Genomic DNA, 55,144 nt, shown 5'->3' on the forward strand with positions numbered 1-55,144 from the left:
CCCGCCGCGGCTTGCATCAGGAGGGTCGACTTGCCGATGCCGGGATCGCCGCCGATGAGGATCGCCGAGCCGCGCACGATGCCGCCGCCGCAGGCCCGGTCGAACTCGTCGATGCCGGTGGAGATGCGCGGCGCTTCCTCCATTTCGCCCGAGAGCGGGAGGAGGGCGGCGACGCGCCCGCGCCGGGCGCCACCGCGGGCAGGACCGCCGCCGATGCCGCCGGCGACATTCTCCTCGACGATGGTGTTCCACTCGCCGCAGGCCTCGCACTTGCCTTGCCAGCGCGTGGTGACGCTGCCGCAGTTCTGGCAGATGAAGGAGAGTTTCGGCTTGGCCATGCGGACTTCCGGTGGAGGGATTTACCGCACTATGCGACGAGAACAAACCGGAAACAAGATGTTTCCGGCATGTGCACGGGGAGGGTTCCGCTACTCGAAGCGTTCCGGCAGATAGCTCTCGTCGGCGAGATCAGTGAAGCGGGTGAACTCGGCCTGGAAGGCGAGGGGGACGGTGCCGGTCGGGCCGTGGCGCTGCTTGGCGATGATCACCTCGGCCTTGCCGCTGGCTTCGCGCATCTCGGCCTCCCAGGTCATGTACTCCGGGGTGCCCATCTTCGGCTCCTTGTTCGAGAGGTAGTATTCCTCCCGGTACACGAACATCACGACGTCGGCGTCCTGCTCGATCGAGCCGGACTCGCGGAGATCGGAGAGCTGCGGATGCTTGTCCTCGCGGTTTTCGACCTGACGCGAGAGCTGCGACAGGCCGATGATCGGCACGTTCAGCTCCTTGGCCAATGCCTTCAGGCCGGTGGTGATCTCGGTCATTTCCTGCACGCGGTTCTGCGAGTTCTTCGACGAGCCCTGCATCAGCTGGAGGTAGTCGATGACCATGACGTCGAGGCCGCGCTGGCGCTTCAACCGCCGCGCCCGGGCCGCGAGCTGGGCGATCGAGATGCCGCCGGTCTGGTCGATGTAGAGCGGCAGGCGCTGCATCGTCTCCGAGCAGGCCATCAGCTTGCCGAGCTCGGTCTCGTTGATCATGCCGCGGCGGATCTTCGAGGATGAGATCTCGGTCTGCTCGGAGATGATACGCGTCGCCAGCTGCTCGGCCGACATTTCGAGGCTGAAGAAGCCGACGACGCCGCCATTCTTGGCCGCGAACGTCCCGTCCGACTGATCCGCCGGCTCGAAGGCGGCCGCGATGTTGAAGGCGATGTTGGTGGCGAGCGACGTCTTGCCCATCGCCGGGCGACCGGCGAGGACGATAAGATCGGAGCGCTGCAGTCCGCCGAGCCGCCGGTCGAGGGCGATGATGCCGGTGGAGACGCCCGATAGGCCGCCATCGCGGTCCTTGGCGGCGGAGGCCATCTCGACGGCGAGCGTCACGGCGTCGGTGAAGGACTGGAAGCCGCCGTCGTAGCGGCCGGTCTCGGCGAGCTCGAACAGCCGCCGCTCGGCGTCCTCGATCTGCGCCTTCGGCTCCATGTCGAGCGGCGCGTCGAAGGCGATGTTGACCATGTCCTCGCCGATGCGGATGAGGTTGCGCCGGAGCGCCAGGTCGTAGATCGCCCGGCCGTAATCGGCGGCGTTGATGATCGTCGTCGCCTCGGCCGCGAGGCGGGCGAGGTACTGGGCGACGGTGATGTCGCCGACCTTGTCGTTTGCCGGCAGGAAGGTCTTGATCGTCACCGGATTGGCGATCTTGCCCATCCGGATCATCTCGGACGTCTTGGTGAAGATTTCGCGGTGCAGCGGCTCGAAGAAATGGTCGGGCTTCAGGAAGTCGTGCACGACGTAGTAGGCGTCGTTGTTGACGAGGATGGCGCCGAGCAAGGCCTGTTCGGCCTCGATGTTGTTCGGGGCCTCGCGGTAGAGGGCTGCCTCTTCTTCGTATTTGCGCGCCGCCTCGGCCATGTCCGTCATCCCTCGCCGGTCGGTGAAGAGACGCTTTTACCTATGGTTGGCCGCCGATGTCACGGCCGAATGCGCCGCGCCGGAACACATCCAAGCTGTGCACAGGCGGGGTGGTGCGGCTGTGGAGAAGCTGTGAAAAGGCTTGACCCCATCCCCGCAGGGAACGGCGCCATTGCCGACACCTGGGCTGGCGGCAGCCTAAACGAAAAAGGCCCCGGACGGATGTCCGGGGCCTTTTCGATTGTTCGGGAAGCGCCGGCTTAGACGGCTTCGTCTTCGGTGGTCTCGTCGGTGGCCTCGGCCTCCTCGTCGAGCTCCTCCTCGTCGTCGAGGCCGTAGATGGCGTCGGCGGTGGTGAGGTTCTCGCCCTTCGACTGGCGCTCGCCCTCTTCATGCGAACGGGCGATGTTGATCTCGACGGCGACTTCGACGTCGGCGTGCAGCTGGATCATCACCTTGTGCAGGCCGATGACCTTGATCGGCGTGTTGAGGAGGATCTGGTTGCGGCCGACGCGGAAGCCGGCTTCCTTCAGCATGTCCGAGACGTCGCGGGCCGAGACCGAGCCGTACATCTGGCCGGTTTCGCCAGCCGAGCGGATGGTGAGGAAGCTCTTGCCCTCGAGCGTGCCGGCGATGTCGCCCGCTTCGCGCTTGCGCTCTTCGTTGCGGGCGATGTGCTCGCTCTTCTGCGACTCGAACTTGGCGCGGTTGGCTTCGTTGGCGCGCAGGGCCTTGCCGGTCGGCAGCAGGAAGTTGCGGGCAAAGCCGTCCTTGACGCGGACGGTGTCGCCCATCTGGCCGAGGCGGGCGATGCGCTCAAGAAGAATAACGTCCATGGAACTGTTCCTTTCGGGTGTTTTGATTGGCAGGCGATTAAGAAAGACGCCGCGGGCCAGCAGGCCTGCATGCCGTTTCGACGAGCCCCAGCACGGTCGCGACCAGCAGGGGAAACGAGAGAAGGATGATCGCCATGTAGGCGGTGAACAGCACGAAGCCGCGATTTCGACTGCCGCGGGTGCGCCGGTGAAGGCTGGCGAGCCCAACCAGCGTGAACGCGGTGCCGAAGCTGCCGGCGACGACCGCAGCCACGATCGCCACGGGCTCCGGCGCAAAGCACGCGGCCATGGCGAGCGCGAAGATGGTCATGGCCGACCGCGGCAGGCCGGCGGTACCGGGGATGTCGTCCTTCGGCCGCGGCAGGCGTCCGGAAAGACGGGTCACCGCGGCGGAAAGGTGCAGGCCGGCCACGAGCACGATCACGAGAATCGCCGGCTGCACGAACGGCATCAGCTTGATGACGAGCTGCGCGAGGACGAGCACCTGCTGCTGCATCGCCGGATCGTTCGACGCATTCATCTGCCCGCCGAGCGCATCGACGAGTTCCGGCCCGAGCGCCGTCGGATTGTAGCCGAACAGCCAGCCGATGAAGACGCAAGCGACGATCGCCGTCAGCGTCAGCGCAAACAGGATGCGGTCGAGCGGATACCAGTCGAGGCCGGGCCGGTCGTTCGCGGGGGCTGGATAGGGGCCGATAGGCGGCGCCTCGTCGGCAGGCCGGGCGAGACCCGCGAGATGGCCGAGGATCGCGGCGGGCAGCGCCATCGAGCCAAGCAGGATCAGGCCGCTGCCATAGGAGCCGGTCACGGCGGCGATGGCGCCGGCGGCGGTGATCGCGGCGAGGAAGCCGATGCGGCTGCCCCAGCCGAGGCTGGCGATGTAGATGGGAATAGGGGTCGCGAGCGACAGGACGATCGCCGTCGTCGACTGAAGAATCAGTCCGGCGAACAGCAAGGCGGCGGCAAAGCCGGCGGCCAGTCCAATGAGGATCGCGGAGGGTTTCATATCGTCGCTGTCCTGCTTGTCGCAGTTAGGGGCGGGAAAGCCGCCCCAGCTTGGCTGGCATTGATCTCACCGGTCGCCGGCGGTGAGAAGGCGGCGCGGGCCTTTCGGTCCGCGCCGCGAATCATTCACACGTCGCGCTTAGCGCAGGACGTAAGGCAGCAGGCCGAGGAAACGGGCGCGCTTGATCGCCTGGGCGAGGGCGCGCTGGTTCTTCTGCGAAACCGCGGTGATGCGGGACGGGACGATCTTTCCGCGCTCGGAAATGTAGCGCTGCAGGAGACGGACGTCCTTGTAGTCGATCTTCGGGCTATCGCTCGCCGCGAACGGATCGGACTTGCGACGGCGGTGGAAGGGCCGACGGACGGTGCTGGAAGAAGTGTCGCTCATGTCGCGTTACTCCCCTTCAGTTGGGCGTGGGCGGCGCGGACGATCGTCGTCCTCGCGGCGCGGGCGGTCGTCACGGTCACGGCGGGGACGCTCGCCACCCGGGCGGTCGTCGCGGTCGCCGCGGCGCGGACGGTCGTCACGCTTCTGCATCATAACCGACTGTGCCTCGTCATGCGCATCGACCTTGATGGTGATGTAGCGCAGGACGTCTTCGTTGATGCGCATCTGGCGCTCCATTTCCTGCACGGCAGGCGACGGGGCATCGATGTTCATCAGGGTGTAGTAGGCCTTCCGGTTCTTCTTGACCCGGTAGGTGAGGGTCTTAAGACCCCAGCTCTCGACCTTGCCGACCTTGCCGCCATTGGCTTCGATCACGCCGCGATACTGCTCGACGAGTTGATCGACCTGCTGGCCGCTAATGTCCTGGCGGGCGAGGAATACGTGCTCGTACAGAGCCATCGTTTCGCCTTTCCACAATGAGTTTTCCATGTCCTTGCCCGACATCAGCGGCTAAGCCTCTGCGACTCTCCTGGAGATCCTGGGGATCGATGGAAAGGCGTGTCTTGCGGGACGGTCGAGAGCGGGGACACGGGAAGCGGACAACCTGTCCTCATGCCGGCAAGCCAGCACCTTCCGTTCAGCCCCCGGCTTGAAACCGGGCATTGACGAGGCGGCTAGTAGCGGAATGTTGCGATAACCGCAACAGTCAGCGCATCACCTCATCGGGAAACGCCGCCGCCACAAGGGAAAGAGGATGCTGCCAAGGGTTGGAGGAGGCGGGCGCGGCGATGCGATATTCGCACGATCGACACTAATCCGGACATGGACGGGACATGTCTGAGTAGCCTGAGCCTAACCCGCTCGCCTTGACACATTGCGCCGCTTTCGCCTTCAACACCCCCGACAAACCATAACCCTTGGGAGCCACCATGACACTTGCACTGATCTTCCCGGGCCAGGGCAGCCAGACCGTCGGCATGGGGCGCGCCGTCTTCGATGCCTTTCCCGAAAGCCGCGCTGTGTTCGAGGAGGTCGACGCGGCGCTAGGGGAAAAGCTGTCGTCGGTGATCTTCGATGGCCCTGAGTCCGAGTTGACGCTGACCGCCAACGCCCAGCCGGCGCTGATGGCGGTCTCGCTCGCGGTGCTGAGGGCGATGGAATCGCGTGGCTTCGACCTCAAGGCCTCTGCCACCTTCGTCGCCGGCCATTCGCTCGGCGAGTATTCGGCGCTTGCGGCTGCCGGTGCCCTGTCGATCGGCGAGACGGCGAAGCTCCTGCGCATCCGCGGCGAGGCGATGCAGCGGGCGGTGCCGGCGGGCGAGGGCGCCATGGCGGCGATCCTCGGGCTCGACCATGCCGGCGTTGCCGAGGTCTGCGCGGCTGCCACGGCGCCGGGTGAACCGTGCGAGCTCGCCAACGACAATGGCGGCGGCCAGATTGTCATCTCCGGCGCTGCCGCGGCGGTGACGCGGGCGATGGCGTTGGCACTGGAGAAGGGTGCCAAGCGCGCCATTCCGCTGCCGGTGTCCGCTCCCTTCCACTGCAGCCTGATGCAGCCGGCCGCCGAGCGCATGCGCGAAGCGCTCGACGCCGCCGACATGCGCCGCCCGGTCGTGCCCGTCGTCGCCAACGTGCTGGCCCGGCCGGTGGACGAGCCCGCCGAGATCAAGCAACTTCTGGTCCAGCAGGTGACCGGCCAAGTGCGCTGGCGCGAGAGCGTCGAGTTCATGATCAGTGCCGGTATCGACAGCTTTCTCGAAGTCGGCAGCGGCAAGGTGCTGGCAGGGCTCGTCAAGCGTATCGACAAGACGGCGAAGACGCAGAGCCTCGGCACGCCCGCCGATATCGATGCGCTGCAGGCCTGATCATCCCTATCGATCGCCGCGCCCAAGGGCCGGCCCCGCAAACTGAGGTAGAGACCATGTTCGATCTGACCGGCCGCAAGGCCCTCGTCACCGGTGCCAGCGGCGGCATCGGCGAAGCCATTGCCCGGGTGCTGCACGGCGCCGGCGCCGTCGTCGGCCTGCACGGCACCCGCCGGGAGAAGCTCGACGAGGTCGCGGCCTCCCTCGGCGACCGCGTCCACGTCTTTCCCGCCGACCTCGGCGACCGTGACGCCCAGAAGGCGCTAGCCGAGACTGTGGATGCCGCCATGGAAGGCGTCGACATCCTCGTCAACAATGCCGGCATCACCAAGGACGGCCTGTTCGTGCGCATGTCGGACGAGGACTGGGACAGGGTGATCGAGGTCGATCTCACCGCCGCCTTCCGCCTGACCCGCGGCCTGACGCACCAGATGATGCGCCGGAGGTTCGGCCGGATCGTCAACATTACCTCGATCGTCGGCGTCACCGGTAATCCCGGCCAGGCCAATTACTGCGCGGCGAAGGCTGGCATGATCGGCTTTTCAAAGTCGCTGGCGCAGGAAATCGCCTCGCGCAACGTGACCGTCAACTGTATCGCGCCGGGCTTCATCCAGAGCGCCATGACCGACAAGCTGAACGACAAGCAGAAGGAAGGCATCCTCGGCGCCATCCCGATGAAGCGCATCGGCAATGCCGACGAGATCGCCGTGGCGGCGCTTTTTCTGGCTTCGAACGAAGCCAGCTACGTCACGGGGCAGACGATCCACGTCAACGGCGGCATGGCGATGATCTGAGTCATAAAGCCGGGCATTGCCGCGGGCGCAGGGGTTCTGCGGCTTGGCCCTTGGCAATCTCCGTGCTAAGCGCACCCGACCGCACCAGTCGAGTCCGTCGAAGGCCCGGCAGACACAAGAAGTATGATGGTGCAAAAGCTTGATTCACCGGCCTTGCGCGTCTAACGAAAACGACGAAGCAAATATCAACAGAGGAATAAATATGAGCGATACCGCTGAACGGGTGAAGAAGATCGTCGTCGAACATCTCGGCGTCGAGGCTGAAAAGGTCACCGACAATGCGAGCTTCATCGACGACCTGGGCGCGGACAGCCTCGACACCGTCGAACTCGTGATGGCCTTCGAGGAAGAATTCGGCGTCGAGATCCCGGACGATGCGGCCGAGACGATCCTGACCGTCGGCGACGCGGTCAAGTTCATCGAGAAGAATCAGTCCTGATCCCGGCGGCGGATCTCCGCCCCGGAAAATGAGTGTTGTATGAGACGAGTGGTCATCACTGGCGTCGGAATGATCAGTCCCCTGGGGACCGGCGCTGGCGTAACCTGGAAGCGTTTGCTGAACGGCGATAGCGCCGCTCGGCCGGTCGACAGTTTCGAGACATCGGATCTGCCGTGCCGAATCGCGTGTCAAATCCCCCGCGGGGATGGGACGGACGGAAGCTTCGATCCCGATCAGTGGATGGAGCCGAAGGAACAGCGCAAGGTCGACGACTTCATCATCTATGCGGTGGCCGCTGCAGCAGAAGCACTCGACGATGCCAACTGGCATCCCGAATCCTACGAAGATCAGATCGCCTCCGGCGTTCTGATCGGCTCGGGCATCGGGGGCCTCCAGGCGATCGAGCGGATGTCGCTGACCCTCGATGAGAAGGGCCCGCGCCGCGTCAGCCCGTTCTTCATTCCGGGCAGCCTGATCAACCTGGCCTCCGGCCAGGTCTCGATCCGCAACGGGCTGAAAGGCCCGAACTCCTCGATCGTCACCGCCTGCTCGACGGGCGCGCATGCCATCGGCGACGCCGGTCGGCTGATCGCGCTCGGCGATGCCGACGTCATGGTGGCCGGCGGCACCGAGTCGCCGGTCTCGCGGCTGTCGCTGGCGGGCTTTGCCGCCTGCAAGGCGCTGTCGACGAACTTCAACGATGACCCTACCCGGGCCTCGCGGCCCTATGACCGCGACCGCGACGGCTTCGTCATGGGCGAGGGTGCCGGCATCGTGGTGCTCGAAGAACTCGAGCATGCGAAAGCCCGTGGCGCGAAGATCTATGCAGAGCTCGTCGGCTACGGCATGTCGGGCGATGCCTATCACATCACCGCACCCGCACCGGACGGCGACGGTGCCTACCGCTGCATGTCCTCCGCGATGAAGCGGGCGGGGATCCAGGCGTCCGATATCGACTACATCAACGCGCACGGCACCTCGACGCCGATGGGCGACGAGATCGAGTTGCGCGCCATCGAACGTCTCCTCGGGGATGCCGCAGAGGGCGTCTTGATGTCGTCCACCAAGTCGGCGATCGGCCACCTGCTCGGGGCAGCCGGTTCGGTCGAGGCGATCTTCTGCGTGCTGGCTATTCGCGACAATGTCGCGCCGCCGACGCTGAACCTCGAGAACCCGTCGGTCGAGACGAAAATCGATCTCGTTCCGCTGGTAAAGCGCGAGAAGCAGATCGATGTGGCGCTGTCGAATTCCTTCGGTTTCGGCGGCACGAACGCCTCGCTGGTGTTCCGCCGTCTGGTCGACTGACCACCCGTCTTTCGCCACATTCGGGTGGTGCTACCATCGTTTGTCGACCGATCCTCGAAGGGTGATTTCATGACCGACGACATGCGCGGCGGCGACGACCGGAAGATCGTTCCAAGGTCGGCGTCCGAAGCTCTGCGACCCAAGGCCGCCCCGACGCCGCCGCGGCGCTCGCGCGGTGCCCGCAACCAGGTCGTCGTCTTCTTCAACCTCGTTTTCTCCGCCGCGCTGTTTGTCGCCGTGGTCGCCGTCGGCATCGTCGCCTGGGGCAAGTCGGAATTCGATGGCGCCGGTCCGCTGACGGCGCAGGCGACCTATGTGGTGCCGAGGAATTCGAGCCTTGAGAGCATCGCCAACGGCCTCGAGCGCGGCGGCATCATCACCAATGCATCGATCTTCGAGTACGGCGTGCGCCTGTCCGGCGTCGCAGGTGAACTGAAGGCCGGCGAATACGGCTTCTCACCGGCCGCCAGCATGCGCGAGATCATGGATAAGATCCGTAGCGGCGAGTCGGTGCTGCACTCCGTGACCATCCCCGAAGGCTGGACCGTCAAGCAGATCTTCGACCGGGTGGCGCAGGAAGACGTGCTGACTGGCAACATGCCGCCGATGCCGGCCGAGGGCTCGCTCCGTCCCGACACCTACCGCGTTCAGCGGGGAATGACCCGGGCCGAAGTCATCAACAAGATGCAGGCCGCGCAGACCGCCCTGGTCCAAGAAGTCTGGGACCGCCGCGACAAGGACGTCACCGAGGTCAAGGACATCAAGGAGTTCGTGACGCTCGCCTCGATCGTCGAGAAGGAAACCGGCCGCGCCGACGAGCGCTCGCGCGTCGCTTCCGTGTTCCTCAACAGGCTTCGGCTGGGCATGCGCCTCCAGTCCGATCCGACCATCATCTACGGGATCTGGGGCGGTTCCGGAAAGCCGGCGAACGAGCCGATCCGCCAGTCGCACATCAAGAGCGACACGCCCTACAACACCTATGTGATCAAGGGCCTGCCGCCAAGCCCGATCGCGAACCCCGGCCGGGCGGCGCTGGAGGCGGTGGCCAATCCCTCGTCGACGAAGGACGTCTACTTCGTGGCGGACGGCACGGGCGGCCACGTCTTCGCGTCGTCGCTCGAGGAGCACAACGCCAATGTCCGGCGGTACCGCGAGATCGAGCGGGCGCAGAACGCCGCCGCCGCCGCGGGTGACGCCAATCCCGCCGACCCGATCGTCGCGCAATAGGGCGCTGGGCGAGTGCGCATCTCTGCCGAGCCCGCCTGTAGCCATTAGATCTGAAACGACGGAGAACGGCATGCCCGTTGCCAGCATGACGGGTTTTGCCCGGACCGAGGGCGTTTTCGACGATACCGACTTCGTCTGGGAACTGCGCTCGGTCAATGGCAAGGGGCTCGAGCTTCGCCTTCGCCTGCCGCAGGCGCTCGACGGCATCGAGAGCGACATCCGCAAGGCGAGCGGCGCCCGACTGACGCGCGGCAACGTCCAGATCTCGCTGAGCCTTCGCAAGACAGACGACGCGCCGGTGTTCCGCGTCAATGAGGCAATGCTCGAGCAGGTGCTGGTGCTGACGGAACGGCTGATCGCCGGCGGACATGCCGTTACGCCGACCGCAGACGGGCTCCTGGCGATCAAGGGCATCATTGACGTCGCCGAGACCGTCGCCGATCCCGAACGCGACGCTGCCCGCCGTGCTGCCGTGCTGGAAGGCTTCACCCTTGCGCTCGACAGGCTCGTTGCCGCCCGTGAGGACGAGGGCGCCTTACTGCGGGGCCTTCTCGACCAGCGGCTCGACGAGATGCTCGTGCTCGTGGCTGTCGCCGAGCGCGACCCCGCCCGCAGCGTCGAGGCGATCCGCCGCCGGCTTGCTGGTCAGGTCGAGCTGCTGATCGGTACCGGCGCCGGGCTGGACGCCGCGCGGCTGCACCAGGAGGTGGCGATCATTGCCACCAAGGCCGATATCCGCGAGGAACTCGACCGCCTCGCCGCCCATATCGATGCCGCCCGCAGCCTGCTCGCGGCGGGTGGCCCGGTCGGTCGCCGGCTGGACTTCCTTTCTCAGGAATTTAACCGCGAATCGAATACGCTGTGCTCGAAATCAAACGCGACCTCGCTCACCGCCATCGGGCTGGAGCTCAAAGTGGTCATCGACCAATTCCGCGAACAGGTACAGAATATCGAATGACCGACACCGCCTCCACCGTGCCCCCGGAAATCAAGCGCCGCGGCCTGATGCTCGTCCTGTCCTCGCCCTCGGGCGCGGGCAAGTCGACGATCGCGCACAACCTCCTCGAAGGCGATCCGCGCTTCTCGCTGTCGGTCAGCGTCACCACGCGCCAGCGCCGCGGCAGCGAGATCGAGGGCCGCCACTACCATTTCATCAAGCCCGATGAGTTCGAGCGCCTGCGCCACGGCGACGCGCTGCTGGAATGGGCCGAGGTGCACGGCAATTTCTACGGCACCCCGCGCGAGCCGGCAGAGAAGGCGATGCAGGAAGGGCGCGACATGCTCTTCGACATCGACTGGCAAGGCGCCAAGCAGCTGCAGGAACAGGCGCGTGCCGACATCGTCTCGATCTTCATCCTGCCGCCCTCGATGGCTGAACTGAAGAGCCGCCTGTTCCGTCGCAACGAGGACTCCAGCGACACCATCGCCATGCGGCTGAAGAATGCCCGTGTCGAGATCGAGCGCTGGCGCGACTACGACTATGTCGTCGTCAACCACGATCTGAACCAGGCCTTTGGCGAAGTGAAGGCGATCGTCGAGGCCGAGCGCCTGCGCCGCGACCGGCGTCCGGGCCTGTTCGACTTCACGGCCACGCTGCTGGGCGAAGAGCCGGCCTGAGGGCGGTCCGCTGCATCGATTCTAACGGGACGTTAGCGCCTTCTGCGATCGCCGGGCACCGTCCGCGCGGCGGCCGCCTGACCGGCGTCAGACCAGAGCAGCGAGACGGCAGAACTCATCGACGCTCAACGTCTCGGCACGGCGCTGCGGGTCGATGTCGGCTGCCAGAAGAATGCGCTCGCCGCCAAGAGACTTCACGCTTTGGCGCAGCATCTTGCGGCGCTGGCCGAAAGCTGCGGCGGTAACCGCCTCGAGCTTGGCCAGCGGCACGCCAATGGGCGAGGCCAGAGGCCGGATCTGGATCACCGAGGAAGTGACTTTCGGCGGCGGCGTGAAGGCTTCCGGTCCGACGTCGAAGAGCATGCGGGCGCTGGTCCGCCAGCCCGCCAGCACGCCGAGCCGCCCGTAATGGTCGGTGCCGGGCCCGGCGACAATCCGCTCGGCGACCTCCCGCTGGAACATTAGCGTCAGCTCGGTCCAGACCGGCGGCCATTGCGGCACGGTGATCCAGTCGAGCAGCAACTGCGTGCCGATGTTGTAGGGAAGGTTCGCGACGATCTTGACCGGCCGACCTCCCGAGAGCGCAGCGATATCGGTCTTCAGCGCATCCGCTTCGATGATGGTGAGGCGGCCGGGATAGTGCGCGGCGACGGCTTCGAGCGCCGCGATGCAGCGGCGGTCCTTTTCGATTACCGTGAGATGCTCGGCACCTTGCGCGAGGATCGCCCGCGTCAGCCCGCCGGGGCCTGGGCCCACCTCGATGACCGTGTGCCCGTCATAGGGCAGCGCCTGGCGGGCGATGCGTCCGGTGAGGTTGAGGTCGAGGAGAAAGTTCTGGCCGAGCGCCTTCTTCGGGTCGAGCCCGTGCTCCGCCATCACCGCGCGCAGCGGCGGCAGTCCGTCGATGGCGCTCACGAGCTGGTCCGGGCGACGCTGCGGGCGGCATGGTCGGCCATGCGGTCGGCGAGCCGTAAGGCGGCGATGAAGCTGTTCGGACGGGCGTGGCCGCTGCCGGCGATGTCCGCTGCGGTGCCGTGATCCGGAGAGGTTCGGATGATCGGCAGGCCGAGCGTCGTGTTCACCGTCTCGTCGAAGGCCAACATCTTGGCCGGGATCAGCGCCTGGTCATGGTACATGCACAGCGCGACGTCGTAGCGCGCCCGTGCCTCGGGATGAAACATGGTGTCGGCGGGGAGGGGCCCGACGGCGTCGATGCCCGACATCCGCAGCCTCTCGACGGCTGGTCGGATGACGGCCTCGTCCTCCTTGCCGATCGCCCCGCGCTCGCCCGCATGCGGATTGAGCCCGGCGACGGCGATGCGCGGAAACTCGATGCCCATCCGCGACTTCAGCTCGGCCGCGACAATCTCCGCGGTCTCGACGATGAGGTCGGCCGTCAGGGCGGCGGGAACGTCGACCAGCGGAATATGGATCGTGACGGGGACGCAGGAGAGATCGGGCCCGGTCAGTAGCATGACCGGCGTGAACGAGCGCTGCAGGACGGTGCCGCAGAGTTCGGCCAAATACTCGGTATGACCGGGGTGGCGGAAGCCGGCGTCGTAGAGCGCCTTCTTGTCGATCGGGTTCGTCACCACGGCCGAGGCCGCACCGTTGAGGGCGAAGGCTGTAGCGCGGTCGATCGCCTCGACGGTGCCGAGCGCATTCTGCGGATCGATCTGGCCGGGACGCTCGCTATGGCGGTTGATCAGCGGCAGGACGGGAATGGTCGTCGCAAAATGCCCTGAGGCTTCTTCCGGCCGCCCGATACGGACGATCGAAACGTCGATGCCGAGGCGGGAAGCGCGCGCTGCCAGCATGTCGGGATCTGCGAGGAGAAAGAACACTGGCAGCGGACGGTCCCGCCGGTCGGCATAGGCGGCGAGCGTCACGTCGGGCCCAACGCCCGACGGTTCGCCGATGGTGACGGCCAGAGGCGGCCGTGCGCCGGGTGTCATCGCCGGGTGATCACGGCTTTGTCCCGTAGCGACTTCAGGAGCTTGGCGTCGGGCTCCGACTTGCCCTTCTCCATGTCCTGCGACTGGAAGACCATCGCGGCCGTCTTGTCGTCGGAAATACTGCGCTGATCGCAGACGACGATGTATTCGACGCCGCGCTCGGTCTCCTGCGGCGGCGTGGCGCCGGACGAGGAGATCGCCGAGATCGAATCCTTCCACCGCTCCGGCAGGGCCGGCTGCGGCACGCGCCCGAGCTCGCGCACGGTCACGTCGCGCAGGCCCTTGGCGAATTCGTAGTTGGCCGGGCAAGACTGGAAGCGCGAGCGCATCGCGTTGGCTTCCTTCATCCGTCCGGCCTTCATCGCGGCGCGCTTGGCCTCGGGAACGACGAAGATCACCTGCTGCAGGGTGTACTCGGTGGTCTTAGGCTTCGTGCCGCCTTGCGCCAGCATCCGCTGCACCGCATCGGACTCGCTGACCCGTCCGCCGGCGCCACCGCTGCGCATGCTGGCCTGGACCGCCTGGCCCCAGCCCATCTGGACGCGGATGTAGTCCTTGAACGCCTTCTCGGAGAAGCCGACCTGGCCGAGCACCTGCGCCAGCTGCGCCGGCTGCAGCTTGTTGTCGGCGGCGAACTTCAGGAAGGCAGCATTCACCGCGGTGTCCGGGATGCTGATCCCCAGACGGCGCACTTCCTGCTTCTTGAGGGCTTCCTCGATCAGCTCGTCCGTGGCGGCTTTTGTCAGGTCGCCCTTGACGCGGCGCAGCTTCAGGAAGCTCGTGCGCTGCTTGATGGCGAAGGAGGTGACCGGGTCCTTGTTGACGATGACCGCGATCTCCGACGCGGCCGACGCTGGCTGCGCCAGGCCGGAGACCGCGCCGACGGTGGCGCAGGTCAGCAACAACGCCAGTGCGGACCGCTGGAAGATGCGTGATGCAGTCATGGCGTCTCGGCCTCCGGAATGCTGGACGTGCAGCTGTCTCGAACAATGGGCATGTCGTTGCGCTACATCGCTCTTTTGTCGAAACGATGGTGCCGCTACTCGTCGATCTTATACTTGTAGTCGATGTCGGCGATCGTCCGGAGCCCGAGCGTGAACATCACCGTGTTCTTCTGAGAGTCGTTGATCTGATATGCGCTCTCGGTGCTGGTGTAGGTCGCCAGCAGGCTGAAGCACTCGTCGAGATAGCCGAGACCCGCGGACTTGCTGATGAGGGTCGAGCTCTCGATGTCGTAGCTCAGCGAGCCATAGGCCGTCCAGTTGGCGTTCAGCTTCAGGTTGCCGCCGGTCGAGATCTGGCTGCGATCGACCGGCGAGCCATAAATCGGCTGCGCGTCGATGAAGGAGTAGGTCGCGCCGATGCTGCCGTGGCTGTTGCTGTAGGCCGTGCTGAGATCGGTCCGGCGCACGTCCATCGTCTTCTCGTCGAAACGGCCCTGCACGCCGAACTGCAGGCCGATCGGCGTCCCAAGCGTCACCGAGCTCACATAGTCCGACCGATCCGTCTCGAGGCCCGAGTCGAAGCCGACGAGCGCAAGGTCGATCTGGTCGTACGGGTTGTCGCCGGAAATGTGGTAGGACTGACCGATCATGGCGTCGAGCGCATAGCCGGTGGCAAAGGTGCCGGCATAACGCAGGCCGACATTGGCGCGGCTGCCGCCCTCGATCCGGTCGTAGCCGGAGAACTTGTCCATTTCGAACAGGTTGCCGGTGGTGAAGACGAGGCTCTGCGCGTCCTCGTTCGGCAGCTCGCCGGCCTTCGCCTCGTCCGGACGGATGATCAGCTGGCCGATCGGCTCGATGACGTGAGAGGAGTTCGCCGCCTCGATCAGGATGGGATAGCGCGCCTCGAGGGCGGCGGTCGCCATGCCCCGGAAGCCGGAGCCGTCGACACTGGTCCCGCCATCGAACGAGCCCTCATCGCCCACCGACATGTTGGCCTGATAGAGGTCGCCGCGGAGCCCGAGGGAGGGGGTCAGCAGCAGTCCCCCATCGGTCGTCAGCGTCCGGCGCCACTCGGCATTGGTCGAGCCGCGGGTGTAGTCGCCTTCCAGCACATTGCGGTTGTAGACGTCCCTTCGGAAGTCGGCGCAGCTGCCGTTGACGAAGAGGCCGGGCTCGCAGATCAGCCCGAGCGCGCCTTCCTGGCGGCGCAGGTGAACCAGATTGGTGTCGATCTCGATCTCACCGCCGCCGATCGGCGAATCGTTGATGGTTTCGTAGTCGAGCGTCGGCAGGATCTCGGGCTGCTTGTCCTGATCGAGGTCGCCCGTATTGTACTTCGACTGGATGTCGAAGCGCTGGGCGCGCAGGTCGAAGAAGCTGCGGTCGCCGAGACCGCTGAGGTAGATTTCCGAGGTGTGGAAGGTCTGGTTGAAGTTCTCGATGCCATAGGTCTGCGAGAAGTTCGAATCGCTCTGCGCCAGCACATCCCAGCCGAAGGTCCAGCGGTCGCTGAGATCGAACCGGCCGGTGGTGCCGACCATGCCGCGTTTGACCTCGCCGAGATCGACGCTGTTGATGTCGAAATTGTTCGGGTCGTTCTGCGAGATGCCGGCGGCCTGCAAGGTGAAGTAGCCGTTGCTGAACGCCTGACGGTACTCGACTTCGCCGAGGAAGCCCTGCTTGCTGTAATAGGTGCCGGCGACCGTCATGTCGTAGCTGTCGGACAGCGCGAAGAAGTACGGCACCCGCAAGCCGTAGCCGAGGTCGTCGGACGACTTGAAGGACGGCGTCAGGAAGCCGCTCTTGCGCTTAATGGTCGGGTCGGCCTGCTGGAAGTAGGGAAGGTACGCGATCGGCTGGCCGAAGAACTCGAACTTGGCGCCGTAATAGCGGATGACCTTTTCCTGCTGGTCCCAGACGATCTTGCGCGCCTTGACCTGCCACAGCGGTGCCCGCTCGGGGTGCTTCTTGCACGCCTCGCACGCGGTGTAGATGCCCTTCTCGAAGGTCGTGACGTTGCCGCTCTCGCGCACGGCGCCTTGCGCGGCAAAGCGCGTATTGTCGGGCGTCTCGATCCGCAGCGCGGTGATGAAGCCGTCGGCGAAGTCGTCGGTGATGTCGGCGCTGTCGGCGTAGACCTTATTGCCATCAGGCTGCAGCATCTCGACGTCACCACTGGCGACGAGACGCTTGGTCTGCTGGTTGTAGGTGACCTTCTTGGCGACGAGCTTGTAGCCGCCGTAGTCGATCTGAACGCCGCCGCCCGCCGTGACCAGCGACTTGTCGCGGTCGTAGACGACGGTGTCGGCCTCTAGGAACAGCTGCGCGTCGCTTGGGACCTTCACGGCCGCACCGAGCGGGTTCATCTGTTCCTGAGCGAGAGCCGAGGGACCGCTGGACAGAAGGGCGCACAGCGCCACGCTCGCCGAAAGCGTGAGGTGTCGGCCCGTTCTCACCATGAAGCGCGTTTTCCCCGTCGCTACCATACTAACCATCCTCCTGGTGAAGCAGGATCGTCACCCCGAACAGGCCTGCTGCCAAGACTGGGAACCACGCCGCCACAACCGGTGGAACAACCGAATTGCTTCCCAGCGCTTGCGCGAGGAACGTTACGACGTAAAGCACGAAGCCGGCGGTGATGCCACCGATTATCGTCCGGCTCGACTGCCCAGTTCTGGCAAATTGGATGGCCACCGTCGCGGCCAGGAGGGTCATCGCGACGAACAGCGCGGGCTTGGCCACCAGCGTGTTGTAATGCATCGCGAAGGCCTCGGCATTGTATCCGAGACTGCGGGCGACCTCGATCTTGGAATAGAGATCCCAGATCGGAATGGCCTGCGGGTCGGCGAGCTTCTGCTCGATAAATTCCGCACGCAGCGTCGTCGGCAAACGATAGTTCGCCGGCTTCTCCGGGGAGTAGCCGATCCGGGTCACGGTCGGCGAATCGATCAGCCAGGCATTTTCGACGAGCGTAGCGCTGGGCGCGTCGATACGGTCCCGCACCGTGCCGTCGTCGGCGAGGATGAAGGCGGTCACGCCGCCAAGCTTCAGGCCGCCATCCGACACCGCCTTGGCGCCGATGATCGACTCAACGCCTTCGCCGTTCTGCCGCAGCCAAGGGGCAAGGCCCGTGCTGGATTTGGTCTTGCCGCTGCCGAGCTGCGTCTCGATGTTGGCGGACTGCGCCTGCGCCATCGCCGCCAGCGGATTGTAGAGGAAGGTCGCGGCGGCCCCGAGCAGGATCGAGCCGACGATGAACGGCGCAAGGATCTGCCAGACCGACACGCCGGACGCCCGGGCCACCACCAGCTCCAGCTTCTTGTTCAGCGTGAGCAAGGTGAAGATCGAGGAGAACAGGATGACGAAAGGAAAGGCCTGCTCGATGAAGGCCGGGATGCGGAGCGCCGAGACGAGCGCGATGGTGCCGAAACTGACATCGGCGAAGCGGCCGCGGCGGCTAACCTCGATCATGTCGATGAGGTAGGCGAGCGCGAACACCACCACCAGCGACGAGAAGAAGCTGACGATATAGCGCTTGAAGAAGTAGAGGTTGAGCGTGCGCCGCATCATCGCCGGGTCTTCCCGTCACTGGAGGCAAGCATCGGCACCAGGCCGCGGAGGCTGCGGCCAGCCCGGGCGAAGGCGTCGCCGATCCGGTCGAACAGGCTCAGCTGCGAGATATTCACGTCGAGCCGGAGCAGCATGATGCTGGTGACGATGGAGAACAGCGGCACGAGGTAGATGACGAAGACCAGCCGCGGGTCGCGGTCGACCAGCGACATCGAGACAAAGCCCAGCGCCTTAAGCACTAAGGCGCCGGCCAGTCCGAGCGCCATCGCGATGCCCGGGCCCTGACGGTTGGTGCGCGGCTGGCTCGCCATCACCAGCGCCCAGAGCGCCATGGCGATCGGGTACAGCCAGTCGGACAGCCGCTGCGCCAGCTCCTTGCGGTAGGAATTGGGCTTGGCCTGGAAGTCGGCATCGTTCGGATCGGGGAAGGCGAGTTCGGCGGTCGAGCGTTCGGACGTGCGCACCCAGTCGCCATCCGAAGCCGGCCGGAGGCTGGCGAGATCGAAGGCGTAGGTCTGGAACTGGATGATCGACACCGCGCCATCGGCCGCGGTGCGGCGGTGCAGCTGACCGTCATACAGCAGCAGATACGAGGATTTGTCGCGCTCGAGGATCTTCGCTTCCTTGGCAAAGTAGGTGAGGTCGAGGCTTGGGTCGCGCTGGTCGGAGATGAAAAGGCTCTTCACCGTCGAGCCGTTCACTGCGCCGATGCTGAGGATCATGCCGTCCTGCACTTCCTCGAACCGTCCCGGCTGCAGGAACAGTGTGATGGCATCGGCATTGATGGTCCGGATGCCATCGTAGAAGCCGCGTTGCGCCATCGGTCCCAGCACGTGCGAGATGAACAGGACGAGCATGGCGGCGACGATCCCGAGGTAGAGGATCGGCCGGATGACCACCGCCGACGAGGCGCCGGACGATGAGATGACGGCGCGCTCGCTGTCGGCGTTCAGCGAGTTCAGCGCCTGGACGGCTCCGATCACCACGGCGAAGGGCACGACGCCAGCCGCAAGGTCCGGGATCAGCATCAGCGCGATCCAGAAAATGTTGCCGGCAGCCGAGGCGGTAGTGCGGACGATATCGATGCGCTGCAGCGCCTGAACCACCCAGACGATCAGGACGAGGGACGCCAGAGAGCCCAGGCTGAACACCATGGCCCGTCTGAAGATGTATCGTTCGAGAAGGCTCATGGCGTCGTCGTTTCTATGGTCTTCTCGGCCTCGGTCACGGTGCGGAGAGGTTCCCCCCTGTCGGTTCTGATGCTCATCCGTGCCTGAGAGTGCAGCAGCTTGGCTAAAGAAGGGCGAACAAGGGTGGTTAACGCACCCTTAACCGGGGTGGCGAGCCTTGCCCAGCCTTGCCAAGCCGGCGCCTGCTTCCATGATAGCGCCTGTGTCCTTTGCACCACGGCTGCCTTAGCGGCTACAAGGTGCGATCAGGCTCGCATGCCGGGCGAGCGCTCTCTTCCCAACGGAGTTTCCATGTCGAAGAAACCGTCCATCCAGTTCTCCGCGCTCGCCTTGCCGACGGCAGGCGTTCTCGTCGTTTTCGCCGGGCAGGGCACGGCGCTGGCCGCTTCCGTCCCGGCCGCGATCGGCGATCTCGTCCAGCGGGCGGCGGGGATCGCGAAGTTCACCGGCAAGCGGCTTTCGACCCTCGAACTGCTGGCACCGGCGGGCCTCGACGTCGACCGGATCCTCGTCATCGGCACGCACGGCGAGACGCCGCTCGGCGAGGAAGACTGGATGAAGCTCGGCGGTATCGCTGCCGCCAAGACGAAGGGCGCCGAGGTCATCACGTTATGGTGCGATGCAGCAGGCGCCGCCGTGGACGGTGCATCGGCAGCCGCGTTGGCGGCGGGCGTGATTCTGCGCGGCTATCACTTCGACCGCTACAAATCGAAGAAGCCGAAGAACGGTGACGAGGAAGAGACGAAGGACGTCGCGGAGACCGTGACGCTTGCCGTCAGCGACGCCGCCGCTGCGACCGCTGCCTTCGCGCGGTCCGAGGCGATCACCGAGGGCGTGATGCTCGCCCGCGATCTCGTCAACGAGCCGGCCAACGTGCTCGGCCCGGTCGAATACGCCGCGCACATCTCCGCGCTTGCCCCGCACGGCCTCGAGATCGAGATCCTCAACGAAGCCGACATGACTGAGCTGAAAATGTGGGCGCTCCTCGGCGTCGCGCAGGGTTCGCCGCGTCCGGCCCGCCTCGCCATCATGCGCTGGAACGGCGGCACCGAGGGCGAGGCGCCGATCGCCTTCGTCGGCAAGGGCGTCGTCTTCGACACCGGTGGCGTGTCGATCAAGCCCGCCGGCGGCATGGAGGACATGAAGGGTGACATGGGTGGCTCGGCAGCCGTCGTCGGTCTGATGCGCGCGCTTGCCGGCCGCAAGGCCAAAGTCAACGTCGTCGGCATCGTCGGCCTCGTCGAGAACGCCGTCGACGGCAACGCGCAGCGGCCGGGCGACATCGTCACCGCCATGTCCGGCACGACGATCGAGGTCATCAACACCGATGCCGAGGGCCGGCTCGTGCTCGCCGACGCGCTCTGGTATTGCCAGCAGCGTTTCCAGCCGAAGTTCATGATCGACCTCGCCACGCTGACCGGCGCGGTGATCGTGGCGCTCGGCAATCACAATGCCGGCCTGTTCTCCAACAATGACGAGCTGTCGGCGCGCCTGCACGCCGCCGGCCAGCTGACCGGCGAAAAGGTCTGGCGCCTGCCGCTCGCGCCGGAATACGACAAGCTGATCGAAGGCAAGTTCGCCGACATCAAGAACGTCGGCAATGGCCGCGCCGCCGGATCGATTACCGCTGCGCAGTTCCTGCAGCGCTTCGTCAACGACGTGCCTTGGGCGCATCTCGACATCGCGGGTACCGCGATGGGCTCTCCGTCCAACGAGTACAACCAGTCCTGGGCCTCGGGCTTCGGCGTGCGGCTGTTGAACCAGCTGGTCGAGGCGGACTACGAAGCAAAGTAACGCTAAGAAAAGGGGGCGGTCGTGGCCGAAGTGCTGTTCTACCACCTCACCGAGAGCCGTCTCGAGGAGGCCCTGCCGGACCTCCTCGAGAAGAGCGTCGCCCGCGGCTGGCGGGTCGTCGTGCAGGCGTTGACCGGCGAGCGCCGCGATGCGCTGGACCAGCACCTCTGGGTGTTTCGCGAGGAATCCTTTCTTCCGCATGGCACCGACGTCGATTCTAGCGGCGCGCTGCAGCCGATCCTGTTGACGGTCGACCCGGCCCAGGCCGCCAACGACCCGCAGTGCCGCTTCATGGTCGAGGGCGCCGTGCCCGATTCGCTGGAGCGCTATCTGCGGGGCGTCTATCTCTTCGACGGCCATAACGAGGAACAGGTCGCGAGCGCCCGGCGCCGCTGGAGCATCGAGAAGGCTGCCGGACATGTCGTCACCTACTGGCAACAGACCGACGACCGTCGCTGGGTCAAGAAGGCCTGAGGCAAGGGTACCAACCCGTCATGCGGAATCGGGTACGTCGTCCTCGGGACTTGGCACATAGGGCTCCCAGCCTTTCGGCTGCAGGTGCTCCTGCGGCAGATACCGGATCTTGTAGTCCATCTTGCGTGAACCCTTCACCCAGTAGCCGAGGTAGAGATAAGGCAGGCCGAGCTTCTTAGTCCGTTCGATGTGGTCGAGGATCATGTAGGTGCCGAGGCTGCGCTCGTGCTCGTCGGGGTCGAAGAACGAATAGACCATGGACATGCCATCGCCCATCACGTCGCTCAGCGCCGTGGCGACGAGCTGCCGGTCGGACGAGGCGAGGAAGCCCGAGTCCGGCCCGCGGCGCCTGTACTGGATCAGGCGGGTGTCGACTTGGCTGTCCTCGACCATCATCGCATAGTCGAGAACCGACATTTCGGACATCCCGCCGCGGGCGTGACGGTCGTCGAGGTAGCGGCGGAACAGCGCGTACTGCTCGGTCGAGGGCACAGCACGGTCGACCCGGCCGACGAGGTCGCGGTTGCGCGCCATCACCCGCTTCATCGACTTCGTCGGCTGGAACTGGTCGACGAGAATCCGCACCGAAATGCAAGAGCGGCAGCGCTCACACGCCGGACGGTAGGCGATGTTCTGGCTGCGCCTGAACCCGCCTTGCGTCAAAAGGTCGAGCAGTTCCGGCGCCCGTTCCCCGACGAGATGGGTGAACACCTTCCGTTCGAACTGTCCAGCGAGATACGGGCAGGGGGAGGGGGATGTAAGGAAGAACTGAGGTGTCTGCGGATGGGCAGTCATCAGCACGCAACCCTTCCTGACGAGGACCCGTCCCCGTACCGTGTTGTGTCGAGATAATCACAGGAAAGCCAGCTTTGAAACACTGGCTTCACGCGGGGATAGATGCGCGCCGTGCGGCTGCCGGCAAGCCTAGCGGTTGCGAACGACGACCGTCCCGAGCAGCAGGTCCTGCAGCAGCTGCTTGCGCGGGGTGAACAGCGCGACCAGCAGCACGAACGGCGTCAGCACGGCGTTCGATGCCCAAAAGATGACGCCATGCAAGATGGCGAGGGCCGGGTCGACCTTGCCGCCGTCGAGCCGCTCCAGGCGGACGCCGGCGAGGCGCATGCCAGGAGTGGCCTGCGATCTGCCGCCCATGGTGAAGCCGACATAGAGGATGGCGATCAGCGGCAGGAGGATGCCGTAGAGCAGCCAGCCGAGCCCGAGCGTCAGGATGCCGAGGAGGCCGACCACGATGGCGGCCGGAACCGACAGCAGCAGGATCAGCGTATAGTCGGCGATGAAGCCGAAGATCCGCCGCGAGCGAACGCCATCATACAGTCGCGGCGCGTCGAGATCGGTGCGGCGAGCTCCGTCGATGGTCTGGTCACTCATGGCGGTTCCGGTTTCCTTCAAAAGGCGGCCGACAGGAAGCGGCGGCGTCCCCTTGAGATGGGAAACCCGGCGCCCCGCTTCAATGACGCCTGCGCGGCGCTACTGCCCCTTCAGCATGCGGGCGATCCGCGGCGCGAAGTAGGTCAGCATCCCCGCCGCACCGGCGCGCTTGAACGCGGCGGCGCTCTCCATCATCGCCTTGTCGCCGTCCAGCCAGCCATTGCCAGCCGCCGCCATGATCATCGAGTACTCGCCCGAGGTCTGGTAGGCAAAGATCGGCAGGTTGAACGCACCGACGAGCCGCGACAGGATGTCGAGATAGGGCATTCCCGGCTTGACCATAATCATGTCGGCGCCCTCGGCGATGTCCTGCTCCGCCTCCCGGAAGGCCTCCTCGGCATTGCCGTAGTCCATCTGGTAGGTGCGCTTGTCGCCCTTGAGAATGCCGCCGGAGCCGACGGCGTCGCGGAACGGGCCGTAGAAGGCCGAGGCGTATTTCGCGGCGTAGGACATGATCATCGTGTCCGCGAGGCCCTCCGCGTCGAGCTCCGAACGGATGCAGGCCACGCGGCCGTCCATCATGTCGGACGGGCCGATGATGTCGCAGCCGGCTTTGGCCTGCACCAGTGCCTGCCGGCAGAGCACCTCGACCGATTCGTCGTTGTCGATGCGGTCGCCGCGCAGGACGCCATCATGGCCGTGGCTGGTATAGGGGTCGAGCGCGACGTCGCACATGATGCCGACCTCCGGCACTGCGGCCTTGATCGCCCGCGTGGCACGGCAGACGAGATTGTTCTCGTTCAGCGCCTCGCTGCCGCGCTCGTCGCGCAGCGCGTTCTCGGTGAAGGGAAACAGCGCGACGACGGGAATGCCGAGGTCCCGCGCCTCCTTGGCCGCGTCGACGCTGCGCTCGACCGAGAAACGCACCACCTCCGGCATGGAGGGCACCGGCTCGTCGGGACCGCCGCCCTCACGCACGAAAATCGGCCAGATCAGGTCGCTGGCGCCGACGGACGTCTCTCGCACCAGACGGCGCGACCATTCGCTCTGGCGCATGCGCCGAAGCCTGAGCCCGCCGGTCGCCGCATCGATGCGGGCGCTTACCTTGCTGCTGTCTGACATGAGGGAAATCCGGGTCCGAGGATAAAGTCGCGGCTTGCCCAAGGTCGGCCGACGGCTTTTGAGATTAGATGTCTTCTAAAGCATACCGGGGTCCGGCATCAACGCCTGCACCGGAAAGCGGTGCGGATCGGCCGGCTGCCGGAGGGATAAACCCGAGTGCCACCGGGCGATGTGATTGACCCCCTCGTCAGCGGACCTTAGCGTTGGCGCCGGCGGATCCTCCTCCTGCCGGTATCCGTGTGCCGACCTTTCGCCACGGGAGCGTCACGCGGATTTGTCGCCCAGAGTTAGTCACCGCTTGATCGGCGGACGACCACGTCTTCCTAGTTTGTCAGCATGCGCACGACGACGAACCGCACCTTCCGGGAAACCACGCTGCATGACCATCGCCGTCCCGCCCGAGGAAAAGGCCGACAGGCTGAACCGACTGCTCACGGTCACGCTGCTGCGAATCGCCGGCGTCTGTCTCTTCCTGCTCGGCGTCGAGACCTGGATCCGTCTCGTCGGCATTTATGACGGGCCGCTCTACCGCTTCGACCTGATGCCGCTCTGGTGGAAGATCGCGGCGCCGGCTCTCGCCGTCCTCTATCCCGTTGCAGGGGTCGGACTCTGGATGGCCGTCTCGTGGGGCGCCGTCACCTGGGCGATCGTCGCCGCGGTGGAAATTATCATGCACGGCGTCTTTCCCGAGCTGTTCGGCGGCGTGACGCTCCTCGTCATCTTCCACATTTCCGGCTTGTCCATGCTCCTCGTGCTGCGGCTGATCGACTGGTGGGTTACCCGCCAACGCCTGCTCCGCCGAGGTTCGCGTCAGTTTGAACAAATCGGTAAGCATTCCCCGGGGAATTCATTAAGCAAGAGGGGCGATGCTGCCGAGGTAAGATCACATTAAGCCTGCGTTTTAATTCGAATTTTAGGCGCGCTGCCTATTGTTGGTCTCAAGATGAAGCCGAACGAGAGCACTCATCAAAAGCAACAGCGGAGCCTATACTATGAACACCCAGATCAAGCACGACGTCGACGCCCAGCCGGAACAGAAGATCGAACTGAAGTCGCTCTACCTGGAAACCGTCCAGCTGGTCGAGCGCCTGCACCGTCGCCTGCTCGACGTGATCAAGGACGAGTTCGAGCGCAGCGGCCGCACCGACATCAACGCCGTCCAGGCGCTCCTGCTCTTCAACATCGGCGACTCGGTCCTCACCGCCGGCGAGCTGCGCTCGCGGGGCTTCTACCTCGGCTCCAACGTTTCCTATAACCTCAAGAAGCTCGTCGACCTCGGCTTCATCGACCATCAGCGTTCGCGGGTCGACCGCCGCGCCGTCCGGGTCCAGCTGACCGAGACCGGCACCGAGATCGCCGCGAAGGTGGCGGAGCTCTACGACCGGCACATCGGCTCGATCGACAAGGTCGGCGGCCTCGACGAGCAGGAGTTCACCAAGATGAACAAGTCGCTGCAGCGTCTCGACCGGTTCTGGAACGACCAGATCCTGTATCGTCTCTAGGCTTTTCGATGGTCCGCTCTCGTTCGGCGAACTGATCACCTTGATGGCATCAGATCAAGGCCTCGTGACCCCAGCGGGACACGGGGCCTTTTCGTTGCGTAAAAGCCGCACTGGTCGACGGGAAGTACTTGTAGAGGCCGGTAAATCCACGCTTTGGCCATATTGCCGTGTCGATCCTTTCCGCAGACATCGTTCTTGCGTGGATCTCAGGCCGTTTGCGGTCCGTTTACCAAGCTCACTCCATAAGGGTGTTGGAAAACGATGGTCCGCCCCAGGCCGAGACCCTCGCCGATTTGATAGGATTAGACATGACGAAGGCCAAGACCGGCTTCGAATCGACGGCGATCTCACGCCGCGCCTTCTTCGCAGGGACGGCCGCGGCGGGCGCGCTGATGTTGCCAGGTGTCAGCCGCGCGCAGTCCGCGATGGACGATCTGCTGCGCTCGAGCGGCCGGGGCAACTGGGATGACCAGTTCGATACCCGTGGCTCCAACACTGTCCGCGTCGCTTCGAACGAGCCGGTCTTCTCGCCGAATACCGTCTCCTCGCTGCAGCAGGCCATCGAGCAGTATCGCCAGATCGTCGGCGCCGGCGGCTGGCCGATGGTGCCGGACCAGGAGAAGCTGCAGCTCGGCGTTCAAAGCCCGTCCGTTTCGGCGCTCCGCCAGCGCCTGATGGTGTCGGGCGACCTGCCGCAGTCCGCCGGCCTGTCGCAGTCGTTCGATACCTATGTCGACGCGGCCGCCAAGCGCTTCCAGGCCCGTCACGGCCTGCCGAGCGACGGCGTGGTCTCGACCTATTCCTACAAGGCGCTGAACGTGCCGGCCGATATTCGCCTCGGCCAGCTGCAGACCAACCTTGTGCGCCTGCAGTCGATGAACGGCTTCCTCGGCGGCCGCTTCGTGATGGTGAACATTCCCGCGGCCGCTATCGAGGCCGTCGAGAACGGACGGGTCGTCCAGCGTCACACCGCCGTTGTCGGCAAGATCGACCGCCAGACCCCGATCCTCAACTCGAAGATCACCAACCTCAACCTCAATCCCTACTGGCATGCGCCGGTCTCGATCGTCCGCAAGGACATCATTCCGTTGATGCAGAAGAGCCCGGACTACCTCACCAAGAACGACATCCACATCTTTGCGCCGGATGGCAGCGAGATTCCGCCGGAGTCGATCAACTGGAATTCGGACGACGCGACGCGTTACCTGTTCCGTCAGAACCCGGGCAAGAACAACGCGATGAGTTCGGTGAAGATCAACTTCCCGAACCCGCATGCCGTGTACATGCACGATACGCCGCAGCAGAGCCTGTTCTCCAAGCTGATGCGCTTCGAGTCGTCCGGCTGCGTGCGCGTTCAGAACGTGCGCGACCTCGTGGTCTGGCTCGCCCGCGACGAGGGGGGCTGGGATCGCCAGACCATCGAAAAGATCATCGCGGCCCGGACGCGCCAGGACATCGACCTCAAGAACCCCGTCCCGGTCTACTTCACCTATATCAGCGCCTGGGCGACCGATCCGTCGGTGGTTCAGTTCCGTGATGACATCTACCACCGTGACGGCTCGGAACTCCTGGCGATGAACGACCTTTCGACCACCGCCTACCAGAGCGGCGAGCAGGTCCAGACTCAGGCGCCGGCAGAAGATCAGCCTTACTGACACAGCGTCATTTCGAACAATTGAAACGGCCGGGGACCCCAAGTCCCCGGCCGTTTCGCTTTAGGACCGGGGAACGTCGCGTTCGGACGCTTGGCGCGGCTTCCGGACCTATGGTATCGGGCAAATGAGTTCCCGCGGGCATTCGCCCGCCCAGAGATCGGAGTGACCGGAATGTCCGAGGCTAACACCGCGCCGAGCACCGTCGCCGACGGCTTCTTCTCCAGCGGCATCGGGACCGCCGATCCCGCGCTGTTCGACGCGATGCGGGGCGAATTGAAGCGCCAGCAGCACGAGATCGAGCTGATCGCCTCCGAGAACATCGTCTCGCGCGCCGTCCTGGAAGCGCAGGGCTCCGTCCTCACCAACAAATACGCCGAGGGCTATCCAGGCCGCCGCTATTACGGCGGCTGCGAATATGTCGACGTCGTCGAGCAGCTGGCCATCGACCGCGCCAAGGAGCTGTTCGGCTGCGGCTTTGCCAACGTCCAGCCGAACTCCGGCAGCCAGGCCAACCAGGCGGTCCTCCTCGCACTGTCGAAGCCGGGCGAGACCCTGCTCGGCATGAGCCTCGACGCCGGCGGCCATCTGACCCACGGTGCCAAACCGAACATGTCGGGCAAGTGGTTCAACGCCGTCCAGTACGGCCTCGATCTCGCGACCGGGCTGATCGACTACGACCAGGTCGAGCGTCTGGCCGAGGAGTCGAAGCCCGCCATCATCATCGCCGGCGGCTCGGCCTATTCGCGCGTCATCGACTTCGCACGCTTCCGTGCCATCGCCGACAAGGTCGGCGCGATCCTCTGGGTCGACATGGCGCATTTTGCCGGCCTCGTCGCCGGCGGCGTTCACCCGAGCCCGTTCCCGCACGCCCATGTCGCGACCTCGACGACGCACAAGACCTTGCGCGGACCGCGCGGCGGCCTGGTGCTGACCAATGACGAGGCGATCGCCAAGAAGATCAACTCGGCGATCTTCCCCGGCCTGCAGGGCGGCCCACTGATGCACGTCATCGCCGGCAAGGCCGTCGCCTTCGGCGAGGCGCTGACGCCCGCCTACAAGAGCTACATGAACGCCGTCGCCGAGAACGCCAGGGTCCTGGCCCAGACGCTGGTGGAGGGCGGTCTCGGCATCGTCTCCGGCGGCACCGACACGCACCTGATGCTGGTCGACCTCCGGCCGAAGCTCTTGAACGGCAAGGCGTCGGAAACCGCGCTCGGCCGCGCCGGCATCACCTGCAACAAGAACGCCGTCCCGAACGATCCGGAAAAGCCGGCCGTCACGTCCGGTATCCGCCTCGGTACGCCGGCGGCGACCACGCGCGGCTTCGGCACCGAGGAGTTCCGCGAGGTCGGCAAGCTGATCGTCGAGGTTCTCGATGGCCTGAAGGCGTCGAATTCGGATGAGGGCAATGCCGCGGTCGAGGCCAGTGTGAAGGAGAGGGTGCTGGCGATGACGGCGCGCTTCCCGATCTATGCCGGCCTCGGCTAGCTGACGCATGCGCTGCCCCTATTGCAGCTCGCAGGATAGCCAGGTGAAGGATTCGCGGCCCGCCGAGGACGGCGGCGCGATCCGTCGCCGGCGGGTCTGCCCGGATTGCGGGGGCCGCTTCACCACTTTCGAGCGCGTGCAGCTGCGCGAACTGATGGTGGTGAAGAAGTCCGGCCGTCGCGTCCTGTTCGAGCGCGACAAGCTGGCGCGCTCGGTCCATGTCGCCTTGCGAAAGCGCCCGGTCGATGCCGACCGGGTGGAGCGGATGATCTCGGGCATTGTCCGGCAGCTGGAATCGACGGGCGAGTCGGAGATCAGCTCGGATCACGTTGGCCTTCTTGTCATGGAAGCGCTGCGCGGCCTCGACGACGTCGCCTATGTCCGCTTCGCCTCGGTCTACCGCGATTTCCGCGAGGCTCAGGATTTTGCCGCAGTGATCGGCGAACTCGCGCGGGCCGCGGCCGATCCGCTGGTGGATGCCGAGGGTCGTCCGCTGCTGCCGGCCACGAGGCTCAGTCCGCCGCCGCAGGCCGATGGTGGCTGACGCCGGCAACGAGACCGACCGCCGCTTCATGGCGGCGGTCATCCGCCTGTCCGAGCGGCATGTTGGCCTGTCCGGCACGAACCCTTCCGTCGGATCGATCATCGTGCGCGACGACGGGCAAGGACCCGTCATCGTCGGCAGCGGGATCACCGCGGTGGGAGGGCGACCGCACGCCGAGACGATCGCGCTCGCCGAAGCCGGAGATCGCGCCGTCGGAGCCACCGCCTATGTCACGCTCGAACCCTGCGCCCATCACGGTCGTACGCCGCCTTGCGCCGAAGCGCTGGTGCGGGCCGGGATCGCCCGCGTGGTCTATGCCGCGGGCGATCCCGATGCGCGGGTGAGCGGCAAGGGCGCGGCGATCCTCTTCGCGGCCGGACTTGCCGTCACCCCGCACCTGATGGCCGGCGACGCGCGGAACCCATTGTCGAACTACCTGACTCGTCTTTTAAAGAAGCGCCCGGAAGTGACTCTGAAGATGGCCGTTTCGCGCGACGGCAGGATCGGGCGAACCGGCGGCGGCCAGATCGCTATCACCGGCCCGGTCGCCAATGCGCAGACGCATCTCCTGCGTGCCCGCAGCGACGCGATCCTCGTCGGCGTCGGGACCGTGCTCGAGGACGATCCTTCGCTGACCTGCCGCCTGCCGGGGCTTGCCGCCCGCTCACCGTTGAGGATCGTCCTCGATGCGCGGATGGAGACGCCGCTCGGCGCGCAGGTGGTGACGAGCGCACGCGCGACGCCGACGGCGCTCGCCGTTGTTGCCGGGCTCGGCTGCTGCGATGCCGCGCCCTTCCGGAACGCCGGCTGCGAGTTCATCGCCTGCGAGGCCGAGCCGGGAACGGAGCGCATCGCGCTTGAGGAACTGCTCGACGATCTCGCCGCGCGGGGGCTTTCGAGCCTTCTGGTCGAGGGCGGCGCCCGCGCGGCCCGCGCCTTCATCGACCAGGATCTCGTTGACCGGATCGTGCTCGTCGAGGGCAGCGCCCTGATCGGCGAGGCCGGATTGCCGGCGCCGGTGACGCCTTCCAGCCTGCCGCCCGGCTTCCGGCTCAGCCGGACGCTGCATCTGGGCGCGGACATCTGGCGCGAATACGTGCGGTAACGCGGGGCCCGTCACTGCCGCCGCAACGACGGGCCTGCGGTTTTGAAGCGCCGGGCAAGGGGTGCTATGTCGGCGCCCCGTTCCCACATGCGGCAATGTCCCGTTTCCTCAGAAAGGCCGTCCATGTTCACCGGCATCGTCACCGACATCGGCCGCATCCGCAGCGCCGTTACCCTCGACGAGGGCGTTCGCCTGCGGGTCGAGACTGCCTATGATCCCTCAGGCATCGCCATCGGTGCCTCGATCGCCTGTTCCGGTGTCTGCCTCACCGTCACCGCTCTGCCGCCCGCCGGAAGCGGCGAGCGTTGGTTCGAGGTCGAGGCCTGGGAAGAGGCGCTGCGGCTCACCACCGCCGGCGGCTGGGGGGAGGCCACGCGGCTGAACCTTGAGCGCGCGCTGAAGGTCGGCGACGAACTCGGTGGCCACCTCGTCTCCGGCCATGTCGACGGTACCGCTGAGATCGTGTCGGTCGAGGAGGAGGGCGAGGCGACGCGCTTCCGCCTCCGGGTCGATGCGGCGCACAAGCGCTACATCGCGTGCAAGGGCTCGGTCTGTCTCGATGGAACATCGCTGACCGTCAACGGCGTTGCGGACGACATCTTCGATGTCCTCCTCATTCGCCACTCGCTGGCTGTCACCACCTGGGGCGCGCGGAAGGCCGGGGACCGCGTCAATCTCGAGATCGACCAGATCGCCCGCTATGCCGAGCGACTGTTCGCTGCAGACGCCGCCACGGTCTGAGACGTTTTTCCCCGGGCGGCCCGCAATATCGTGGGCGGCTTCGATATCGTTTTCCCGCGACTTGCTTTATGGACTGGCGCTTCGGCTTCGGGGCAGCCGGCGTCGGCCGGTCGACCCGAAAATTTCAAAGGTTGTTCCATGTCTGCCCATCTTCTCATCATCGAAGCCCGGTTCTACGACCACATCGCCGATGCCCAGCTGCAGGGCGCCAAGGCGGCGCTCGACGCCGCAGGCGCCACCTATGATGTGGTGAACGTGCCCGGCGCTCTGGAAATTCCGGCGGCGATCAGCTTCGCGCTGACCGGGGCGGACGAGGGGGGTACCGCCTATGACGGCTTCGTGGCGCTCGGCTGCGTCATCCGCGGCGAGACCTATCATTTCGAGATCGTCTCCAACGAATCCAGCCGCGCGCTGATGGATCTCTCGGTGCAGGAAGTGCTCGCCATCGGCAACGGCATCCTGACCGTCGAGAACGAGGAGCAGGCGTTGGACCGGGCGATGCCGGACCGCAAGAACAAGGGCGGCGCGGCCGCCGATGCGGCCCTTGCGATGATCGCCCTGCGCCAGAAATTCGGGGCCTGATCGGATGTCGGATACCCCTTCCGAGAAAGTCGTCAAACCAGCCAACAAGCGCGGTGCCGCCCGCCTTGCCGCCGTGCAGGCGCTCTACCAGATGGATGTCGGCGGCACGCCGCTGCTGGAGACCGTCGCCGAATACGAGACCTTCCGGCTTGGCCAGGAAGTGGACGGCGAGACCTACCGGGAGGCCGATGCCGCTTGGTTTCGCGACGTCGTCTCGGGTGTCGTGCGCGGCCAGACCGAGATCGATCCGCTGATCCACTCCTCGCTCACCGCCGACTGGCCACTCGCCCGCCTCGACACGACGCTGCGCGCCATCCTGCGCGCCGGCACCTACGAGGTGATGAACCGCAAGGATGTTCCGGTCGCGGTGATCGTCACCGAATATGTCGATGTCGCCAAGGCCTTCTACGCCGAGGACGAGCCGCGTCTGGTCAATGCCGTGCTCGACCGGATCTCGCGGCGCACCCGCGGCGAGGGCCGGGGCACCAGCTGAGCCGCCTCGCTCACGGCGGGCGCTGTTTCCACTGGGCTGCAAATCCTTCTGCCCCGGACGACGTCGGCGGCTCCGCTTGACGTAATGCTGCCCTGAGGTAGGCTCCCCCAGCTTTCCCGTTCCGGGGCCCGTCATCCCCTGTCGTGCAAGCCTTCGGCAATAAGCGGCCGGCATCGTATCGGCTGCGTTTGGGGAAACGGCATGTCATCGATACTGACCATCGTTTTAGTCTGCGGGCTGCTGTCGCTCGTCTATGCCGCCTGGGCGACGCGATCGGTGCTCGCCGCCGATCAGGGCAATGCCCGCATGCAGGAGATTGCCGGCGCCATCCGGGAGGGCGCGCAGGCCTATCTAGCGCGCCAGTACACCACCATTACCATCGTCGGCGTCGTCGTCCTCGCGCTCACCTGGTTCCTCCTGTCGGGCTATGCCGCGGGCGGCTTCCTCATCGGCTCGGTCCTGTCCGGCCTTGCCGGCTTTATCGGCATGAACGTCTCGGTGCGCGCCAACGTCCGCACCGCGCAGGCCGCCTCGCGCTCATTATCGGCCGGCCTCGACATCGCCTTCAAGTCGGGCGCGATCACCGGCATGCTGGTTGCCGGCCTCGCTCTCCTCGGCGTCACCGGCTACTTCTTTTTCCTCACCGGCAAGCTCGGCTTCGCGCCATCCGACCGGACCGTCATCGATTCGCTGGTGTCGCTCGGCTTCGGCGCCTCGCTGATCTCGATCTTCGCCCGCCTCGGCGGCGGCATTTTCACCAAGGGTGCCGATGTCGGCGGCGATCTCGTTGGCAAGGTCGAGGCCGGTATTCCCGAGGACGACCCACGCAACCCCGCGACCATTGCCGACAATGTCGGCGACAATGTCGGCGACTGCGCCGGCATGGCGGCCGACCTCTTCGAGACCTATGCCGTTACCGTCGTCGCGACCATGGTGCTCGGCGCCATCCTCTTCGTCGGCCAGCCGGTGCTGGAGAGCGTCATGCTCTATCCGCTGGCGATCTGCGGCGCGTGCATCCTCACCTCGATCGTCGGCACCTTCTTCGTTCGCCTCGGCAGCAACGGCTCGATCATGGGCGCGCTCTACAAGGGTCTCTGGGTGACGACGCTGCTGTCGATCCTCGGCCTTGCCGTTGCCACCTACGGCACCGTCGGCTTCGGCGACCTCGGCACGACGTCGGCGGGCGTGATGGTCAACGGCTTCAAGCTCTTCGCCTGCGGCGTCATCGGCCTCATCGTCACCGGTCTCATCGTCTGGATCACCGAATATTATACCGGCATCGGCTTCCGGCCGGTGCGCTCGATCAGCCAGGCATCGGTCTCGGGCCACGGCACCAACGTAATCCAGGGCCTCGCCGTCTCGCTGGAATCGACGGCCTTGCCGACCATCGTCATCATCGCCGGCATCATCTCTACCTTCCAGCTCGCCGGGCTCTACGGCACCGGCATCGCCGTCACCGCCATGCTCGGCGTCGCCGGCATGATCGTGGCGCTCGACGCTTTCGGCCCGGTCACCGACAATGCCGGTGGCATCGCCGAAATGGCGGGGCTCCCCGCGGACGTCCGGAAGTCGACCGACGCGCTTGATGCCGTCGGCAACACGACGAAGGCGGTCACCAAGGGCTATGCCATCGGTTCCGCCGGCCTTGGCGCGCTCGTCCTCTTCGCGGCCTACAACTACGACCTGCAGTACTTCGTGGCGGAAGCCGCGGCGGGCAGGGGTTTCAGCTATTTCGAGGGCGTCCAGCCCGACTTCTCGCTGACCAACCCCTTCGTCGTCGTTGGCCTCCTCCTCGGCGGTCTCATCCCCTACCTCTTCGGCGGCATCGCGATGACCGCCGTCGGCCGCGCCGCTAGCGCCGTGGTGGAGGAAGTGCGCCGGCAGTTCCGCGAGAAGCCCGGCATCATGGCCGGCACGGAGCGGCCGGACTATGCCCGCGCCGTCGACATGCTGACCAAGGCTGCGATCCGCGAGATGATCCTGCCCTCGCTGCTGCCAGTTCTGGCACCGATCGTCGTCTACTTCGGTGTGCTTCTGATCGCGGGCAAGAGCCAGGCCTTCTCGGCGCTCGGCGCGATGCTCCTCGGCGTCATCGTCACCGGCATCTTCGTCGCGATCTCGATGACCTCCGGCGGCGGCGCCTGGGACAATGCCAAGAAGAGCTTCGAGGATGGCTTCGTCGACGTGGCCGGCACCCGCCACATGAAGGGCTCGGAGGCCCACAAGGCCTCGGTCACCGGCGATACCGTCGGCGACCCCTACAAGGACACCGCCGGCCCCGCGGTCAATCCGGCGATCAAGATCACCAACATCGTCGCCTTGCTGCTGCTGGCAGTGCTGTCGCACCTCTAGATTCTCGAGGAGGTCTCCGTCGCTTGACGGGGACCTCTGCGATCGCAAATCAGCGGGAAACTCATAAACAACGAAAGGCCCGCGGCGCAGGGCGCCGCGGGCCTTTCGTTTGTGCCGTCTCCAGATTACTGGCCGGCGGCGCGGTTCGGGTCGATGGCGCCCTGGTTCGGGTTGCCGCCGGGGAGGCCGACGCTTGGCGGGGCGCCGGGCTCGAGGATCTGGCCGAGGAAGCTGACGTCCTTGCCGCCGGTCGGGGTCGTGCGGCTGATGAAGTCGAACAGCGCGCCGTTCTGCAGGCCGTAATTGGCGAGGCGCGATACGGTCCCGTCGGCGCCGAAATAGACCGCAAGCACGCGCTGATCGACGAGCTTGGGGTTCATGAACGCCATCGAACGGACGCGTTTCTGGGAGATGTAATAGAACACCTCGTTGTCGAAGGTTGCGGTCGTCGAGGGCGAACCCAGCGCCAGGAGCACCTGCTCGCGGCTCGAGCCGACCGGAACCAGCTGGATCGTCTGCTCGTCGACGATATAGCCCTGGTTCATCACCTCGCTGGTCGAGCAGCCACCCAGAAGGATGAGCGTCCCGAGCGCGACGGAAGCGATGGCGGGACGAAAGAATGGGTGGCTAGATTTCACGCGTGACATCTCCCCTGGAGCGGTTTCCAGCGTTACATACGGACCCGTTGAGGCGATATCGCGACCGGACAACGGACGTTCAGGACCGGTAGGCTTGAGTAAAGCACCTTTGGAGGCGTTGCAATCGGCCCCCGTCCATGCGACCGGCCCTTCGCAAGGGAGTGGGAGGCGAGATGCTCGAACGTTTCAGGAATCGGCGGCGCAACCGGGAGATCATCGACGATCTCTACGCGGCGATCGTCACCGAGGCGCGCCGCGAGGTGCTGTATACCGAGCTCGGGCTTCCCGACACCGTCATGGGCCGATTCGAGGCGCTGTCCATCCAGGTCTTCCTGTTCCTGTCGCGCTGCCGCGACGAGGCTTCGCTGAAACCGGTCGCGCAGGATCTGGTCGACCGCTTCATGACCGACATCGAGGATTCGATCCGTGAAATCGGCATCGGCGACCCCTCGGTGCCCAAGCGCATGCGCAAGCTCGCCGGCATGTTCTACGAGCGCGTCAACGCTTATGATCCCGGCCTCACCGCCGGCGATGGCGCCTTGCTTGCCACCGCGCTCGGCCGCTTCGCACTGCCGGCAGATGCCCCGCCTGAGGCGGCACCCGCTTTGGCTGCCTATCTGATGGCGCGCAAGGCGACGTGGGACGGCGTGCCGACGGCGGATATCCTGACCGGCCAACTGGGAGAAAGAGCCGCGTGACCGACAGCAGCGACAAGCCGAAGGACGTGCTGTCCTTCTTCGTGACCGTCTCGACGCTGCCGAAGGCCGGCATGCCGGTGTTGTTCGAGGCCACCCCGAAGGAGTGCGCCATCGTCGCGGCGCTCCTGGAGATCCCGGCGATCGAGCGGCTGACCGCGGACCTTTCGGTCAAGGGCTGGCGGGGCGGCGGCGCCAAGGTCACGGGAACGCTGACGGCCGATGTGGTGCAGACCGACGTGGTGACGCTCGATCCCCTCCATCAAAAAGTCCAAGAGGAGGTGGATCTGGTGTTTGTTCCCGAGAACTCTCGCCTTGCCCGGCTGCCGCAGCCGGAGGATGGCGAACTCCACCTCGATCCGGAAGGCGACGACATTCCTGAAACCTTCTCCGGCGACCAGATCGACCTCGGTCTGGTGCTGACCGAAATTCTGGCACTCGGCCTCGACCCGTATCCGCGCGGGCAAGGCGCATCCTTCGACGAGTTCGATACCGATCCGGAGCCCGATGTCGGGCGCGTCTCGCCCTTTGCCGCGCTGGCGAAGCTGAAGCCTGATCGCACATGACACCCGACCGCTGTTGAACCGTCACCTGAATTGACTATGGTCGCGCCGCCTGAGGCTATCGACGAACGAAAGCGAATTGCGTTGGATCTGAAATCCGGAGTCACGATCTCCCTCGACGTCATGGGCGGGGATCACGGCCCATCCGTCATCCTTCCTGGTGCGCTCATCGCGCTGCAGCGCCATCCCGGCATCCGCTTCGTGCTGTTCGGCCAGGAGGAAAAGGTCCTGCCGATCCTCAACGGCCTGCCGCTGCTGAAGGCCGCGTCGGTGTTCCACCATTGCGAGATGTCGATCGGCATGGAGGAGAAGCCCTCGCAGGCGCTGCGCCAGGGCCGCTACAAGTCGTCGATGTGGCGGGCGATCGAGGCGCTGAAGACCGGCGAGGCCGATGTCGCGGTGTCCGCCGGCAATACCGGCGCGCTGATGGCGATGGCGAAATTCTGCCTGCGCACCATGGCCAATATCGAGCGCCCGGCGATTGCCGCGATCTGGCCGACGATCCGCGGCGAGAGCGTCGTCCTCGACGTCGGCGCAACGATCGGCGCCGACGCCCAGCAGTTGATCGACTTCTCGATGATGGGCGCGGCCATGGCGCGCGCGCTGCTCGGCATCGAGCGGCCGACCGTCGGCCTCCTCAACATCGGCGTCGAGGAGGTCAAGGGCCAGGACGACGTGCGCGAGGCCGGGCGGCTTCTCAAGGAGACGGAGATCCCGGGGCTCGACTATCGTGGTTTCGTCGAGGGCAATGATCTCGGTCAAGGCACGACCGACGTCGTCGTCACCGAGGGGTTCACCGGCAACATCGCGCTGAAGACCGCCGAGGGCACCGCCCGCCAGATCGCCGGCTATCTCCGGGCGGCGATGACCCGCACCTGGATGGCGCGCGCCGGCTATTTCCTCGCCAAGGGCGCCTTCGACCGGCTGCGTGACAAGATGGATCCGCGCAAGGTGAATGGCGGCGTCTTCCTCGGCCTCAACGGCATCGTCATCAAGAGCCACGGCGGCACGGACGCCGAGGGAACCGCGGCGGCGATCGACCTCGCCTACGCCATGGCCGTGAACGGCCTCAGAGAGAAGATCGAGCAGGATCTTCGTACTTTCTATCTGCGCGTCTCCGAAGAGGTCGCGACGGACTTGCCGGAGAGCAATTAATGAGTGTCATCCGATCGATCGTCCGCGGCACCGGCTCGGTGCTGCCGGCGCGGATCATGTCGAACCGCGATTTCGCAGGGATCGTCGAGACCTCGGACGAGTGGATCGTCCAGCGGACCGGCATTCGCAATCGCCACATCGCCGACGCCACCGAGACCACCGTATCGCTCGCCGAGGGCGCTGCCCGAAAGGCGCTGGATGCCGCCGGCCTGACGCCGGACGACATCGACCTGATCGTCTTGGCCACCGCCACGCCGAACAACACGTTCCCTGCCTCCAGCGTGCAGGTGCAGAAGCGCCTCGGCATGCGGCACGGCTTCGCCTTCGACGTGCAGGCGGTCTGCTCGGGCTTCGTCTATGCGCTGACCACCGCCGACCTCTACATCCGCGGCGGCATGGCCAAGCGCGCGCTGGTGATCGGCGCCGAGACGTTCTCGCGCATCCTCGACTGGGAAGACCGCTCGACCTGCGTGCTCTTCGGCGACGGCGCCGGCGCGCTGGTGCTGGAGGCATCGACCGGCGACGGCAGCCCGGCGGACCGGGGCGTCCTCGTCTCTCGCCTGCGCTCCGACGGCGAGCACGAGGAAAAGCTCTTCGTCGACGGCGGCCCGTCGACCACCGGCACGGTCGGTAAGCTTCGCATGGAGGGCCGCGAGGTATTCAAGCACGCGGTCGGCATGATCACCGACGTGATCGAGGACTCGTTCGGCGCGCTCGGCATCACCGCCGACGATCTCGACTGGTTCGTGCCGCACCAGGCGAACCGGCGCATCATCGACGCTTCCGCCAAGAAGCTCGGTATTCCGCTGGAAAAGGTCGTGGTGACCGTGCAGGATCATGGCAACACATCGGCCGCCTCGATCCCGCTCGCCATCGACCAGGCGGTCCGCGACGGCCGGATCCAGCCGGGGCAGCTGGTTCTCCTCGAAGCCATGGGGGGCGGCTTTACCTGGGGCGCGGTGCTCGTTCGCTGGTAGTCGTTTCCGCCTTGATTTCGCTGCGGATTTCAGTATTTTACACCGACGCGTGATCGACCGTTGCCGTTGGGGAACGGCGGGGCGATCCGGCTTTGCAAGGGGATAGCAATGGGTGACAGAACGGTGACCAGAGCCGATCTCGCCGAGGCGGTCTTCCGCAAGATCGGCTTGTCGCGGACGGAATCGGCCTATCTGGTCGAAACCGTTCTCGAGGAGATCTGCTCCACCATCGCCCGTGGCGAGTCGGTCAAGATCTCGTCTTTCGGCTCCTTCCTGGTGCGCGACAAGAACGAGCGCGTCGGCCGCAACCCGAAGACCGGCGAGGAAGTGCCGATCTCGCCGCGCCGCGTCGCCGTCTTCAAACCGTCCAACGTGATGAAGGACCGGATCCTCGAATCGCACGGGCGCCGGAGCGGCGTTGCCGTGCCCGCCGACGAGATGCTCAAGGCAGCCGAGTAAGGGCGCTGAGTGAACTTCCGGGCACGCCCATGAGCGACAAGAGCATCGACGCCTTCCGCACGATCAGCGAGGTGGCCGAAGACCTGAACCTGCCGCAGCACGTCCTGCGCTTCTGGGAAACCCGGTTCACGCAGATCAAGCCGATGAAGCGCGGCGGCGGGCGGCGCTATTATCGCCCGGACGACGTCGAGCTGCTGAAGGGCATCCGCTTCCTGCTCTACGTGAAGGGTTTCACGATCAAGGGCGTGCAGCGCATCCTCAAGGAGAACGGCAACCGCTTCGTCATGGCGATCGGCGCCGGCGACCTCACCGGGCTCGATTCGATGCAGGTGGCCCGCGCCCCGCAGCCGGAGGCCGACGAGCCGGAGGACGTCTATTCCGAAGAGAGCGATCTGGAGCAGGACGAGATGCCGGTCGTCGCCGACAGGCAAGAGCCTGCCCGTCCCCGTTCTGGCCTCTCCTCCCTTCTGCGCCGCGACCGCGAGCCCGACCAGGGCCCGAAGATCGGCCTCCCCGCCGAAAGCGCCGCAACGCTGCAGGACGTTGTGCTCGAACTCCTTGAATGCAAGCGGCTGCTCGACCAGGTCCGATAGCTCAAAGCAAAGGGCAGGGCGGTTCGCCGACCAGCGGGGAGGGTCTGCCAAGCGACGCCTAAACGATCGTCTGAGGGTTTCAGCGCTGAACGTTATTGGATACAATTACAAATATTAAATATAAGCGGGTGTTTCCGTCCCGTCCAGGGCAAGATTGAAGCCTCAATTTTATTCAATGCGGTACCAGCCGATAGTATGTCTTCCGACATGCCCTGCAGAGTCGGATAGTTCTTTTAAGCCAATACCGTCAAAAAGACAGCCTGCCGTTCCGATAGGCGACCATCAACCGGTCTAGCAGCAAAGAAAATTGTTCAGCCTCGTCAGCTAGCACCTTGGCAGCGTCTTGGGCCCGCTCAATTGGCGGCTTTATAGCTGCTAAATGGTTTTCTGCAATTTTCTGCAAAAACTGAAGTCGCAGGTCCACTGGATGGAGCTGAACACTTGTCAGCGCCTGTAGGGTTGAGGGCATGTCGCTTAAAATACGTCTTCTATGACCCAGTAAAACCGGATCAAATAGAGGCTCAGCTTCTGTCATAAACGGGGTAGATAGCATTCTAGCCATTCTCTCCGCCCTTCCGTAGATATATAAAAACCAGTCTTGTATTTGCTTCTCTGCCTTAGTCCATTCTAAGTTCATCGGCTCTTCGGGTGTGCCCTTGGAAATAATGCACTCTAATTTAGCAAATTCATTGACTATTAATATATTGATTTCTCGTATAATTCTCACATCATCGATAATTACCGAAAGTGTTGGGTTAGATGCCCTTGCAACCTTTAAAGCGTCCGCTCTGAGTTGTAATTGCAGAATTTGCTCGTGTCGAGTTCGCTGTTCATCGTCGGTAAGCTTCATTTGGCGAATAGTTAGTAAAGCTGCTCCGATAGCAAGCATCCCGCCAATTAGGCTTTGCCATCTATTGAGCCACTGGTTGAAGTCTGGCGCAGTATCATATAATACAATGGCGACGACACAGGGGAAGGCGGCGATGAACACGGCTCCCGTTGCAATCTGACTTTGTTGACGTTTCTTCATTTTGTCCGAGCGCGAATCAAGATGATGCACGTATGTCTCCAAACTCAGTTGAGGACGATCATGTCACTTGGCGTAGCATGAATGCTCACCCTTACTCGCGGAAAGGGCGCGACAATATGCCTTGGCCCCAGCCGAGGCACCACCACGCTATTTTTTTGGACTGGCTTAGTTAGGTAAATCGTCTGGAACGCCTGCAGAAGGCTTGTTCCATTTTATGTTTCAAAGAGCACCGAGACAGCGCAGCCGTTCTAATTTTGATCTCACTCTATAAAAACAAGCTTGCGCGCAGAGCCCTCTCTCTCTAAGGGTTCTCTCGATCGGAGCGTAGCGCAGCCTGGTAGCGCACTTGGATGGGGTCCAAGGGGTCGGAGGTTCGAATCCTCTCGCTCCGACCAAATTTCCCACAGAACCCTGCATGAAAAAACCGCCGCGGCTGCAAGCCTTCGGCGGTTTTGTTTTGTCCGGGTAGTGTTTCGGCCGCCGCGCCCGCGAGGGGCGCGGCGGCTGAGTTTCCGAGGTCAGGCTGCCGGTAACAGGCCGTCTCGCACCAGCGGCGCGTGTCGGTCGACCAGCACGGCGCTGGCTTGGTTCAAACCGATGATATCGACGGCGATCCCGTGCCGGCGCATCTTGCCGACGACCTCGTCCAAGGCGCCGACGGCCGTGATGTCCCAGAGATGGGCGGCGGTCAGGTCGATGCGGGCGGCCTTTGCGGTATCGCGGAGGTCGAAGCGGTCGGCGAAAATGTCGGCGCTGGCGAAGAAGACTTGGCCGGTGACGGTGTAGAGCCGCGTGTCACTGGCCTCGTCGTAGCCGACGGCGACATCCATCAGCTTGGTCACTTTGAAGGCGAAGAACACGCCGCTGAGGAGCACGCCGACGGCGACGCCCATCGACAGGTCGTGCGTGGCGACCGTCACCGCGACAGTGGCGAGCATGACGATGCCGGAGACCTTGGGATGTCGTGCGAGATCGCGGATCGAGCCCCAGGAGAAGGTGCTGATCGAGACCATGATCATGATCGCCACGAGCGCCGCGACCGGGACCTCAGCGACCCAAGGCCGCAGCGGCACCATAACGATCAGCAGGAAGACGCCGGCGACGAGCGTCGACAGCCTTCCGCGGCCGCCATAGCGGACATTGCCGACGGTCTGGCCGATCATGCCGCAGCCGGCGATGCCGCCGAACAGGCCTGCCGCGAAGTTGGCGAGGCCGAGACCGGTGCACTCGCGGGCCTTGGAACTCGTTGTCTCCGTCAGATCGTCGACGACGCTCGCGGTCATCATCGATTCGAGCAGGCCGACGGCGGCCATGGCGAGCGCATAAGGGGCGATAATGCCGAGCGTCTCCCACGTCATGGGCACGCCGGGAAAGCTGAATGAGGGCAGTGAATCCGGCAGGCGCCCGAGGTCGGCGACGGTGAGGATCGGCATCGGAAATGCGGTGGCGATGAGCGTCAGCACGACGATGCAGATGAGCGGCGAGGGGATCGCCGTGGTCAGGCGGGGCAAGAGGTAGATGATGGCAAGGCCGAGGCCGATCATCGCATAGGTATGCCAGGTGACGCCGATCATCTGCGGCAGCTGCGCCGAGAAGATGAGGATCGCCAGCGCGTTGACGAAGCCGGTGCGCACCGATCGCGAGACGAAGCGCATGAGCACGTCGAGCTTCAGGAGGCCGAAGACGATCTGCAGCAGGCCGGCGAGCACGGTGGCGGCGAGGAGATATTGCAGGCCGTGGCTGCCGACGAGCGCGGCGACGACGAGCGCCACCGAGCCGGCCGCGCCCGAGATCATCGCCGGGCGACCGCCGGCGAAGGCGATAACGATGCCGATGACGAAGGAGGCGAAGAGCCCGACTTCGGGGTCGATGCCCGCGACGAAGGAGAAGGCGATGACCTCGGGGATCAGCGCAAAGGTGCCGACCATGCCGGCGAGAATGTCACGGCGCGCCGCCGTGACCCCGCCGAACCACTCGGAGCGGTAGCGTGAGATGGATTGGGTGTTCATGAATAATTTCCGCAGAGATCACGCGAGGACAGGCCGCTCTTGGCGGATCGTGCTGTCGGGCGTGTCGTGTGCGTTGTCCGGCGGATCGGCGGCCGGAAGAGCCACCCGGAATTGCACCGGGTCCAGAGCGATGGGCGACACCTAGCCGCGTCCGCCGCGCGGAGCAAGCCGGAATCGGTGCGCGGCAGGTATGCGCGGCTTAGTCTCTTGGCGTCGGAATGCCCTTCGGGCCGCGGCTGCCCCGAATGTTTGCTCTCTCTTCAGCCGCAGGCGGCGAGGAAGTCCGCGGCCAGGGCGACCGTGCCCGCGCTGTAGGCCGGGCCGCAAGCGGCTGCAGTCGGCGTCTCGGCATGCGAGGCGATCCAGGCGGTGAGAAGGATCCGCCGCAAGAGGACGAAGACCTTCAGCATGGCCTCGTCCTCCGCCGAGAGCTCGGCGACGTCGAGGTAGCCGGCCACCCACGCCGCTTGGAGCGCGGGCACGAAATCCTCGTGCTCGTGAAAGCTGATCGCGGCGGCGAAGTCGTAGAGGAACCAGCTGAAGCCGCAATCGTCGAAGTCGATGACGCCCAGCCTGTCGCCCTCGACCAAGAGGTTGCTGAGGCGCAGATCAGCATGGACGAGGCCGAATCGAAGCCGATCCTTGCCATAGGCTGCGAGCCTCTGGTCGATGACCCCCGCCGCGCGCGCGATGACGTCTCGGCCGGTATCGTCGAGGCCGAGCCCCGCCCGCCAGTCGCCCCAGTGCGGGGCATCGCCCAGCATGGTGCGAAAATCCCACGTCTTGCGGATGAAGCCATCGGGCCGAAGCCAGCGGCGGCTATGATCGTGGAGACGCGCGCTGAGGCTTCCGAGATGCCGGAACCAGCCGGCGAGGTCCTCGCCGGGGTGTGGCTCTCGTCCGCTCATGAAGGCGAAACCGGCGACGTATCTTGTCTGCCCGTCGACCGCGAAGCTGCCGAGCCAAGACCCGTCCTGCCGGGCGATCGGCTGCGGCGTCTCGACGATCCCATCGGCCCGGATGGCTTCGATCCAGGCGAGCTCCGAGCGCATCTCCGCCGGCGTATGATAGTCCGGCCGCTGCACGCGCAGGACAAGGCGCCGCCCGGCGTCCTCGGCAAGGAAGGTCGCATTCTCCGAGATTGTCATGAGGCTGAGCTCAGAATCGTCCGCGAACCCCCATTGTCCAAGCTCTCGGCGCAGGCCAGCCGTTACGCTGGCGATGAAGTCTTCATCGAACATGGGGCCATCAGGGGTCGGATTTGCGGTCTCGCCGCGTCTTCGCACGGATCGCCGACCGGGGCCACGCCAGGCCGGCCGGTTCCCCGCAGTCCAACATCGGCAAGGACCCCAAAGCACAGGCTTATGGTTGATAAAAGATGAATTGCCGCGATCACGGTGTTCGAAGCCGACTGCATGGCCGCCATGCAGCAATGTGCATTGCAGCATGACCTTGCGGGAACTAGATTGACGCTCGGGAGACAAACCCAATTTCGGAAGTATTACCATGAACATCTTCACACGCGCACTTCGTTCGGCCGTCAGCCGCTCGCGCCGCGATCCGGCCCTCGAATACCTGAACGAGTCGGTCTCGCTCCTCGACCTCGAGCGCCGCCAGCAGGAAATCGACGCCGGTGCCTTCCGTCAGCGCCGCTTCGGCTACTGACTTCATTTCTGGGGTGGCCTGGTTCTCACCAGGCGCCCCCCGCGGCCATCTGACGTCCGCCTTTTGTAACCCCGTCGCATTCTCCGACCCGTCTGTTCTGACGCGGTGACGCCAGCCTTGCTAATACAGCTACACCGCTGAACCCAGTCGTCCCGTGCCCTGCCGGGCGTAGTTCAGAATCGACTCGCCAGCCTGCCGCCGTTCTGCCACATTCTCGGGTGTCGCGGTCTTGGGTGGAGGTGTCGATGTTCGTTGTCACGGTGGAAACGGACGAGGCGCCGTCCTTCTGCGCCTTTACGCGGTCGCAGCCAGCCCTCGATTGGGCGCTCAGCCGAAGCCTCGAAGACAGCGGCTGCGTCGTCGGCGTGTACCGCGCCCCGGGCAGCAGCGGCGTGCAGGCAGTCGAAGCGGTGCGGGATGGCCGCGGCCGCCTGGTCATGTCCGGCGACAATCTGCGACTTCAGTATTTTCGCGAGAGATCCTGCGTGATGGCGGGAATGGGCATCGGCACCGGTGCCGGTTTTTGACGGCGCCTTAGAGGCCTGAGCCTGCGGCCCCCGCGCGCCTGAAAGGCAGCGCCCGATTTGACGTCGCGATCAGGCGTCGCAGCCACCCGCTGCACATCCAAATATGAGGGTTGCGCCCTTTGGCTGTCTTGCGACGGACCATCGGATGTCGCATGGCTTTTTCCCATTGCAACGCAGGGGACGACGACATGACCGACATCTGGTTCCGCACGGGCGAGGCCACCGTGCTCGCGGCCGAAGGGCAGTTCACCGACGCCATGCCGGAAGTGCTGATCGGCTCGGTGCGCGGTCCCGTCGGCACGGCCTTCGCCTCGATGATGGGCCAGACGGTCGGCCACACCCGGATGTTCGTCGTCCGCGACCTTAACCAGCTCGTCCGGCCGGCCACCATGATGACGACGAAGGCGACAATCCACGATCTCGCCTATGTCGAGCTGCTCGGCGGCGTTGTGCAAGGCGCCACCGGCGACGCGATCGTCGACTGCCTGATCGAGGGCATCCTGCCGAAAGCCGATGTCGACGAGCTCTGCATGATCATCATGATCTGGCTTGATCCACGCTGTGCCAGCGACCAGAACCTCGACCTCAAGGACCTCTACCGCACCAATTACGAGGCAACGAAGCTTGCGATCTCGCGCGCGCTCACCGGCTCGCCGACGGTTGACGAGCTCATCGCCAACCGCAAGACGGTGCAGCATTATACGCTGAGTGGCGTCGTCGACTACGAATAGCCGCGCAAGACGCTGGCGATCGGGGAGGGGTGGTTGCGTCCTTCGGCGACCCTATTGCGTCACCCCGGTGCGCTAGCGCAACGCCTCGATCGTCGCATCCTCCAGCCGGACGAAGTGCACTCCTTCGGCCTGAAGGGCGAGAATGCCGGCCGCGACGCCGGCGCCCGAGGGGCGCTTCGGCTGGTTGATATGGGCGATGATCACGTCGCCGTCCCTGGCGGCGCGGATGCGGTGCTCGACCGCAGCAGCGCCGAGCGAGGCGCCCATGTCGGCGTTCAGGCTGTAGCCGGCCAGCAGAAAACCTTCCGCGGCGATCTCCGCGACGGCGTCGCGGCTGTAGCGGGCGGTCGCCCCGCGGAACCAGCGCGACGGCTGGCCTGTGGCGGCGAGAACCGCCGCATTGCCGCCCTGGATCTCCGCGCGCACCGCCTCGATCGTTCCCGCCGTTCTCAGCCCGAACATGGTCGGATGGTCGGTGACCGGCGGGAGGTGTTCGGCGCCGTGGTTCTCGATCTCGAAGAGCTCGGGATGGGCCCGCAGCACCGCAAGCGCTTGATGGTTGTGCTGAAGCCAGCGACGGGTGACGAAGATCGTTGCGGGAATATGATGGTCGACGAGCGTGCCAAGGATCCGCTCGTCGACGGCGCCCATGCAGGCGTCGAAGGTCAGCGCCACGGTGATGGCGGGTTTTGGCTGCTGGCCGGTTGCTGGTCCGCTCGCGGCGGGGACATCCAGCAGTGCGGCGGACGGCCCGACCAGCGCGACCGGCGCCTGCGAGCCCGGCGTCAGCGCGGCGAAGCTTGGAGCCTCGGGCCGGGGCTGGGCGGCGATATGCATGTGCGGCTCGACGTCGGCGCTCCCGGCCAGGGCGGGAAGCGGGGAGAAGCAGCAGCAGAGCGCCGCAAGGACGGGAATGCGCATGGTGTCGGTCTCGGCAAGGGATGTCGGCGGGTGAGAGGCGCCCGGCTCGTGGCGGAACTGCGGCGACAGTCCGGGTTCAAGGCGCGGCGCGCCGGGCCGACGCCGCGTCCAGCGCCTGCCGGAGCGTCGGCGGCCGCCTGTCGCGCTGCCAGCGCCGTTCGAGTGCGATGCAGCCCCAGATAATGCCGATGATGAGGTAGAGATGCCGCCAGTGGTCGGTGTCGATGACGTTGCCGATGCCGACATGGCCGACGAAGACGCTGTAGCTCGCCATCAGATAGGGCTGCCACGGCCGGTCGCGCAGCAGGATCTTCAGCCCGGCGCCGAGGGTGGTGAAGAGGAAGATGACGTAGGCGGCAAAGCCGAGCCAGGAGTAGTCGAGCAGCGCCTTCAGCCAGATGTTGTGGGTGTCCTCGCCGTAGATTGGGCCGAACACGAGCGGGCCGATGCCGAGCGGATGCTCCATCGCCATCTGGAAGCCGAGGAGGTGGCGGGCAAAGCGGCCGAGCCGCGCCGAATCGTAGGACTGGACGATCTGCGCCCGCTCCGAGAACAGGCTCGCCACCTTGTCCGACTGCAGGGCGACGAGCACGACGATCGCCATCAGCACGATGCCGACGAGGACGAGCGTCGCGATCTTGAGGCGGAACTTCGCCGATCGCTCCTTCAGCAACATCAATCCAACGGAAAGGATGATGGAGAAGCCGTAGATGCCCCAGGCCGCGCGCGAGAAGGAGAGAAAGACCGCAAGCGTCAGCACGCTGAGCGCGACCAGCTTCCAGCCGGCCGTCATCAGCCGCTCGGTGACGAGCCGCTGCACGAGATAGACCGCCGGCAGCGTCAGGAACGGGCCGAAAACGTTGGGGTCCTGAAAGGCGCCCTTGGCGCGCTCGTAGAGGGTGAAGGCGTCGGCGCCGGGAAACGCGTTGAAATAGCCGAGAATACCGAGCAAGCCGGTCGCGAGCGCCGCTGAGGTATAGGCGGTGAAGATCAGCTTCAGCCGCCGCGGGTCGGCCTCGATCACCGCGGCGTAGAACACGGCCGACAGCGCCAGGAAGGTCGAGACGGCGACGTAGAGCGGGCCGCCTTTGAGGTCCACCATCTGGGTCAGCGAAATCAGCCCGCCGGCGTTGAAGAGCAGCAGCAGTACCAGCAGCGGCGCCGTGCCGGCGCTGATCCGCAGCGCTCCGACAAGACCGAAAATGCCGATCAGCCCGACGAGAAACAGCTCGTACGGCGCGGGTTCGGAGATGACGAAGCCCGACAGGAAAACACCAAGCGCGATCGCTCCATTGCCCAGCATGGCGAACTGCACCCGTCCGAGATGACGGCGATCGAGCCCGTCGCCGCGGAGACGATCGCGGCCGAGGCTTCTGTCCGTCAGGGTCCCGCCGGGCGGGTGGGGGACCGCCATGTCAGTAGGCGTGTTCGGTCTTGAACAGGCTGATCGGCGTCATCGCCAGGATGGCGAGGTCGAGGAAGATCGACCAGTTCTCGATGTAGTAGAGGTCGTGCTCGACGCGCCTCTTCAGCTTGTCCGGCTGATCGATTTCGCCGCGGAAACCCTTGATCTGCGCCCAGCCGGTGATCCCCGGCTTGACCTTGTGGCGGCCGAAATAGCCGTCGACGATCTCGACGAAGGTCTCGTTCATCGACGACACCGCGTGCACCGCATGCGGCCGCGGCCCGACCAGCGAGAGCTGGCCCTTCAGCACGTTCCAGAGCTGCGGCAGCTCGTCGATGGAGCTCTTACGGATGAACCGCCCGACCTTCGTCACGCGCGGGTCGCCGCGGGTGACGATCTTGCGGGCCGTCGGGTCCGACATCTCCTGGTACATCGAACGGAACTTCAGCACCTCGATGATGCGGTTGTTGAAGCCGTGCCGTTTCTGCCGGAAGATCACCGGACCCTTGGAGTCCAGCTTGATCGCGATGGCGGTCGCCAAGAACACCGGCGACAGGAGGATAAGCGCAAGGCTCGCGAAGAAGAGGTCGAAGGCGCGCTTGGCGATCCAGTCCCAGTCGGCGATCGGCCGGTCGAAAACGTCGAGCAGCGGGATCTGGCCGATGTAGGAGTAGGAGCGCGGGCGGAAGCGCAGCTGTGAGGTATGGGCCGACAGCCGGATGTCGAGCGGCAGGACCCAGAGATCCTTCAGCAGCGCCAGAACCCGCTTCTCGGCCGAGAGCGGCAGCGTCACGATCAGCATGTCGATCTTGGCGAGGCGGGCGAACTCGACGAGCTCGCGGATGGTGCCGAGCTTCGGATAACCGGCGACGAGCGGTGGCGAGCGCCGGTCGTCGCGGTCGTCGAAGATGCCGCAGATCCGGATGTCGCTCTCTTCCTGCATTTCGAGGCCGCGGATCAGGGTTTCCGCGCCCTTGCCGCCGCCGACGATCACCGCGCGCCGTTCCATCACGCCATTGCGCGCCCATCGCCTGATGTTGGCGCCGAGGATGCTGCGGGCGATGGCGAGCGTCGCAAAGCCGCCGAGGAACCAAGTCCCCAGCCAGACACGCGAATATTCTTCCTGCGCCTTCATGAAGAAGATGCCGACGGCCATCAGCGCGATGGCGCCAGCCCAGCCGAGGCCGACCCGCAGCATCTGGGTCGAGCGGGTGCGCAGCATCGGGATGTCGTAGCCCTCGGCCAGCTGGATGGCGCCAACGCCCGTTGCGGCACCGAGACCGGCGACGAGGAGATAGAGCCACGGGCTCCCATGCTCGAAGCCGACATAGGAGAAGTAGACGATAATGGCGACGGCGAGCAGCAAGGTGAATTCGACCAGCCGCCAGAGCCCGCAGAGCATGCTCGACGAGATGACGTTGTCCTTGAACTGGGCGGCGGTCCGCGCGGCGAAGGCGTTAAGCACCACTGGTTCGTCGTTCGAAAGCTTCTGGAACGCCTGGACGGCGTTGCGGGAGAAAGGCAGCTCGCCGTCGCCATCCATTGTCTCGCCCTCTCCACCCCGCGGGAGGCTGTACCTGCCGCTCGCCGCCGGTCGCGGTGCCTTGCCGGTTCCTTAGCAGGGTTCCGCTAAGATTTGTTTGACCGCGTCTGACGCGCCGCGGCCGGCCTTTCGCCGGCGGACTGGGCCATCGGCCCCGCCAGGGCCCGGCGATAGGCAGCCATGGTATCGCCGACCATCCGCTCGATCGAGAACACGGTCTGGATGTGATGGCGCAAGGCATTGGATTTGACCAGCGGTTCGCGCAGGCGTTTTGCCATGGCATCGGCCAGCGCAAAACTGTCGCGAGGGGCGACGAGGGGCTGGAGGTGGCGCGGGATGATCTCGCTGACACCGCCGACATCGACGGCGATCACCGGGCGATCCGCCGCAAGCGCCTCCAGCAGCACATAGGGCAGCGAATCAGCGCGCGACGGCAGCACCATCACCCGCCCAAGCCGCAGCGCTTCCCGGGCAGGACGCGGTTCGACGAACCGGACGAGGCCTGGTGCGATGTCATCTGCCAGCTGCATGAAGTCGGGCTTCTCGGGGCCGGCGCCGACGATCACGGCGGTGGCCGGAGGTCCACTCGACTTCGCCATCTCGGCGATCGCCCGGATAAGAATGTCGGGCCCCTTTAGGCTCCTCAGCATGCCGAGATAGATGAAATCGGCAGCATCGGGATCCGGCGTGATCGGTGCGAATTCGGCTGGCGACAGGCCGTTGTAGACAACCCGTGCGGCGACGCCCGGCTTGCCCACTTTCTTCTGGTAGGCGTCCGCCTCGTATTGCGACACGAAGAGCAGATGGTCCGTGACCTGCTCCAGCAAACGCTCCAGCCGGAAGAACAGCCAGCCGCCCAGCGTCTTCGGATCGTAGTGCATGCTGCCGCCATGCGGCGTGTAGAGGCGTGCGGTGCGCCCGCCGGACAGGCGGTTGGCGGTGCCGACCAGCCTGGCATAGGCACCGCCCTTGGCGCCGTGCCCGTGCAGTACGTCGGGACGGATGTCGCGCACGAGGGCGTAGCTGCGCCACATGTCCAGGAGGTCCGAGGGGGCAATCGAGCGGCGCATGGTGACGCGGTGGACGCCGAGCGCAAGCTTCGGCGTCACCTCGCGGATCATCTGCTCCTCGAATTCGCCGCCCGTGATGGAGTCGCAGAGAATTCCGACCTGATGGCCTTCGGCGATCTGCGCATCGATCAGATCGCGGACGTGCCGGAAGATTCCCCCGACGGGCGATCGGAAACAATGGATGATCCGAATGTTCTGGCTAACCATACCCCGTCAGGACTTTCGTGTTCGCTGCGAGGGAACAACTCACACGACACACCGCCCGGCGCCACCATAAAGTCCTGTCTAGGCTATCGTTCTCAACGCTTAAAAAAGGCGTTCGCGCACGAAGATCGTGTCGCCGGGCAGGATCGGATCGGAGGTCAGCACGCGGCCGGAGATCACCCGGCCGTTGACCTGGCGGGTGACGTCGACCGTCTTCTGCTGAGCCCGCGGCGAGTATCCGCCAGCGATCGCGATGGCATTCTGTACCGTCATGCCGGGCACGTAGGTATATTGGCCACCGGTGCCGACCTCGCCCATGATGAAGAACGGCCGGTACTGGTCGACCTCCACGGTGATGTCGGGATCGCGCAGGAAGCCGTCGCGCAGTTTCTGCGAGAGCGAGGCTTCCAGCTCCTTGGTGGTCTTGCCCCGTGCCGGCACGGTGCCGACCAGCGGCATGGAGAAGTAGCCGCCCTTGTCGATGGTATAGGTATTGGAGAGGCCATCCTGCTCGAACACAGTCACCCGAACGCGGTCGCCGGCGTCGAGATGGTAGGGCTCGTTCAGCACATCGTGGAAGGCGGGGGGCGTCGGCTGGTAGCTCGCGCATCCGCCGAGCAGCGCCAAGGTGAGGGCCAGGGGTCCCATGATGCAGATGCGCATGTCCGCTTATCCCGCCGATGATCGTTCGCCCGGCCGGAAAGCCGCTTGACCTCTTATAGTTTCGTTAGGGTTAACCGTTCGTAAACTTGACCGGCGGCTTCACCTCTGTGGTACGGATGTATCGAGTGAGCTTGTTAACGTTCCGGTTACCTTCATGGACGATTCTTCAATCTCAGGGGCACTGCGGGGAAACACCATGCCGAAGCACAGAGCAGATGAGGCCGACGCCGATATCGATATCGGGCGTCTGGCTGCTGCCGTGTGGGCCCGCAAGCTGCTGATCGTCCTGACGACCTTGCTGTTCGCCGGATCCGCTTTCGCGATCGCGGCCCTTATTCCGCCGACCTACAAGGCCGATACCCAAATCGTCGTCGAAAGCCGCGAATCCTCCTATACCCGAAATGACGGCGCCAGCGCCGGTAGCGGGGAGGGCGTCTTCAGCCCCGAAAGCATCGAGAGCCAGGTCTCGCTGATGACCTCCGCCGAGATCCTCGGGGACGTCGCCGACCGCTTCAAGCTCTCGACCCTTGCCGAGTTCGCACCCAAGGTCTCGCTGATGGACCGCATCCTGACTCGCGTCCGACCCGAGGCCGATTCGCCTCCGGGCGAGATCATCGAGCGGATGCGTGAGAAGCTTCAGGTCTATCGCAAGGAGAACCAGCGGGTTCTGGTCATCGAGTTCTCCTCGCGCGACCCCGCCTTGGCGCGTGACGTGCCGAACGCCATCGCTGACGAGTACCTCGCGCGTCAGAAGGGGGCGCTGCTTTCCTCGAACAACAATGCCACGGGCTGGCTCGAGCAGGAGATCGCGGACCTGCGCGAGACCGTCAGGGCGGCCGAGGGCAAGGTCGCCGCCTTCCGCACCTCGTCCGACCTCCTGGTCGGCCAGAACCAGAGCGTCCTCGCCACCCAGCAACTGTCCGAGATTGCCACCGAGCTGTCGCGCACACGTGCCGCGCGAGCGGCGGCCGAGGGCAAGGCGCAAAGCATCCGGGATGCGATCCGGCGCGGGGTCGCGCTCGACACTGTCTCTGACGTCCTGTCCTCTCCGACGATCCAAGCCTTGCGCGAACGCCAGGTTTCGCTGAAAGCGCAGATCGCCGACCTGTCGACGACGCTCCTCGAGAATCATCCGCGCCTTCGCGCCTTGCGCTCGCAAGGCCGCGACCTGCAGACGGAGATCACCCGCGAGGCCTCCAAGGTGCAGGCGTCGCTGGAGACCGAGGCGGATGCCTCCCGCCAGCGCGAGGCCTCGCTGACGTCCGAGATGGGACGCCTGAAGGTGGAATCCTCGCGGGCCGGCGGACAGGAGGTCGAACTGCGCTCGCTCGAGCGCGAGGCGCAGTCGCAGAGCCAGCTCCTGGAAAGCTACCTGACGCGCTACCGCGAGGCCGTCGCCCGCGGAGCACGCGACTACCTCCCGGTCGATGCGCGCATCTTCTCCGAGGCCCAGCTTCCGGCCGAGCCCTATTTCCCGAAAGTCCTGCCGATCACCGCGGCGGCCGGACTTGCCGGCTTTCTCGTCGCCGTCATCGGTCTTCTTCTGACCGAACTGTTCTCGGGCCGAGCGCTGAGCCCCAGCCCTCAGCGCGGCCGCTGGGCCGCAGAGCATTCGCCCGCGCTGACCGCCCGTGATACCGACTTTCCCAGCAAGCCTTCATCGGCTCGCCCAGCGGAAGCGCTCGGCGCCATTCCCGCTCCCGAGACGGTCCGCAGCCGCTACGGCACGGGGGTCGCGGAACTCGGCGAGGCGATTCTGGCCAGTGAAATCCCGCGCGTCCTCGTCGTTCCCGCCGTGGGCGAGGGCCGGAGCGCCAGCGTCGCGCTGGTTCGCCAGCTGGCCGGCCAGCAGCGTTCGACCATTCTCGTCGACCTCACCGCCGACAACGCTTCCGCCCGTGCCATGGGCGTGCCGGACGATGCGGAAGGCGCGGGCGACCTCGTGGACGGGCTCGCCTCCTTCGCCGACGTCATCCACCGCGATCTGTTGACCTCGGCGCATGTCCTGCCCTCGGGCGGCTTTACCGCCATCGGTGGCGAGACCGATGCGACCGAGGAGATGATCGTCGTGCTCGAAGCCCTCGGCAAGGCCTATGACTGCACCATGGTGGATTGCGGCGCCATGCTGCCGGAAACCCTGAAACGCCTGATGGACGACGGCGCGGCCCTGGTGGTCTCGGTCGAGCCCGGGGAGGAAGCCGAAGGCGAGGCGCTCATGCAGCGGCTGTCGACGGCAGGCCTCGGTGACGTCGTGATGATGCACACCGGTGGTTCAGCCGCGGTGCGCGCCGCCGCCTGACGCGGGCGCCATCTTCCGCACCGTGGCCCGCCGCCCGACGGGTCAGCGCAGGCGCCGCCGCAGCTGCTGGACAACCGCCTTTAGCCCCTCATGGCGTTTGACCGCACGGCTCGCATCCGCCAGCAGCCTGGCCGCGCCGACATAGACGCGTCCCCCGGCGGTCAGCGCCAGCGTCGCGTCCACCTGCGGAATGGTCCGGTCGCACCAGGCTTGCTTGTAGCGCTCCGCACCGGGGCCGAGGTCGAGCGCGCACAGCCCTTCCTGCGACAGGCGCTCGACCATGTGCCAAAGCAGCAGTTCGCCCGGACTGACGGCCGCGTCCTCGTCGTCGGCGTAGGAGGAGAACATGCCCCAGAAGGTCTGCTGACCGACGATCCCCCCCAGCATGGCCTTGATGTCGCCGCCGCTCTCGATGGCGTAGAGGCGGGCGTCGGTGGCTGCATCCTCGAACAAAGCGATCAGGAAGGTCCGGATGCCGGCATCGGCGAAGGGATCGGGGATTGCCAGCGTGCGGAAGCGGTCGGCCTTCTGTCGCAGGAAGAGATCCAGAGCCGCTGCCCTTTCCGCCCGCGGCAGGTCGCGGAAACGATAGCCGCCCCGATCTTCGAAATGCCGCTGCTGCGCGCGGAATTTCTTGCGTTTCCGCTTGCCGTTGCCCCGTTCCAGGACGGCCTCCAGCCCTCCCTCCAGCGAGATTGCGAAGCGTTGCTCGAAGGCCGGCGTCACCGCGAAGTCCGCACCGAGCCAGCGCGCATCGAACACCCGGCGAAGATCGAACGCATCGATCCGGACGCCAGCCGCTGTCGCGGCGGCGCGAAGGTTCTGACGCGTCAGAACAGGGCCTTCGCCAAAGGCCAGCGTCCAGCCATTGGCATTGGCATGCGTGTCGCCCGGAAAGCGCCCGATCTGCAGAAGGCCGCGCGGGACAACCTCGATCGGCATCGCCGCCGTCCCGTCGGAGGACACCAGCAGCCAGGTCTCGCTCTTGAGCAGGCGTCCCCTTGTCGCCTCCCAGGCGGCGACGAAGCCTGCTTCCTGGAACGGGGTTCCTTCATACGTCGCCCATGCGTCACGGTTTGCCCGCACGAGAACGAGGGGGGAAGGGGCGTCCGGCGGCAGAGGTGAGAATGGTTGGCTGGCGGATGAAATGCTGCAACTCCCGTGTGCCGACACCGCGCGCCGTCTCCTATCGATGCATGAAAATATAAAGGATCGCCTTATACCTTCGCCCGGAAGGCCGCGTGCCTCAGGGGTATGGGGTTTCTCTTCTGTCTGAAACCTTGAAACCCCGTTCCCGAGAGCGAGCGACTCTCGCCTGATCAATGGAAACGGCATGCGAGACTGGAAGACAAGGGCGGGAAGAGCCGCGTTGCAGACGGTCTGGTGGAGCGGCTTGTCCGACTTCGTCGTCCGTCGCGCTCAGCCTTTCGGCGCGGTTTTTACCTTGCATCACGTCTCGCCCGACGCGCTCGGCAATTTTCCGCCCAACGGCCATTTGCGCGTGACCCCGGACTTCCTCGACGCCGTGATCGTCCATCTGACCGCCCAAGGCGTAGACTTCGTCGACCTTGCCGAGGCCACACGCCGTATCGCTGAGCCGCAGCGGAGTGGCGGGCGCTTCTTCGCGGCCTTCACGCTCGACGATGGCTACGTCAACAATGACCTCCATGCCGTGCCGGTGTTCCGGCGGCATGGCGTGCCCTAT

The 55,144-nt window shown here is 65.4% G+C and carries 55 protein-coding genes, 1 tRNA gene and 1 other annotated feature (2 of these 57 cut by a window edge); of the genes, 31 read left to right on the forward strand and 25 right to left on the reverse strand.

Going from position 1 to position 55,144, the window contains the following annotated elements:
* From radA to rpsF, 6 genes are all read right to left on the reverse strand, one after another.
* Positions 1–338, reverse strand: the 5' portion of a protein-coding gene (gene radA / locus ACZLZY_RS01315; RefSeq protein WP_472931603.1) for a DNA repair protein RadA. Its footprint begins 1,060 nt before the window's first position; only the first 338 of its 1,398 coding nucleotides appear in the window; its start codon is at positions 336–338; its stop codon lies off the left edge, out of view.
* A 90-nt stretch (positions 339–428) separates the two neighbouring features.
* The gene (locus ACZLZY_RS01320) at positions 429–1,913 is read right to left on the reverse strand and encodes a replicative DNA helicase (RefSeq protein WP_472931604.1); all 1,485 of its coding nucleotides are present in this window, start codon (positions 1,911–1,913) and stop codon (positions 429–431) included.
* 260 nt (positions 1,914–2,173) lie between these two features.
* Entirely contained in the window at positions 2,174–2,749 is a 576-nt protein-coding gene (gene rplI, locus ACZLZY_RS01325) for a 50S ribosomal protein L9 (protein WP_472931605.1), read from the reverse strand.
* Positions 2,750–2,786: 37 nt separating this feature from the next.
* Complete coding sequence (locus ACZLZY_RS01330; protein WP_472931606.1) at positions 2,787–3,755, reverse strand: hypothetical protein; 969 nt, start codon at positions 3,753–3,755, stop codon at positions 2,787–2,789.
* 138 nt (positions 3,756–3,893) lie between these two features.
* Complete coding sequence (gene rpsR, locus ACZLZY_RS01335) at positions 3,894–4,142, reverse strand: 30S ribosomal protein S18 (protein ID WP_472931607.1); 249 nt, start codon at positions 4,140–4,142, stop codon at positions 3,894–3,896.
* A 6-nt stretch (positions 4,143–4,148) separates the two neighbouring features.
* Positions 4,149–4,601, reverse strand: a complete 453-nt coding sequence (rpsF, locus tag ACZLZY_RS01340) for a 30S ribosomal protein S6 (protein ID WP_472931942.1) — start codon at positions 4,599–4,601, stop codon at positions 4,149–4,151.
* Between the two features lie 470 nt (positions 4,602–5,071).
* On the opposite strand from rpsF, the gene fabD reads away from it, so the two are divergent.
* The 7 genes from fabD (at position 5,072) to gmk (ending at position 11,389) form a co-directional block, all read left to right on the forward strand.
* Positions 5,072–6,007: an ACP S-malonyltransferase gene (fabD, locus tag ACZLZY_RS01345; protein WP_472931608.1), complete on the forward strand. Its 936-nt coding sequence runs from the start codon at positions 5,072–5,074 to the stop codon at positions 6,005–6,007.
* 56 nt (positions 6,008–6,063) lie between these two features.
* Positions 6,064–6,801 carry a 3-oxoacyl-[acyl-carrier-protein] reductase gene (gene fabG / locus ACZLZY_RS01350; RefSeq protein WP_472931609.1) on the forward strand — a complete coding sequence of 246 codons (738 nt, stop codon included), beginning with the start codon at positions 6,064–6,066 and terminating at the stop codon, positions 6,799–6,801.
* Positions 6,802–7,003: 202 nt separating this feature from the next.
* Complete coding sequence (locus tag ACZLZY_RS01355) at positions 7,004–7,240, forward strand: acyl carrier protein (RefSeq protein ID WP_472931610.1); 237 nt, start codon at positions 7,004–7,006, stop codon at positions 7,238–7,240.
* A 39-nt stretch (positions 7,241–7,279) separates the two neighbouring features.
* Positions 7,280–8,545 (forward strand): beta-ketoacyl-ACP synthase II, encoded by a 1,266-nt coding sequence (fabF, locus tag ACZLZY_RS01360; protein ID WP_472931611.1) that lies wholly within the window; start codon positions 7,280–7,282, stop codon positions 8,543–8,545.
* A 69-nt stretch (positions 8,546–8,614) separates the two neighbouring features.
* The gene (gene mltG / locus ACZLZY_RS01365; RefSeq protein ID WP_472931612.1) at positions 8,615–9,772 is read left to right on the forward strand and encodes an endolytic transglycosylase MltG; all 1,158 of its coding nucleotides are present in this window, start codon (positions 8,615–8,617) and stop codon (positions 9,770–9,772) included.
* A gap of 70 nt (positions 9,773–9,842) precedes the next feature.
* On the forward strand, positions 9,843–10,730 hold the full coding sequence (locus ACZLZY_RS01370; RefSeq protein WP_472931613.1) for a YicC/YloC family endoribonuclease: 888 nt from the start codon (positions 9,843–9,845) through the stop codon (positions 10,728–10,730).
* Positions 10,727–11,389, forward strand: a complete 663-nt coding sequence (gene gmk / locus ACZLZY_RS01375) for a guanylate kinase (RefSeq protein ID WP_472931614.1) — start codon at positions 10,727–10,729, stop codon at positions 11,387–11,389. Before ACZLZY_RS01370 ends, gmk begins: the two co-directional genes overlap by 4 nt.
* A gap of 87 nt (positions 11,390–11,476) precedes the next feature.
* Here gmk and rsmA read toward each other — a convergent pair whose 3' ends face one another.
* The 6 genes from rsmA to ACZLZY_RS01405 form a co-directional block, all read right to left on the reverse strand.
* Complete coding sequence (gene rsmA, locus ACZLZY_RS01380) at positions 11,477–12,304, reverse strand: 16S rRNA (adenine(1518)-N(6)/adenine(1519)-N(6))-dimethyltransferase RsmA (protein WP_472931615.1); 828 nt, start codon at positions 12,302–12,304, stop codon at positions 11,477–11,479.
* A complete protein-coding gene (gene pdxA / locus ACZLZY_RS01385; protein WP_472931616.1) occupies positions 12,301–13,344 on the reverse strand; it encodes a 4-hydroxythreonine-4-phosphate dehydrogenase PdxA in 1,044 nt (347 codons plus the stop codon). Before pdxA ends, rsmA begins: the two co-directional genes overlap by 4 nt.
* Positions 13,341–14,288 carry a SurA N-terminal domain-containing protein gene (locus ACZLZY_RS01390; RefSeq protein WP_472931617.1) on the reverse strand — a complete coding sequence of 316 codons (948 nt, stop codon included), beginning with the start codon at positions 14,286–14,288 and terminating at the stop codon, positions 13,341–13,343. Before ACZLZY_RS01390 ends, pdxA begins: the two co-directional genes overlap by 4 nt.
* A 95-nt stretch (positions 14,289–14,383) precedes the next feature.
* Entirely contained in the window at positions 14,384–16,750 is a 2,367-nt protein-coding gene (locus ACZLZY_RS01395) for an LPS-assembly protein LptD (protein WP_472931618.1), read from the reverse strand.
* Positions 16,751–16,778: 28 nt separating this feature from the next.
* Entirely contained in the window at positions 16,779–17,861 is a 1,083-nt protein-coding gene (gene lptG, locus ACZLZY_RS01400; RefSeq protein ID WP_472931619.1) for an LPS export ABC transporter permease LptG, read from the reverse strand.
* Positions 17,858–19,051 carry an LptF/LptG family permease gene (locus ACZLZY_RS01405; protein ID WP_472931620.1) on the reverse strand — a complete coding sequence of 398 codons (1,194 nt, stop codon included), beginning with the start codon at positions 19,049–19,051 and terminating at the stop codon, positions 17,858–17,860. The genes lptG and ACZLZY_RS01405 overlap by 4 nt, the downstream gene beginning before the upstream one ends.
* A gap of 291 nt (positions 19,052–19,342) precedes the next feature.
* Here ACZLZY_RS01405 and ACZLZY_RS01410 point away from each other — a divergent pair, with 291 nt between their 5' ends.
* Both ACZLZY_RS01410 and ACZLZY_RS01415 read left to right on the forward strand, forming a co-directional pair.
* Positions 19,343–20,845, forward strand: coding sequence for a leucyl aminopeptidase (locus ACZLZY_RS01410; RefSeq protein WP_472931621.1), 1,503 nt, complete (start codon positions 19,343–19,345; stop codon positions 20,843–20,845).
* A 21-nt stretch (positions 20,846–20,866) separates the two neighbouring features.
* The gene (locus tag ACZLZY_RS01415; RefSeq protein ID WP_472931622.1) at positions 20,867–21,319 is read left to right on the forward strand and encodes a DNA polymerase III subunit chi; all 453 of its coding nucleotides are present in this window, start codon (positions 20,867–20,869) and stop codon (positions 21,317–21,319) included.
* A gap of 18 nt (positions 21,320–21,337) precedes the next feature.
* Here the strand turns inward: ACZLZY_RS01415 and ACZLZY_RS01420 are convergent, their stop codons facing one another.
* The 3 genes from ACZLZY_RS01420 to hemB form a co-directional block, all read right to left on the reverse strand.
* Positions 21,338–22,114, reverse strand: a complete 777-nt coding sequence (locus ACZLZY_RS01420) for an arginyltransferase (protein WP_472931943.1) — start codon at positions 22,112–22,114, stop codon at positions 21,338–21,340.
* Positions 22,115–22,243: 129 nt separating this feature from the next.
* Entirely contained in the window at positions 22,244–22,708 is a 465-nt protein-coding gene (locus tag ACZLZY_RS01425; protein ID WP_472931623.1) for an RDD family protein, read from the reverse strand.
* A 99-nt stretch (positions 22,709–22,807) separates the two neighbouring features.
* The gene (hemB, locus tag ACZLZY_RS01430) at positions 22,808–23,830 is read right to left on the reverse strand and encodes a porphobilinogen synthase (RefSeq protein ID WP_472931624.1); all 1,023 of its coding nucleotides are present in this window, start codon (positions 23,828–23,830) and stop codon (positions 22,808–22,810) included.
* Positions 23,831–24,209: 379 nt separating this feature from the next.
* Between hemB and ACZLZY_RS01435 the strand changes: the two genes are divergently transcribed.
* The 10 genes from ACZLZY_RS01435 (at position 24,210) to ACZLZY_RS01480 (ending at position 34,292) form a co-directional block, all read left to right on the forward strand.
* Positions 24,210–24,722, forward strand: a complete 513-nt coding sequence (locus tag ACZLZY_RS01435; RefSeq protein WP_472931625.1) for a DUF6163 family protein — start codon at positions 24,210–24,212, stop codon at positions 24,720–24,722.
* 100 nt (positions 24,723–24,822) lie between these two features.
* Positions 24,823–25,332 (forward strand): transcriptional regulator LdtR, encoded by a 510-nt coding sequence (ldtR, locus tag ACZLZY_RS01440; protein WP_472931626.1) that lies wholly within the window; start codon positions 24,823–24,825, stop codon positions 25,330–25,332.
* 308 nt (positions 25,333–25,640) lie between these two features.
* Positions 25,641–26,987: a L,D-transpeptidase family protein gene (locus ACZLZY_RS01445; RefSeq protein ID WP_472931627.1), complete on the forward strand. Its 1,347-nt coding sequence runs from the start codon at positions 25,641–25,643 to the stop codon at positions 26,985–26,987.
* A 171-nt stretch (positions 26,988–27,158) separates the two neighbouring features.
* Positions 27,159–28,475 (forward strand): serine hydroxymethyltransferase, encoded by a 1,317-nt coding sequence (gene glyA, locus ACZLZY_RS01450; RefSeq protein WP_472931628.1) that lies wholly within the window; start codon positions 27,159–27,161, stop codon positions 28,473–28,475.
* Between the two features lie 7 nt (positions 28,476–28,482).
* A complete protein-coding gene (gene nrdR, locus ACZLZY_RS01455; RefSeq protein ID WP_472931629.1) occupies positions 28,483–29,019 on the forward strand; it encodes a transcriptional regulator NrdR in 537 nt (178 codons plus the stop codon).
* Positions 29,009–30,124: a bifunctional diaminohydroxyphosphoribosylaminopyrimidine deaminase/5-amino-6-(5-phosphoribosylamino)uracil reductase RibD gene (gene ribD / locus ACZLZY_RS01460; protein ID WP_472931630.1), complete on the forward strand. Its 1,116-nt coding sequence runs from the start codon at positions 29,009–29,011 to the stop codon at positions 30,122–30,124. Before nrdR ends, ribD begins: the two co-directional genes overlap by 11 nt.
* 123 nt (positions 30,125–30,247) lie before the next feature.
* A complete protein-coding gene (locus ACZLZY_RS01465) occupies positions 30,248–30,865 on the forward strand; it encodes a riboflavin synthase (protein WP_472931631.1) in 618 nt (205 codons plus the stop codon).
* Positions 30,866–31,003: 138 nt separating this feature from the next.
* Positions 31,004–31,447, forward strand: coding sequence for a 6,7-dimethyl-8-ribityllumazine synthase (locus tag ACZLZY_RS01470; RefSeq protein WP_472931632.1), 444 nt, complete (start codon positions 31,004–31,006; stop codon positions 31,445–31,447).
* A 4-nt stretch (positions 31,448–31,451) separates the two neighbouring features.
* Positions 31,452–31,940 carry a transcription antitermination factor NusB gene (gene nusB / locus ACZLZY_RS01475; protein ID WP_472931633.1) on the forward strand — a complete coding sequence of 163 codons (489 nt, stop codon included), beginning with the start codon at positions 31,452–31,454 and terminating at the stop codon, positions 31,938–31,940.
* 201 nt (positions 31,941–32,141) lie between these two features.
* Positions 32,142–34,292, forward strand: coding sequence for a sodium-translocating pyrophosphatase (locus ACZLZY_RS01480; RefSeq protein ID WP_472931634.1), 2,151 nt, complete (start codon positions 32,142–32,144; stop codon positions 34,290–34,292).
* A gap of 125 nt (positions 34,293–34,417) precedes the next feature.
* On the opposite strand, the gene ACZLZY_RS01485 is transcribed toward ACZLZY_RS01480, so the two are convergent.
* Positions 34,418–34,939 (reverse strand): outer membrane protein assembly factor BamE, encoded by a 522-nt coding sequence (locus ACZLZY_RS01485; RefSeq protein ID WP_472931635.1) that lies wholly within the window; start codon positions 34,937–34,939, stop codon positions 34,418–34,420.
* A gap of 164 nt (positions 34,940–35,103) precedes the next feature.
* Here ACZLZY_RS01485 and ACZLZY_RS01490 point away from each other — a divergent pair, with 164 nt between their 5' ends.
* The 6 genes from ACZLZY_RS01490 (at position 35,104) to ACZLZY_RS01515 (ending at position 39,372) form a co-directional block, all read left to right on the forward strand.
* Positions 35,104–35,628, forward strand: coding sequence for a ubiquinol-cytochrome C chaperone family protein (locus ACZLZY_RS01490; RefSeq protein WP_472931636.1), 525 nt, complete (start codon positions 35,104–35,106; stop codon positions 35,626–35,628).
* Positions 35,625–36,191 carry a YceD family protein gene (locus ACZLZY_RS01495; RefSeq protein ID WP_472931637.1) on the forward strand — a complete coding sequence of 189 codons (567 nt, stop codon included), beginning with the start codon at positions 35,625–35,627 and terminating at the stop codon, positions 36,189–36,191. The genes ACZLZY_RS01490 and ACZLZY_RS01495 overlap by 4 nt, the downstream gene beginning before the upstream one ends.
* An 81-nt stretch (positions 36,192–36,272) precedes the next feature.
* Positions 36,273–37,343 (forward strand): phosphate acyltransferase PlsX, encoded by a 1,071-nt coding sequence (gene plsX, locus ACZLZY_RS01500; protein ID WP_472931638.1) that lies wholly within the window; start codon positions 36,273–36,275, stop codon positions 37,341–37,343.
* Positions 37,343–38,320: a beta-ketoacyl-ACP synthase III gene (locus tag ACZLZY_RS01505; protein ID WP_472931639.1), complete on the forward strand. Its 978-nt coding sequence runs from the start codon at positions 37,343–37,345 to the stop codon at positions 38,318–38,320. The genes plsX and ACZLZY_RS01505 overlap by 1 nt, the downstream gene beginning before the upstream one ends.
* A 108-nt stretch (positions 38,321–38,428) precedes the next feature.
* Positions 38,429–38,779, forward strand: a complete 351-nt coding sequence (locus ACZLZY_RS01510; RefSeq protein ID WP_472931641.1) for an integration host factor subunit alpha — start codon at positions 38,429–38,431, stop codon at positions 38,777–38,779.
* A gap of 29 nt (positions 38,780–38,808) precedes the next feature.
* Positions 38,809–39,372, forward strand: a complete 564-nt coding sequence (locus ACZLZY_RS01515; RefSeq protein ID WP_472931642.1) for a MerR family transcriptional regulator — start codon at positions 38,809–38,811, stop codon at positions 39,370–39,372.
* 247 nt (positions 39,373–39,619) lie between these two features.
* Here ACZLZY_RS01515 and ACZLZY_RS01520 read toward each other — a convergent pair whose 3' ends face one another.
* Complete coding sequence (locus ACZLZY_RS01520) at positions 39,620–40,432, reverse strand: hypothetical protein (protein ID WP_472931643.1); 813 nt, start codon at positions 40,430–40,432, stop codon at positions 39,620–39,622.
* Between the two features lie 288 nt (positions 40,433–40,720).
* Here ACZLZY_RS01520 and ACZLZY_RS01525 point away from each other — a divergent pair.
* A tRNA-Pro gene (locus ACZLZY_RS01525) sits at positions 40,721–40,797 on the forward strand.
* A 123-nt stretch (positions 40,798–40,920) separates the two neighbouring features.
* Here ACZLZY_RS01525 and ACZLZY_RS01530 read toward each other — a convergent pair.
* Complete coding sequence (locus tag ACZLZY_RS01530) at positions 40,921–42,411, reverse strand: SulP family inorganic anion transporter (RefSeq protein ID WP_472931644.1); 1,491 nt, start codon at positions 42,409–42,411, stop codon at positions 40,921–40,923.
* Between the two features lie 71 nt (positions 42,412–42,482).
* Positions 42,483–42,538 (reverse strand) — a sequence feature (sul1 is cis-regulatory element that is thought to sense ions involved in sulfur or methionine metabolism; They are found in Alphaproteobacteria).
* Positions 42,539–42,671: 133 nt separating this feature from the next.
* A complete protein-coding gene (locus ACZLZY_RS01535; protein WP_472931645.1) occupies positions 42,672–43,652 on the reverse strand; it encodes a phosphotransferase enzyme family protein in 981 nt (326 codons plus the stop codon).
* 265 nt (positions 43,653–43,917) lie between these two features.
* Between ACZLZY_RS01535 and ACZLZY_RS01540 the strand changes: the two genes are divergently transcribed.
* From ACZLZY_RS01540 to ACZLZY_RS01550, 3 genes are all read left to right on the forward strand, one after another.
* Positions 43,918–44,076 (forward strand): DUF3563 domain-containing protein, encoded by a 159-nt coding sequence (locus tag ACZLZY_RS01540; RefSeq protein ID WP_472931646.1) that lies wholly within the window; start codon positions 43,918–43,920, stop codon positions 44,074–44,076.
* Between the two features lie 245 nt (positions 44,077–44,321).
* The gene (locus tag ACZLZY_RS01545; RefSeq protein WP_472931647.1) at positions 44,322–44,603 is read left to right on the forward strand and encodes a hypothetical protein; all 282 of its coding nucleotides are present in this window, start codon (positions 44,322–44,324) and stop codon (positions 44,601–44,603) included.
* Positions 44,604–44,791: 188 nt separating this feature from the next.
* On the forward strand, positions 44,792–45,334 hold the full coding sequence (locus ACZLZY_RS01550; RefSeq protein WP_472931944.1) for a formaldehyde-activating enzyme: 543 nt from the start codon (positions 44,792–44,794) through the stop codon (positions 45,332–45,334).
* 72 nt (positions 45,335–45,406) lie between these two features.
* On the opposite strand, the gene ACZLZY_RS01555 is transcribed toward ACZLZY_RS01550, so the two are convergent.
* From ACZLZY_RS01555 to ACZLZY_RS01575, 5 genes are all read right to left on the reverse strand, one after another.
* Positions 45,407–46,255: a polysaccharide deacetylase family protein gene (locus ACZLZY_RS01555; protein ID WP_472931648.1), complete on the reverse strand. Its 849-nt coding sequence runs from the start codon at positions 46,253–46,255 to the stop codon at positions 45,407–45,409.
* Positions 46,256–46,331: 76 nt separating this feature from the next.
* Positions 46,332–47,558 carry an O-antigen ligase family protein gene (locus tag ACZLZY_RS01560; protein ID WP_472931945.1) on the reverse strand — a complete coding sequence of 409 codons (1,227 nt, stop codon included), beginning with the start codon at positions 47,556–47,558 and terminating at the stop codon, positions 46,332–46,334.
* A gap of 112 nt (positions 47,559–47,670) precedes the next feature.
* On the reverse strand, positions 47,671–49,203 hold the full coding sequence (locus ACZLZY_RS01565; RefSeq protein ID WP_472931649.1) for an undecaprenyl-phosphate glucose phosphotransferase: 1,533 nt from the start codon (positions 49,201–49,203) through the stop codon (positions 47,671–47,673).
* A gap of 86 nt (positions 49,204–49,289) precedes the next feature.
* The gene (locus ACZLZY_RS01570; protein ID WP_472931650.1) at positions 49,290–50,480 is read right to left on the reverse strand and encodes a glycosyltransferase; all 1,191 of its coding nucleotides are present in this window, start codon (positions 50,478–50,480) and stop codon (positions 49,290–49,292) included.
* A 99-nt stretch (positions 50,481–50,579) separates the two neighbouring features.
* Positions 50,580–51,140, reverse strand: coding sequence for a polysaccharide biosynthesis/export family protein (locus ACZLZY_RS01575; protein WP_472931651.1), 561 nt, complete (start codon positions 51,138–51,140; stop codon positions 50,580–50,582).
* Positions 51,141–51,336: 196 nt separating this feature from the next.
* Between ACZLZY_RS01575 and ACZLZY_RS01580 the strand changes: the two genes are divergently transcribed.
* Positions 51,337–53,439 carry a GumC family protein gene (locus ACZLZY_RS01580; protein WP_472931652.1) on the forward strand — a complete coding sequence of 701 codons (2,103 nt, stop codon included), beginning with the start codon at positions 51,337–51,339 and terminating at the stop codon, positions 53,437–53,439.
* Between the two features lie 42 nt (positions 53,440–53,481).
* Here the strand turns inward: ACZLZY_RS01580 and ACZLZY_RS01585 are convergent, their stop codons facing one another.
* On the reverse strand, positions 53,482–54,381 hold the full coding sequence (locus tag ACZLZY_RS01585) for a GNAT family N-acetyltransferase (protein ID WP_472931653.1): 900 nt from the start codon (positions 54,379–54,381) through the stop codon (positions 53,482–53,484).
* A gap of 391 nt (positions 54,382–54,772) precedes the next feature.
* On the opposite strand from ACZLZY_RS01585, the gene ACZLZY_RS01590 reads away from it, so the two are divergent.
* Positions 54,773–55,144, forward strand: partial view of a polysaccharide deacetylase family protein gene (locus tag ACZLZY_RS01590; protein WP_472931654.1) — the 5' end (the start) only. It continues 681 nt past the right edge of the window; 372 of the gene's 1,053 nt are visible here — the first part of the coding sequence; its start codon is at positions 54,773–54,775; its stop codon lies off the right edge, out of view.

Source organism: Mesocryomonas lacus, assembly GCF_055730135.2.

What these genes read in the sequence shown, in the direction of transcription:
- ACZLZY_RS01320 (WP_472931604.1), bottom strand. Translation starts at nt 1,913, where the DNA reads ATGGCCGAGGCGGCGCGCAAATACGAAGAAGAGGCAGCCCTCTACCGC.
- rplI (WP_472931605.1), bottom strand. Translation starts at nt 2,749, where the DNA reads ATGGACGTTATTCTTCTTGAGCGCATCGCCCGCCTCGGCCAGATGGGC.
- ACZLZY_RS01330 (WP_472931606.1), bottom strand. Translation starts at nt 3,755, where the DNA reads ATGAAACCCTCCGCGATCCTCATTGGACTGGCCGCCGGCTTTGCCGCC.
- rpsR (WP_472931607.1), bottom strand. Translation starts at nt 4,142, where the DNA reads ATGAGCGACACTTCTTCCAGCACCGTCCGTCGGCCCTTCCACCGCCGT.
- rpsF (WP_472931942.1), bottom strand. Translation starts at nt 4,601, where the DNA reads ATGGCTCTGTACGAGCACGTATTCCTCGCCCGCCAGGACATTAGCGGC.
- fabD (WP_472931608.1), top strand. Translation starts at nt 5,072, where the DNA reads ATGACACTTGCACTGATCTTCCCGGGCCAGGGCAGCCAGACCGTCGGC.
- fabG (WP_472931609.1), top strand. Translation starts at nt 6,064, where the DNA reads ATGTTCGATCTGACCGGCCGCAAGGCCCTCGTCACCGGTGCCAGCGGC.
- ACZLZY_RS01355 (WP_472931610.1), top strand. Translation starts at nt 7,004, where the DNA reads ATGAGCGATACCGCTGAACGGGTGAAGAAGATCGTCGTCGAACATCTC.
- fabF (WP_472931611.1), top strand. Translation starts at nt 7,280, where the DNA reads ATGAGACGAGTGGTCATCACTGGCGTCGGAATGATCAGTCCCCTGGGG.
- mltG (WP_472931612.1), top strand. Translation starts at nt 8,615, where the DNA reads ATGACCGACGACATGCGCGGCGGCGACGACCGGAAGATCGTTCCAAGG.
- ACZLZY_RS01370 (WP_472931613.1), top strand. Translation starts at nt 9,843, where the DNA reads ATGCCCGTTGCCAGCATGACGGGTTTTGCCCGGACCGAGGGCGTTTTC.
- gmk (WP_472931614.1), top strand. Translation starts at nt 10,727, where the DNA reads ATGACCGACACCGCCTCCACCGTGCCCCCGGAAATCAAGCGCCGCGGC.
- pdxA (WP_472931616.1), bottom strand. Translation starts at nt 13,344, where the DNA reads ATGACACCCGGCGCACGGCCGCCTCTGGCCGTCACCATCGGCGAACCG.
- ACZLZY_RS01390 (WP_472931617.1), bottom strand. Translation starts at nt 14,288, where the DNA reads ATGACTGCATCACGCATCTTCCAGCGGTCCGCACTGGCGTTGTTGCTG.
- ACZLZY_RS01395 (WP_472931618.1), bottom strand. Translation starts at nt 16,750, where the DNA reads ATGGTGAGAACGGGCCGACACCTCACGCTTTCGGCGAGCGTGGCGCTG.
- lptG (WP_472931619.1), bottom strand. Translation starts at nt 17,861, where the DNA reads ATGATGCGGCGCACGCTCAACCTCTACTTCTTCAAGCGCTATATCGTC.
- ACZLZY_RS01405 (WP_472931620.1), bottom strand. Translation starts at nt 19,051, where the DNA reads ATGAGCCTTCTCGAACGATACATCTTCAGACGGGCCATGGTGTTCAGC.
- ACZLZY_RS01410 (WP_472931621.1), top strand. Translation starts at nt 19,343, where the DNA reads ATGTCGAAGAAACCGTCCATCCAGTTCTCCGCGCTCGCCTTGCCGACG.
- ACZLZY_RS01420 (WP_472931943.1), bottom strand. Translation starts at nt 22,114, where the DNA reads ATGACTGCCCATCCGCAGACACCTCAGTTCTTCCTTACATCCCCCTCC.
- ACZLZY_RS01425 (WP_472931623.1), bottom strand. Translation starts at nt 22,708, where the DNA reads ATGAGTGACCAGACCATCGACGGAGCTCGCCGCACCGATCTCGACGCG.
- hemB (WP_472931624.1), bottom strand. Translation starts at nt 23,830, where the DNA reads ATGTCAGACAGCAGCAAGGTAAGCGCCCGCATCGATGCGGCGACCGGC.
- ACZLZY_RS01435 (WP_472931625.1), top strand. Translation starts at nt 24,210, where the DNA reads ATGACCATCGCCGTCCCGCCCGAGGAAAAGGCCGACAGGCTGAACCGA.
- ldtR (WP_472931626.1), top strand. Translation starts at nt 24,823, where the DNA reads ATGAACACCCAGATCAAGCACGACGTCGACGCCCAGCCGGAACAGAAG.
- ACZLZY_RS01445 (WP_472931627.1), top strand. Translation starts at nt 25,641, where the DNA reads ATGACGAAGGCCAAGACCGGCTTCGAATCGACGGCGATCTCACGCCGC.
- glyA (WP_472931628.1), top strand. Translation starts at nt 27,159, where the DNA reads ATGTCCGAGGCTAACACCGCGCCGAGCACCGTCGCCGACGGCTTCTTC.
- nrdR (WP_472931629.1), top strand. Translation starts at nt 28,483, where the DNA reads ATGCGCTGCCCCTATTGCAGCTCGCAGGATAGCCAGGTGAAGGATTCG.
- ribD (WP_472931630.1), top strand. Translation starts at nt 29,009, where the DNA reads ATGGTGGCTGACGCCGGCAACGAGACCGACCGCCGCTTCATGGCGGCG.
- ACZLZY_RS01465 (WP_472931631.1), top strand. Translation starts at nt 30,248, where the DNA reads ATGTTCACCGGCATCGTCACCGACATCGGCCGCATCCGCAGCGCCGTT.
- ACZLZY_RS01470 (WP_472931632.1), top strand. Translation starts at nt 31,004, where the DNA reads ATGTCTGCCCATCTTCTCATCATCGAAGCCCGGTTCTACGACCACATC.
- nusB (WP_472931633.1), top strand. Translation starts at nt 31,452, where the DNA reads ATGTCGGATACCCCTTCCGAGAAAGTCGTCAAACCAGCCAACAAGCGC.
- ACZLZY_RS01480 (WP_472931634.1), top strand. Translation starts at nt 32,142, where the DNA reads ATGTCATCGATACTGACCATCGTTTTAGTCTGCGGGCTGCTGTCGCTC.
- ACZLZY_RS01485 (WP_472931635.1), bottom strand. Translation starts at nt 34,939, where the DNA reads ATGTCACGCGTGAAATCTAGCCACCCATTCTTTCGTCCCGCCATCGCT.
- ACZLZY_RS01490 (WP_472931636.1), top strand. Translation starts at nt 35,104, where the DNA reads ATGCTCGAACGTTTCAGGAATCGGCGGCGCAACCGGGAGATCATCGAC.
- ACZLZY_RS01505 (WP_472931639.1), top strand. Translation starts at nt 37,343, where the DNA reads ATGAGTGTCATCCGATCGATCGTCCGCGGCACCGGCTCGGTGCTGCCG.
- ACZLZY_RS01510 (WP_472931641.1), top strand. Translation starts at nt 38,429, where the DNA reads ATGGGTGACAGAACGGTGACCAGAGCCGATCTCGCCGAGGCGGTCTTC.
- ACZLZY_RS01515 (WP_472931642.1), top strand. Translation starts at nt 38,809, where the DNA reads ATGAGCGACAAGAGCATCGACGCCTTCCGCACGATCAGCGAGGTGGCC.
- ACZLZY_RS01530 (WP_472931644.1), bottom strand. Translation starts at nt 42,411, where the DNA reads ATGAACACCCAATCCATCTCACGCTACCGCTCCGAGTGGTTCGGCGGG.
- ACZLZY_RS01535 (WP_472931645.1), bottom strand. Translation starts at nt 43,652, where the DNA reads ATGTTCGATGAAGACTTCATCGCCAGCGTAACGGCTGGCCTGCGCCGA.
- ACZLZY_RS01540 (WP_472931646.1), top strand. Translation starts at nt 43,918, where the DNA reads ATGAACATCTTCACACGCGCACTTCGTTCGGCCGTCAGCCGCTCGCGC.
- ACZLZY_RS01545 (WP_472931647.1), top strand. Translation starts at nt 44,322, where the DNA reads ATGTTCGTTGTCACGGTGGAAACGGACGAGGCGCCGTCCTTCTGCGCC.
- ACZLZY_RS01550 (WP_472931944.1), top strand. Translation starts at nt 44,792, where the DNA reads ATGACCGACATCTGGTTCCGCACGGGCGAGGCCACCGTGCTCGCGGCC.
- ACZLZY_RS01555 (WP_472931648.1), bottom strand. Translation starts at nt 46,255, where the DNA reads ATGCGCATTCCCGTCCTTGCGGCGCTCTGCTGCTGCTTCTCCCCGCTT.
- ACZLZY_RS01560 (WP_472931945.1), bottom strand. Translation starts at nt 47,558, where the DNA reads ATGCTGGGCAATGGAGCGATCGCGCTTGGTGTTTTCCTGTCGGGCTTC.
- ACZLZY_RS01565 (WP_472931649.1), bottom strand. Translation starts at nt 49,203, where the DNA reads ATGGATGGCGACGGCGAGCTGCCTTTCTCCCGCAACGCCGTCCAGGCG.
- ACZLZY_RS01570 (WP_472931650.1), bottom strand. Translation starts at nt 50,480, where the DNA reads ATGGTTAGCCAGAACATTCGGATCATCCATTGTTTCCGATCGCCCGTC.
- ACZLZY_RS01575 (WP_472931651.1), bottom strand. Translation starts at nt 51,140, where the DNA reads ATGCGCATCTGCATCATGGGACCCCTGGCCCTCACCTTGGCGCTGCTC.
- ACZLZY_RS01580 (WP_472931652.1), top strand. Translation starts at nt 51,337, where the DNA reads ATGCCGAAGCACAGAGCAGATGAGGCCGACGCCGATATCGATATCGGG.
- ACZLZY_RS01585 (WP_472931653.1), bottom strand. Translation starts at nt 54,381, where the DNA reads ATGCCGATCGAGGTTGTCCCGCGCGGCCTTCTGCAGATCGGGCGCTTT.